The sequence below is a fragment of the Paraburkholderia acidicola genome (assembly GCF_002362315.1).
GTDB lineage: Bacteria > Pseudomonadota > Gammaproteobacteria > Burkholderiales > Burkholderiaceae > Paraburkholderia > Paraburkholderia acidicola.
Genome location: NZ_MTZV01000006.1, coordinates 402,925 through 460,595 on the forward strand (window position 1 = coordinate 402,925; position 57,671 = coordinate 460,595).

50 protein-coding genes (2 of these 50 only partly in view) are annotated in these 57,671 nt (G+C 61.3%); 38 read left to right on the plus strand and 12 right to left on the minus strand.

The window, feature by feature from the left end:
• Together BWP39_RS20785 and BWP39_RS20790 are read left to right on the plus strand one after the other, a co-directional pair.
• On the plus strand, window positions 1-214 hold the final stretch of the coding sequence (locus BWP39_RS20785) for an Rrf2 family transcriptional regulator (protein WP_096723642.1). Its footprint begins 251 nt before the window's first position; only the last 214 of its 465 coding nucleotides appear in the window; the start codon falls outside the window, past its left edge; its stop codon occupies window positions 212-214.
• Window positions 204-1,097, plus strand: coding sequence for an NAD(P)/FAD-dependent oxidoreductase (locus tag BWP39_RS20790; RefSeq protein WP_096723643.1), 894 nt, complete (start codon window positions 204-206; stop codon window positions 1,095-1,097). Before BWP39_RS20785 ends, BWP39_RS20790 begins: the two co-directional genes overlap by 11 nt.
• Before the next feature lie 105 nt (window positions 1,098-1,202).
• Here BWP39_RS20790 and BWP39_RS20795 read toward each other — a convergent pair whose 3' ends face one another.
• A complete protein-coding gene (locus BWP39_RS20795) occupies window positions 1,203-1,577 on the minus strand; it encodes a DUF427 domain-containing protein (protein ID WP_096723645.1) in 375 nt (124 codons plus the stop codon).
• 691 nt (window positions 1,578-2,268) lie between these two features.
• Here BWP39_RS20795 and BWP39_RS20800 point away from each other — a divergent pair.
• From BWP39_RS20800 to BWP39_RS20840, 9 genes are all read left to right on the plus strand, one after another.
• On the plus strand, window positions 2,269-5,118 hold the full coding sequence (locus BWP39_RS20800; protein WP_096723647.1) for a type VI secretion system Vgr family protein: 2,850 nt from the start codon (window positions 2,269-2,271) through the stop codon (window positions 5,116-5,118).
• 3 nt (window positions 5,119-5,121) lie between these two features.
• Window positions 5,122-7,116, plus strand: a complete 1,995-nt coding sequence (locus BWP39_RS20805; RefSeq protein WP_096723649.1) for a phospholipase D-like domain-containing protein — start codon at window positions 5,122-5,124, stop codon at window positions 7,114-7,116.
• Between the two features lie 3 nt (window positions 7,117-7,119).
• Window positions 7,120-8,427 (plus strand): SEL1-like repeat protein, encoded by a 1,308-nt coding sequence (locus tag BWP39_RS20810; RefSeq protein WP_207556998.1) that lies wholly within the window; start codon window positions 7,120-7,122, stop codon window positions 8,425-8,427.
• A 31-nt stretch (window positions 8,428-8,458) separates the two neighbouring features.
• On the plus strand, window positions 8,459-8,746 hold the full coding sequence (locus BWP39_RS20815; RefSeq protein ID WP_096723651.1) for a PAAR domain-containing protein: 288 nt from the start codon (window positions 8,459-8,461) through the stop codon (window positions 8,744-8,746).
• 273 nt (window positions 8,747-9,019) lie between these two features.
• A complete protein-coding gene (locus BWP39_RS20820; RefSeq protein ID WP_096723653.1) occupies window positions 9,020-9,994 on the plus strand; it encodes a hypothetical protein in 975 nt (324 codons plus the stop codon).
• 233 nt (window positions 9,995-10,227) lie between these two features.
• Window positions 10,228-11,307 carry a DMT family transporter gene (locus BWP39_RS20825; RefSeq protein ID WP_096723655.1) on the plus strand — a complete coding sequence of 360 codons (1,080 nt, stop codon included), beginning with the start codon at window positions 10,228-10,230 and terminating at the stop codon, window positions 11,305-11,307.
• Between the two features lie 301 nt (window positions 11,308-11,608).
• Window positions 11,609-13,048, plus strand: a complete 1,440-nt coding sequence (locus BWP39_RS20830) for a cytochrome ubiquinol oxidase subunit I (protein WP_096726058.1) — start codon at window positions 11,609-11,611, stop codon at window positions 13,046-13,048.
• Window positions 13,038-14,042, plus strand: a complete 1,005-nt coding sequence (gene cydB, locus BWP39_RS20835; protein ID WP_096723657.1) for a cytochrome d ubiquinol oxidase subunit II — start codon at window positions 13,038-13,040, stop codon at window positions 14,040-14,042. Before BWP39_RS20830 ends, cydB begins: the two co-directional genes overlap by 11 nt.
• Window positions 14,043-14,105: 63 nt before the next feature.
• The gene (locus BWP39_RS20840; protein WP_096723659.1) at window positions 14,106-14,867 is read left to right on the plus strand and encodes a glycosyltransferase family 2 protein; all 762 of its coding nucleotides are present in this window, start codon (window positions 14,106-14,108) and stop codon (window positions 14,865-14,867) included.
• A gap of 42 nt (window positions 14,868-14,909) precedes the next feature.
• On the opposite strand, the gene BWP39_RS20845 is transcribed toward BWP39_RS20840, so the two are convergent.
• The 3 genes from BWP39_RS20845 to BWP39_RS20855 form a co-directional block, all read right to left on the minus strand.
• Entirely contained in the window at window positions 14,910-15,917 is a 1,008-nt protein-coding gene (locus tag BWP39_RS20845; RefSeq protein ID WP_157915162.1) for a lysylphosphatidylglycerol synthase transmembrane domain-containing protein, read from the minus strand.
• 37 nt (window positions 15,918-15,954) lie between these two features.
• Window positions 15,955-17,427, minus strand: coding sequence for a metallophosphoesterase family protein (locus BWP39_RS20850; RefSeq protein WP_096723663.1), 1,473 nt, complete (start codon window positions 17,425-17,427; stop codon window positions 15,955-15,957).
• A 184-nt stretch (window positions 17,428-17,611) separates the two neighbouring features.
• Window positions 17,612-19,015: an FAD/NAD(P)-binding protein gene (locus BWP39_RS20855; protein WP_096723665.1), complete on the minus strand. Its 1,404-nt coding sequence runs from the start codon at window positions 19,013-19,015 to the stop codon at window positions 17,612-17,614.
• Window positions 19,016-19,123: 108 nt separating this feature from the next.
• On the opposite strand from BWP39_RS20855, the gene BWP39_RS20860 reads away from it, so the two are divergent.
• Window positions 19,124-19,948, plus strand: coding sequence for an alpha/beta fold hydrolase (locus BWP39_RS20860; protein ID WP_096723667.1), 825 nt, complete (start codon window positions 19,124-19,126; stop codon window positions 19,946-19,948).
• A gap of 665 nt (window positions 19,949-20,613) precedes the next feature.
• Here BWP39_RS20860 and BWP39_RS20870 read toward each other — a convergent pair.
• On the minus strand, window positions 20,614-21,237 hold the full coding sequence (locus tag BWP39_RS20870) for a type VI secretion system amidase effector protein Tae4 (RefSeq protein ID WP_096723671.1): 624 nt from the start codon (window positions 21,235-21,237) through the stop codon (window positions 20,614-20,616).
• Window positions 21,238-21,464: 227 nt separating this feature from the next.
• Between BWP39_RS20870 and BWP39_RS20875 the strand changes: the two genes are divergently transcribed.
• Window positions 21,465-22,310 (plus strand): TIGR04222 domain-containing membrane protein, encoded by an 846-nt coding sequence (locus BWP39_RS20875; RefSeq protein ID WP_096723673.1) that lies wholly within the window; start codon window positions 21,465-21,467, stop codon window positions 22,308-22,310.
• A gap of 62 nt (window positions 22,311-22,372) precedes the next feature.
• Window positions 22,373-23,374: a zinc-binding dehydrogenase gene (locus tag BWP39_RS20880; RefSeq protein ID WP_170043883.1), complete on the plus strand. Its 1,002-nt coding sequence runs from the start codon at window positions 22,373-22,375 to the stop codon at window positions 23,372-23,374.
• A gap of 6 nt (window positions 23,375-23,380) precedes the next feature.
• On the opposite strand, the gene BWP39_RS20885 is transcribed toward BWP39_RS20880, so the two are convergent.
• Window positions 23,381-24,178, minus strand: coding sequence for an IclR family transcriptional regulator (locus BWP39_RS20885; RefSeq protein WP_096726059.1), 798 nt, complete (start codon window positions 24,176-24,178; stop codon window positions 23,381-23,383).
• Window positions 24,179-24,418: 240 nt separating this feature from the next.
• On the opposite strand from BWP39_RS20885, the gene BWP39_RS20890 reads away from it, so the two are divergent.
• From BWP39_RS20890 to BWP39_RS20915, 6 genes are all read left to right on the plus strand, one after another.
• A complete protein-coding gene (locus BWP39_RS20890; RefSeq protein ID WP_096723677.1) occupies window positions 24,419-25,483 on the plus strand; it encodes an ABC transporter ATP-binding protein in 1,065 nt (354 codons plus the stop codon).
• A gap of 72 nt (window positions 25,484-25,555) precedes the next feature.
• Window positions 25,556-26,908 (plus strand): ABC transporter substrate-binding protein, encoded by a 1,353-nt coding sequence (locus BWP39_RS20895; RefSeq protein ID WP_096723679.1) that lies wholly within the window; start codon window positions 25,556-25,558, stop codon window positions 26,906-26,908.
• 12 nt (window positions 26,909-26,920) lie between these two features.
• Window positions 26,921-27,892, plus strand: coding sequence for a carbohydrate ABC transporter permease (locus BWP39_RS20900; RefSeq protein WP_207556999.1), 972 nt, complete (start codon window positions 26,921-26,923; stop codon window positions 27,890-27,892).
• A gap of 103 nt (window positions 27,893-27,995) precedes the next feature.
• Window positions 27,996-28,787: a carbohydrate ABC transporter permease gene (locus tag BWP39_RS20905; RefSeq protein WP_407944810.1), complete on the plus strand. Its 792-nt coding sequence runs from the start codon at window positions 27,996-27,998 to the stop codon at window positions 28,785-28,787.
• Between the two features lie 26 nt (window positions 28,788-28,813).
• The gene (locus BWP39_RS20910; protein ID WP_096723685.1) at window positions 28,814-29,932 is read left to right on the plus strand and encodes a mandelate racemase/muconate lactonizing enzyme family protein; all 1,119 of its coding nucleotides are present in this window, start codon (window positions 28,814-28,816) and stop codon (window positions 29,930-29,932) included.
• 22 nt (window positions 29,933-29,954) lie between these two features.
• Entirely contained in the window at window positions 29,955-30,314 is a 360-nt protein-coding gene (locus tag BWP39_RS20915) for an L-rhamnose mutarotase (RefSeq protein ID WP_207557001.1), read from the plus strand.
• Window positions 30,315-30,339: 25 nt separating this feature from the next.
• On the opposite strand, the gene BWP39_RS20920 is transcribed toward BWP39_RS20915, so the two are convergent.
• Window positions 30,340-31,728: an MFS transporter gene (locus BWP39_RS20920; RefSeq protein ID WP_096723687.1), complete on the minus strand. Its 1,389-nt coding sequence runs from the start codon at window positions 31,726-31,728 to the stop codon at window positions 30,340-30,342.
• Between the two features lie 51 nt (window positions 31,729-31,779).
• Window positions 31,780-32,664: a hydrolase gene (locus BWP39_RS20925; RefSeq protein WP_096723689.1), complete on the minus strand. Its 885-nt coding sequence runs from the start codon at window positions 32,662-32,664 to the stop codon at window positions 31,780-31,782.
• A 129-nt stretch (window positions 32,665-32,793) separates the two neighbouring features.
• On the opposite strand from BWP39_RS20925, the gene BWP39_RS20930 reads away from it, so the two are divergent.
• The 12 genes from BWP39_RS20930 (at window position 32,794) to BWP39_RS20990 (ending at window position 46,635) form a co-directional block, all read left to right on the plus strand.
• On the plus strand, window positions 32,794-33,669 hold the full coding sequence (locus tag BWP39_RS20930) for a LysR substrate-binding domain-containing protein (RefSeq protein WP_096723691.1): 876 nt from the start codon (window positions 32,794-32,796) through the stop codon (window positions 33,667-33,669).
• A 129-nt stretch (window positions 33,670-33,798) separates the two neighbouring features.
• Window positions 33,799-34,362 (plus strand): alkyl hydroperoxide reductase subunit C, encoded by a 564-nt coding sequence (ahpC, locus tag BWP39_RS20935; RefSeq protein ID WP_091006251.1) that lies wholly within the window; start codon window positions 33,799-33,801, stop codon window positions 34,360-34,362.
• Between the two features lie 162 nt (window positions 34,363-34,524).
• A complete protein-coding gene (gene ahpF, locus BWP39_RS20940; RefSeq protein ID WP_096723693.1) occupies window positions 34,525-36,114 on the plus strand; it encodes an alkyl hydroperoxide reductase subunit F in 1,590 nt (529 codons plus the stop codon).
• Window positions 36,115-36,586: 472 nt separating this feature from the next.
• Window positions 36,587-38,350, plus strand: a complete 1,764-nt coding sequence (locus BWP39_RS20945) for a S10 family serine carboxypeptidase-like protein (protein ID WP_133116902.1) — start codon at window positions 36,587-36,589, stop codon at window positions 38,348-38,350.
• Window positions 38,351-38,444: 94 nt separating this feature from the next.
• A complete protein-coding gene (locus tag BWP39_RS20950) occupies window positions 38,445-38,828 on the plus strand; it encodes an EF-hand domain-containing protein (protein WP_207557002.1) in 384 nt (127 codons plus the stop codon).
• Window positions 38,829-39,144: 316 nt separating this feature from the next.
• Window positions 39,145-40,194 carry an alpha/beta hydrolase gene (locus tag BWP39_RS20955; RefSeq protein ID WP_207557003.1) on the plus strand — a complete coding sequence of 350 codons (1,050 nt, stop codon included), beginning with the start codon at window positions 39,145-39,147 and terminating at the stop codon, window positions 40,192-40,194.
• Window positions 40,195-40,621: 427 nt separating this feature from the next.
• On the plus strand, window positions 40,622-41,368 hold the full coding sequence (locus BWP39_RS20965; protein WP_133116903.1) for a hypothetical protein: 747 nt from the start codon (window positions 40,622-40,624) through the stop codon (window positions 41,366-41,368).
• 81 nt (window positions 41,369-41,449) lie between these two features.
• Complete coding sequence (locus BWP39_RS20970) at window positions 41,450-42,127, plus strand: hypothetical protein (RefSeq protein ID WP_096723701.1); 678 nt, start codon at window positions 41,450-41,452, stop codon at window positions 42,125-42,127.
• Between the two features lie 285 nt (window positions 42,128-42,412).
• Window positions 42,413-42,835, plus strand: coding sequence for a Fur family transcriptional regulator (locus BWP39_RS20975; RefSeq protein ID WP_096723703.1), 423 nt, complete (start codon window positions 42,413-42,415; stop codon window positions 42,833-42,835).
• A 139-nt stretch (window positions 42,836-42,974) separates the two neighbouring features.
• Window positions 42,975-44,396 (plus strand): hopanoid biosynthesis associated radical SAM protein HpnJ, encoded by a 1,422-nt coding sequence (gene hpnJ / locus BWP39_RS20980; RefSeq protein ID WP_096719187.1) that lies wholly within the window; start codon window positions 42,975-42,977, stop codon window positions 44,394-44,396.
• Window positions 44,397-44,419: 23 nt separating this feature from the next.
• The gene (hpnI, locus tag BWP39_RS20985) at window positions 44,420-45,571 is read left to right on the plus strand and encodes a bacteriohopanetetrol glucosamine biosynthesis glycosyltransferase HpnI (protein ID WP_407944811.1); all 1,152 of its coding nucleotides are present in this window, start codon (window positions 44,420-44,422) and stop codon (window positions 45,569-45,571) included.
• A gap of 59 nt (window positions 45,572-45,630) precedes the next feature.
• Window positions 45,631-46,635 (plus strand): lysylphosphatidylglycerol synthase domain-containing protein, encoded by a 1,005-nt coding sequence (locus BWP39_RS20990; protein ID WP_096726063.1) that lies wholly within the window; start codon window positions 45,631-45,633, stop codon window positions 46,633-46,635.
• Here BWP39_RS20990 and BWP39_RS20995 read toward each other — a convergent pair.
• Window positions 46,617-48,020: an ATP-binding protein gene (locus BWP39_RS20995; protein WP_096723707.1), complete on the minus strand. Its 1,404-nt coding sequence runs from the start codon at window positions 48,018-48,020 to the stop codon at window positions 46,617-46,619. The genes BWP39_RS20990 and BWP39_RS20995 overlap by 19 nt on opposite strands.
• Window positions 48,017-48,676 (minus strand): response regulator, encoded by a 660-nt coding sequence (locus tag BWP39_RS21000; protein WP_096723709.1) that lies wholly within the window; start codon window positions 48,674-48,676, stop codon window positions 48,017-48,019. The genes BWP39_RS20995 and BWP39_RS21000 overlap by 4 nt, the downstream gene beginning before the upstream one ends.
• A 234-nt stretch (window positions 48,677-48,910) precedes the next feature.
• On the opposite strand from BWP39_RS21000, the gene BWP39_RS21005 reads away from it, so the two are divergent.
• The 6 genes from BWP39_RS21005 to BWP39_RS21030 all read left to right on the plus strand — a co-directional run bounded on the left by BWP39_RS21005 (window position 48,911) and on the right by BWP39_RS21030 (window position 55,364).
• Window positions 48,911-49,261 (plus strand): hypothetical protein, encoded by a 351-nt coding sequence (locus tag BWP39_RS21005; RefSeq protein WP_096723711.1) that lies wholly within the window; start codon window positions 48,911-48,913, stop codon window positions 49,259-49,261.
• Window positions 49,262-49,436: 175 nt separating this feature from the next.
• Window positions 49,437-50,096, plus strand: coding sequence for a response regulator (locus tag BWP39_RS21010; RefSeq protein ID WP_096723713.1), 660 nt, complete (start codon window positions 49,437-49,439; stop codon window positions 50,094-50,096).
• Window positions 50,096-51,418, plus strand: a complete 1,323-nt coding sequence (locus BWP39_RS21015) for an ATP-binding protein (protein ID WP_096723715.1) — start codon at window positions 50,096-50,098, stop codon at window positions 51,416-51,418. Before BWP39_RS21010 ends, BWP39_RS21015 begins: the two co-directional genes overlap by 1 nt.
• A gap of 265 nt (window positions 51,419-51,683) precedes the next feature.
• Complete coding sequence (locus BWP39_RS21020) at window positions 51,684-53,570, plus strand: diguanylate cyclase domain-containing protein (protein ID WP_207557005.1); 1,887 nt, start codon at window positions 51,684-51,686, stop codon at window positions 53,568-53,570.
• Between the two features lie 40 nt (window positions 53,571-53,610).
• A complete protein-coding gene (locus BWP39_RS21025) occupies window positions 53,611-54,624 on the plus strand; it encodes a helix-turn-helix transcriptional regulator (protein ID WP_207557006.1) in 1,014 nt (337 codons plus the stop codon).
• 188 nt (window positions 54,625-54,812) lie between these two features.
• Window positions 54,813-55,364, plus strand: a complete 552-nt coding sequence (locus BWP39_RS21030) for a hypothetical protein (RefSeq protein ID WP_096723721.1) — start codon at window positions 54,813-54,815, stop codon at window positions 55,362-55,364.
• A 48-nt stretch (window positions 55,365-55,412) separates the two neighbouring features.
• On the opposite strand, the gene BWP39_RS21035 is transcribed toward BWP39_RS21030, so the two are convergent.
• Together BWP39_RS21035 and BWP39_RS21040 are read right to left on the minus strand one after the other, a co-directional pair.
• Complete coding sequence (locus BWP39_RS21035) at window positions 55,413-55,811, minus strand: hypothetical protein (protein WP_207557007.1); 399 nt, start codon at window positions 55,809-55,811, stop codon at window positions 55,413-55,415.
• Window positions 55,812-55,869: 58 nt separating this feature from the next.
• On the minus strand, window positions 55,870-57,671 hold the 3' portion of the coding sequence (locus BWP39_RS21040) for a S10 family serine carboxypeptidase-like protein (protein ID WP_096723725.1). 7 nt of this gene lie beyond the right edge of the window; the window shows 1,802 of its 1,809 coding nt (coding positions 8-1,809); its start codon lies off the right edge, out of view; it ends in the stop codon at window positions 55,870-55,872.

Sequence of the window (57,671 nt, forward strand, 5' to 3'; positions counted from 1 at the left end):
GCAGATCTTCGCCATCGGCGATCGCAACGAGACGCCCACGTGTCTCGTCGAGCAGGCGGTCAACAACGTGCTCGGTGACGCATTGCGCGAAGCCGAAGCGCTGCTGATGGAGCGTCTGGGCCAGGTGATGGTGGCCGATCTCGCCGCCGAATTCACGCGCCGTCTGAATACGACGCCTCATTGCTCGAACAGGAATCTCCACGATGAAGACTGAAACCTACGATGCGGTGATCGTCGGTGGTAGCTATGCGGGCATGTCCGCGGCGCTGCCGCTTGCGCGAGCGCGCCGCCGCATTCTGGTGATCGACGGTGGCAAGCGTCGCAACCGTTTCGTCGAAGCGTCGCATGGGTTCCTCGGCCAGGACGGCCGGCATCCCGCCGATATCGCCGCGGACGCGCGCAAGCAGTTGCTGCGTTATGCAACCGTGCGATGGATCGAGGGCGATGCTGTGCGTGCGTCGGGCGAGTTCGACGCGTTTCAGGTCGCACTCGAAGACGGTACATCGTATGCGGCGCGCCGGCTGATTCTCGCGACCGGCGTGACCGACGAACTGCCCGACATCGCCGGGCTGGCCGAGCGCTGGGGCAAGAGCGTTTTCATCTGCCCGTACTGCGACGGCTATGAGTTGAACGAAGGGCGCATCGGCGTTATCGCGACCGGCCCGATGGGCGTGCATCAGGCGTTGCTGTTGCCGGACTGGGGCACGACGACCCTGTTTATGAACGGTCACGCGATGCCGGAGCAGGCCGAACGCGATCACCTGGCGGCGCGCGGCGTGCGGATCGAAACGGGCGTGGTGCGTCAGATCGACGAACGCGCGACGATCGTGCTGGAAGACGGGCGCCGTTTCGAACAGGACGGTATTTTCACAGGGCCGCGCATCCGTCTTTCAAGCACGCTCGCGGCGCAGCTTGGCTGCGATATCGATGAGAGTGCGTTCGGTGAAATGATTCGCACCGACGGGATGAAGACGACCAGCGTCAAGGGCGTCTATGCATGCGGTGACGCTACGCAGGGAGCAAAAAGCGTAGCGATCGCGGTGGGCGACGGTTATATGACCGGTGCGGTGGCGCATCGGTCGTTGATCTTTGAGTGATCGATGGGGCGTGCTTGCAGCCGCATGTTGCGCCGCGCTCATGCAGTATTCCGGTGAACGGGATCGTGATGCCGCGTTCACCGGGCGCGCGTTGTCGTGCTCCGGTCAGACCTTCTGCTCGGTCAATTCGACGCGGTCTGCATAGAACGCGAGATGTCCTTCAATTGCCGCGACGGCTTCGTACGGCGTTTCGTAGGTCCATACCGCATTGACGCCGCGCTCGCCGATAGCGGCGAGGCTGTAGTACGAGCAGTCGCCCTTGTACGGGCAATAGGTGAGGTGCTCGGTGCGCACGAGCTGCGACATGTCGACGTCCTTGCGCGGAATGTATTGCACGCCCGGGTAGCTCGCTTCACGCAGCGTCAGCGCGTTCTGCGTATCGGCGATCACGCGGCCGGCCACCGATACCACGACGCGGGCCGGATTGGGCTCGATCGTAATCGGGTGATCGGGGCCGGGCTGCTTGACTGGCTTGTTCATGGACGAACTCCTTCGTGTTGCGAGCGTGTTGCTGGGGTGGTGGGTGGCCCGGTGCATTCTTGCTGCCGATGGATTGCCGCAGCGGCATCACGTCATGTCCGATGTCGTGCGGCGGGCTTCGCTCGGGTCTGAGCAAAGTTTGACAGGTCTGCCGGGATCTCGCTGCGAGTGGCGCATAGGAGCGCCGCGCTGTGTCGTTGGCGTGTTTGCGGCACTCAAGGGATGAGCATTCACACCTGTATGAAGCCACGAGAAGTCTGGTCGCGCAGTTTCCTCACCATCGTTTCATTGCATTGGACGGTGTCGTCACTTGATGGATCGGCGGCAAACCCTGTCTGGTCGATAGAATTATTCCGTACTCGTGTCGTTCTCATATTTGAATATGCCGGGATGGCTTCGCGGCCTTAGCTATTATTCTGTAATGAAACTGTAGGAATTAACCGTCGGGCCGGATATCAGGGAAGCAGATAATCGTCGCGTGCGGTGGTCGGAAAGGCCGTATTGAGCGCTACCGGCCATTGTGGACGGGCTTGCTGCCCGATCCCGACACAGCAGCGGTTTCTTGGCTGATATCACAGAGGGTGATTTCGGGGTTAATAGATTTAACATTCCCTTAGATTTTATCTGTTACGAAACGATGACTGACAGGTAGAATTACAGGATACGAGCGGAAAATAAAGTCAGAGGCGGCATGGATACCCAGAACATAATCGGGGCAATCAGGGGCGGTCTTTCACAGCAGGACCGCCTGCTTAAACTGGATACGCCGGCAGGCAATAATGTCCTGCTGCCGCAGCGGGCCATTGGGCGCTCGCGGATCGGTCGTGACTTCACGTGGACCATCGATGTCGTGTCCACGTCCGGCGATGTCCAGTTGAAGACGCTGATCGCCCAACCGGTCACGCTCTGGATCCAGCAGGCGGATCACTCGTACCGCCCCCATCACGCTTATGTGCATACGGCGCGGCGCCTCGGCGCAGACGGCGGGCTGACTTCCTATCAGCTTGGCTGCGCTTCATGGATGCATTTCCTGCGCTTTCGTCGCGACCAGAAATACTGGCAGGACCAGCCAGCCGACCAGATCATCGCGGACGTTTTCAACCAGCATCCACAGGCACAGGGGATGTATCGCTTTGCGCTGTCGCAGCCGCTGCCGTCGCGCTCGTACTGCCGTCAGGATGAGACTGACTGGAACTTCGTGCATCGATTGCTCGAGTCCGAAGGACTGTACGGTTTCTGGCAGCAGGCCGACGACGGCAAGTCGCATACGCTGGTAATCACCGATCGTCTGCAGACACTCCCGGCGCTGACACCGGAACAGGTGAAGTTCTATCGCGCGGGAACCGGCAGCGAAACGGATGCGCTCACGCAATGGTCGGGTACGCGCACGCTGCAGTCCGCATTGCTGACGACGCGCACGTTCGACTACAAGAGCCCGTCGACACCGTTTAATCCAAAGGCAACGAACATCCCGACGATGGCGAACCAGGGTTCGCTACCGTCGCAGATGGAGGTGTACGAATACACGGGCGGCTATACCTATCCGGAGCAGGCGCGCGGCGACCATCTTTCGAAGATCCGCATGGAAGAGTGGGAGTCGCGGGCCAAACGCTTCGAAGGGGAAGGCGGGCTTCGCGCGATCGATGCGGGGATGCGCTTCACGATTACCGATCACCCGGAGCACGATCAGGATGCTTCCGGTGAGCGGGAGTTTGCCGCCATTGAGGTGACGTGGACGATCCTGAACAACCTGCCGCTGTCGGGGCATGAAACGGGTTTTCCGCACAGCCTGTCGAGTGAGGTGAAAGAGGCGCAGGCCGCTGATGCTCAGGGTGCTTCGAGCGTGCCTCACGCGGATGGTTCGACAGGGTTCTACCGGGTAGCCATCGAAGCACAACGCACGACGGTGCCGTTCCGCAGCCCGTTCGAACATCCCAAGCCGGATGCAAGGCTGGAAACGGCGATCGTGGTCGGACCGAGTGGAGCCGAGGCATACACCGACGAACTGAACCGCATCAAGGTGATGTTCGTGTGGGACCGGATTAACCAGGGCGATGAACGCGCGTCATGCTGGGTGCGTGTGGCGCAATCGGATACTGGTGATGGTTACGGCTCGGTGCACATGCCGCGTGCCGGCGAAGAACTGCTGATCGGTTACGTTGGCAATGATATCGATAGACCGATTGCACTTCATCGCGTCTATAACGGCGCGGCTAAACCGCAGTGGCATTCGAACAGCCTGCTCTCGGGTTTCCGCTCGAAGGAGTTTTCGGGCGACGGATTTAACCAGATGGTCATGGACGATGCGACGGGCCAGAACCGTGTGCATCTCTACTCAAGCAGTGCGAATGCGCAGCTTCACCTCGGGTATCTGATCAATCAGAGCGGTAATAGTCGGGGCAACTTCCTTGGTAGCGGCTTCGACCTGAGTTCGGATGCGTATGGCGCGTTGCGCGCGGGTCGCGGGCTGTATGTGTCGACGCATCCTGTCGGCAGTCAACCGCTCGATGCACGTCAGGCGAGTAACCAGCTAGTCGGTTCAGAGGGCGTGCTTGAAGCATCGTCGCAGGCGAGCGAAGCCTCGCAGGCCGAAAGCCTGAAGGACGGGCACGATGCGCTCAAGAGTTTCACCGATGCGACACAGCACAGTACGTCAGGAACAACGGGCGGAGGCGGCGTCACGGCCGGCGGCGGCACAGGCAACGCAAACGCATTCTCACAGCCGGTGATGCTGTTCGCCGCACCGGCGGGTATCGCACTGTCGACGCAGAAGTCGGCCCACATCGGGACCGACCAGCATATCAACCTGGTCAGTGGCCAGAGTACGCACATCGCGACGGGCAAGTCGCTGATCGCGAGCATCACGAACCGGTTGAGCCTGTTCGTGCAGAACGCGGGCATGAAGCTGTTTGCGGCGAAGGGCAAGATTCAGGTGCAGGCGCATGCAGACAATGTCGAGGTGACTGCGCAGAAGTCGCTGCTGCTCACCTCGGCGACGGAGAAGGTCATGGCGGCCGCACAACAGGAAATTCTGCTGACCTCTGGAGGCGCGTACATCCGCATCAAGGACGGCAACATCGAGATCCACGCACCGGGGAAGATTGACTTCAAGGGCGCGGACCACGCGTTTAGCGGGCCGACGCGCATGGATGTCACGAACCCTGCCTTCAAGGACATGCCGACGCGGAAGCTGATGTTGAACACCTTCGCGTCACCGTCTGCGACCAGTGTTGTTCCTGTGGGCATGCCGTACAAGCTGTTCGCGGACGGTGCGCTGGTGAAGCAGGGCATATTCGACAAGACGGGCCAGTTGCCGATCGATCATCACGCGACGACACAGAAGTACACGCTACAGATGGCTAACGGCGACACGCATGAAATTCCGGTACCGGGAGAATACAAGGACCCGGTCAACGGGGCGCTCGCGAATCAAGGGTTCCAGTTTCATGAAGGGCAATCCAGCGGGGACGCTGCGGTGCCCGATCGGGCCGTGCACCGAAAGACCTATAGTGACTTGCTTAATCCATCTTCGGAAACATAAGTCATGGCAACATCAAATAACACAAGCACCACGCCGCTGGCGTTGAACTGTACCAACAACGCGAATATCTCGTTTCGGTGGTTTGTACAGAACACCGAATACAATCCGGATCAAGGGACGTTTGCCCCTCTGGTGAATGGTGAGGAAGCGTTCGGTGCGGTGTATGACGCGATACTGCATGCCCAGCACACAATCGACATCGTCTGCTGGGGTTTTCAACCATCGATGTATTTCAAGCGTGGCCACGACGCTGGCGGAATGATCGGCGAGCTTCTTGCAATGCAGGGAGCCAATAACCGAAAGGTTCGACTGCTGTGCTGGCAGGACGATCTCCATGTCGCCGAATTGAGTGAAAACATGGCACCCGGCAACAACAAGGCCAGTGCGATTAAGCCCCATATCTGGGATTGGGTCTACGGGTTACCAGTCGTGCGCGACTATGCGGCCAAAGACCCTCAGGCAGATTACGAACTCGAGGTCGATTTTGCATGGTACGCCAGGGCGAACCTGAACAACGTCACGAAGCGCAACAAGAAGGTCGAACTGGCCAAAGGGGCTGCCCTGGAAGTCGTAAAGCCGCTGATAGTTCAAGCTTACGATGGCGCCAAGTACATCCACGATAGGTTTAACCCACCTCAGCCGTTCCAGGGTATCGAATTTGCAACGCGGGACTTCGGCATGGACAACCGCGAAGAAATTGCTCATCGGGTGAAGCTCCACAACCTGGCTGTAAAGAACGGGACCGGTACCGGCTCCGTGAGCACTTTGGCGATGACATCCGAACCCACACATCACCAGAAAATGGTGCTGATCGACTATGAATATCCCGAACTAGCGGTTGGCTTCGTGATGGGACATAACATGCTCGATACATACTGGGACACCAGTGACCACAGCACCGTGCGCATGCACCCGCGGATGGGGCGTAACGGATTTCATCCCCGACAGGACATTTCGAGCCGTGTAAGTGGGCCGATCCTCAAGAATCTCAATGATAATTTCTGTCAGGCTTGGGACGACGCGACAGGCCAGAGTCTGACCAAAGCAAGGGCGCACGTCGACGCGTGCAACCTGAAGCTGCGCGATGACAAGGACAACGTAAAGGTCATGGCCCAGGTGTTGCGCACACAGTCACAAAAGGGAAAGCGGGACATTGCGGCGATGTATATGCAGGCGATCAACAATGTCACGCAGTTCATCTACATAGAGAATCAATATTTCCGGTGGCCAGATCTGGCTACAAAGATCACGGATGTCGTAAACAATCTCGTTAATGCGCACCGCCCTGTTGACCAGCCGGTTTATCTATTCGTTGTCACTAATTCCAACGACGAGGGAATCGGTCAAGGGACGGTCAATACGTATCAGATGCTCAACGCGCTGGGGAGTGCGGATCAGATTCCGGCGGTGGCGAAAGGGGAGCGGGCGGACACATTAGGCCCGGAACTGAAGACTGCGGAAGCAGAAGCAAAGCCACCGCAAGGGTCGGCAGGTAGTTACCAGGAGGCGTACGGTCGCGCGGTCTATCAACAGCAAGCGCAGGCTCATCTGGCAGACGTGCAGCGGCAAGTCTGGGAGAACAACCATTCACCCATACCGCACATTGACATTCCGGGATTGAAAGTACATATCTGTACACTCGTTGCCCCAGACTCAAATCCAGCGGCCTGGGAATATTGCTATGTACATGCGAAGCTGATGGTCGTCGACGACGTGTTCATGACGCTCGGATCGGCAAACATCAATTTCCGGAGCATGGCAGTCGATAGTGAGTTGAACATCTGCCACGATCATGCCGGCGTCACCGCTCCATTGCGCAAAAAACTATGGGGCATCCATACCAAAGGCGCGGGAGCTCAGGATGACCCGAAGGATGCTTTCAAGCAATGGGATCGGATAATTAGAGCGAATTCCGCCAATCAGAAAGCACACTCAGCTCCCATCGCGTCTCTGGTGGGTTTCTCATATACGTCAGACAAGCGCACCACGAACGACTGATCGATGAACAAGACGACATTGATCCTTACTTGCGCTCTCATTGCAAGTGGCTGCTCGAATAAGGAGGATTCCTTGCCATCCCAGCCCAATATGAATGCCGTGCGCTCCAATCTTGCTTTTACATGCGTACACGAAGCAGACCATCTGCCGCCGCTCTCCCCTGATGCCGACCAGCTATTTAAATATGGCCGTTACCTCGAAACGAAGGACGGCCCGAAGGATCTCAACGAGGTTGCGCGTTTTTATCGGATTGCCGCAGCGAACGGACATTACAAGGCGAATAACAACCTGCAGCAGCTGATTTCCCGAGGCTCTGCGGTCTCACCTGACGCCCCTATGGAGACAATCGCTCTGGTAGAGCAATTGATAAAGCAGGGTGTGCCGGGGGGCTATTACGACATGGGCCACTATCTTGAGCTCGGCTACGGGGTAAAGCAGGACTCCGAGAAAGCCTTGCGATATTTCCGCAAGGCGGCTGATCTTGGTAATCCGGAAGGGCAGTTTTATGTCGCGGAGAAATTGTCGCCTGTTGATGCGGCGCCAGAGATAGCGAAGCAGATGTATCAATGCGCAGTCGATCAAGGATTAGGGGAGGCGGCAGAAAACTTCGGTGTGTTTTTGCAGACGGCCAAGCTTTATCCAGAGGCTGTGAAAGTTTTCCAGAAGGGTGTTGCTGCTGGAAACACGCTCACGGCGTCTTCTTTGGAGGAAGCATTCAAGGGCCCCTCGCCATCGGATCGGCTGAACTATCTTGGGTTATCGAACGATCCGGAGCGCTCCCGCAGATATCACCTCATAGGAGCGCTCATCGACGCTAACGAAAGCCGCAACCCAAAGATCCCGGACATCGACAAGATCGTGCCGTTGCCACCCGCAAAACTGCCGCCTTGGGACGGTACCTTCCAGTGGCAGAAGGAACGGAACGCAGCGGTGCCGCCGCAGAAACCCTCGGACGAACTCATCGACCAGCTTGCGAAGGCGAAGAACCTCGACCCGTCGACCGGCCTGCCGCTAGCTGGTAGTTCCAGCAAGACATCGTCAGTGGATCAACCCGTAACCGTCGCCGCCCGCCTGCCAATCGGCACGCTCGCCACGACAGGCGAACCCTGTCCTGAAGACGGTGTCTGGTGCGCAAAGCTCAGCAAAGGCCAGACAGGCGACGCACAGCGGCGCTTCCTGAAGGGCGACGTATTGCCCTCGCTTATCGTGCATGAACCACGCAAAGTGGCTGTGCTGGATCAGCTAATGGGACTCCGCCAGCAGATGGCGAAGGTGCAATGGGAACTGGTCGGATACATCGACCAGGCGTGATCTCCATGAAAGAACGGAACGAGCCACAGCCATGACCCGCTACATCATCCAGACCGGTGACAAGACCACAGCGAGCGGCATCGTGCTCGCACACTCGACCACCCTTGGGCTCAACGAGCGAAACATCGCGCACGAAAACGACGATGTGGCGTGTCCCGCTTGCCAGTCGACCGGCAAGATCCTGTGCGATGGCCCACGCGTCCCGATGACAGGGCCGGACGGACGACGCGTGGCATTGAGCGACGACCTCTGCATCTGCAAATGCGTTCCACCGCCGAAGCTGATCGCCTCGCAGCAGGCAATGTCGGTTGACGTGTGATGTCTGGGCATCGCAAACGCGCAGATGACTGCGTGCCATTTATGGACGATGTCCGCCAGCCAGAATCTTGAACTGCATTCTCCCGGACGATAAATGGAAGTGTGTTCATCGTGGGACAGTGCAGGAATTCGATTCATGAATGAACCTGTTGAACAGAAATCGCGACTTACGTGACCGTATACCATTTTTTCCCGATGCGGGCAGCGCTATTCATGACTTCACCGGTACCTGATTCGCTGAGTACATCATCGGCAAAGGAACGAAGACATACAAATGAAAGCGGCTCGTGCCATCTGTTTACTCGTGCTGACGCTGACATCGGGAATCTGTCTGGCGGATGTGGGCGGTCTTGGCGGAGCCGCGGAGTTTGTTTTTTACCTTCTGCTCTTTGCAGTTCTCTGGCTGTTGCTCACGGCACTGCTCGTCCGGATCCTGCGGAAATTATCTTTCCCGAAGCGATTCGGCCTTAGTTTTCTTTTTTTCGTCTCACCACTGTTTTTCCTGATCGGCTGGAGTGCGCTGGATCAGTTTCTCGGCACGGCCGGCAAGCGCGTCGACGGCGTTGCCCTAAGCCCGGTTGTCGTAGAAGGCGTGTCGTTCCCCGCAGGCAGTCGGGTAACGTATGAGCAGATGGGTGGGGGGTTCTGGCACGCGCGCCCTATCGGTGCGAAGACACATAAGACCGTGATGCTGGGGTCACTCGAAATCAACGAGCTTGAACAGGTGGAGGGATCCGCCGACGAGTTTTACGCCGTACTAGCCCGAGTTCAGACGATAGAAGGGTGGTCGTGCAGTGAGTACTCAACAGTCGACATGAAGATGACAGGCACGCAACTGCGCTTCGAGAGCTGCGAACTTGCCGCACCTAAAACGATCAATAACGTGACGTGGCCATCGTTGACCACTGTCACTCGAAAGGATGATGGTGGTTGGGCGCTGTCGCGGAGTAATGGTACCGAGGACCACTCGCCTGCGCAGGCTTTTGGAATGAAGTTTCGAGTCATGGACGCAACTTACAGCTCCGCACTGGTACTGACGCAGTGGTCCGCCCAGGCTTTCTTCGAAGACACAACGCTCGGGGACTATACGTTTTCGAGTGGAAGGTGGAACACCCTGCATCTGACAGATGGAGGCGATATCAGCATAGATGGCGGCGCCAAAAACATCAAAACGGGTGAAGAAATCGACTGCGTGCTGATTCAAAGTCAGGGACACCAGGTGGCACCCTGCAAGCCGCATGATGGCTGATTCGCTAGCGCCGGGTCCGGCAATGAACGCTTACAGGTTCCCGAAGGCTGGCCAGTACAATCCGTCACCGAAGCCAACCACTTCACGGAATTCGACGCTCATCGAGGCATGACTCTGGCAGACGGGCTGTGCATTAGCTCCACAGACCGACACCGAACAGATCCGTCCGCTTGCCCCCAATCAATTTCGCTAGACTGCCGATATCCGCCGCACCGCACACCAGCCAGCCCCCCATGACCAACAACGCCCTCAAGTCTCCGCATTTCAACGCCGCCCTAACCGCACTCACCGCCGCGGCCCTGTTCGGCGCCGCGACCCCGCTAGCCAAGATCCTCCTCGGCTCTATCTCCCCATTCATGGTAGCGGGCCTGTTCTACCTCGGCAGCGGCCTGGGCCTGGCCCTCTGCATCCTGATCCGCAGAACAACCCGCACCGCAGACGAACACGCCAACGTCAGCCGCATCGCACCGGCAGAAGTCCCCTGGCTATTCGGCGCGATCATCGCCGGTGGCATAGCCGGCCCGGCGCTGCTAATGCTAGGACTCACAAAAACCCCAGCGTCAACGAGTTCGTTACTACTAAACCTGGAAGGCGTATTAACAGCAGTAATCGCATGGGTAGCCTTCCGCGAAAACGTCGATCTTCAGGTATTCCTAGGCATGGTGGTCATCGTCGCAGGCGGCCTGCTGCTGTCCTGGCAACCAGGCTCCGCAAGCATTCCGCTGGGCGCATTGCTGATCGTCGGCGCGTGCCTGTGCTGGGCCATCGATAACAACCTCACCCGCAAGGTGTCCGCGAACGACGCAATGGTGCTAGCGTGCATCAAAGGTCTGGTGGCCGGTTCCGCAAACCTGTCGATCGCGCTGCTGTTCGGCGCGTCCCTGCCGTCGGCACTGAAGGTGCTGGCCGCAATGGCGACCGGTTTCGCCGGCTATGGCGTGAGCCTCGTGATGTTCGTCGTCGCGCTGCGCAATCTTGGCACGGCGCGAACCGGCGCCTATTTCTCGGTGGCACCGCTATTCGGCGTGGCGCTTTCGCTCGCAATCTGGCCGGGCATGCCGTCGGCGCTGTTCTGGATCGCGGCCGCGCTGATGGCAGTGGGTATCTGGCTTCACGTTCGCGAGCGTCACGAGCATCCGCACACGCACGAGGCGCTCGAACACAATCACGCGCACCGGCACGACGAACATCATCAGCATGAGCACGCTTTTGCTTACGACGGGCAGGAGCCGCACACGCACGCGCATCGCCACGCGTCGATCACGCACGCACATGCGCATTACCCGGACATCCATCATCGTCACAGGCATTAATTAGTGACCAGAAACAGCCGAGGATTCCTGTCATCCCGTGATCCCGTGGCGGGCAAGCCGATTTCACGCCCACCCCACACCCATCGAGTTCATAATGACCCCCGATGCGCGTACCGCGTCGACAGAGCAATCGGCCGCCAATAGAATCTGTCACAGACCTCACTGTCCCGATGCGCATGCCGCACACAGCATGCACACCGGCCAGCTTCAACCGGCAACGGATGCGGGGCTCCCCGTTGCGCTGACTGCCGCCGGCCCGCGAGACACACGACTCCGGGCGCACGCGGCTGTGGAGACGACAATGCATGTCGATGCACTGTTGCTGTCGAGGTTCCAGTTCGCGTGGGTCATCGCGCTGCACATTCTCCTGCCGGCGTTCACAGTCGGTCTTGCCTGCTTCATCGCGACGCTCGAGGTCCTCTGGTGGGCCACGAAGAAAGACGTCTATGGCCGGCTCTCCACGTTCTGGATCAAGATCTTCGCCGTGTCCTTCGGCATGGGTGTGGTGTCGGGGATCGTGATGCCGTTCCAGTTCGGGACCAACTGGAGCCGCTTTTCTTCGGCAACGTCGAACGTGATCGGCGGGCTGATGACTTACGAGGTGCTGACCGCCTTTTTCCTCGAGTCGGCGTTTCTCGGTGTGCTGCTGTTCGGGCGCAAGCGGGTGCCGCAGTGGGCGCATGCGCTGTCGGCGGTATTCGTCGCGCTTGGCACGCTCATGTCGTCGTTCTGGATACTCGCGGTCAATAGCTGGATGCAGACGCCGGTCGGCTACACGATCGCCGATGGCCGCTTTTATCCAGCAAGCATGCTGTCGATCATCTTCAATCCCTCGTTTCCTTACCGGCTCGCGCATACGGTCACCGCATTCGTCGTGACGACGGCGTTCGTTATCCTCGGTACCGGTGCGTACTATCTGCTCAACGGGCGCGCTCGCGAAGAGGCGCAGGTGATGGTGCGCATGTCGCTGTTCTTCCTGACGATCATGGTGCCGGTGCAGATGGTGATCGGCGACGCACACGGTCTGAACACGCTCAAGTATCAACCGCTCAAGGTCGCGGCGATGGAAGGGCTGTGGGAAACCGGTACACGGGTGCCCGCCAATCTCTTTTCGATTCCCGACGACGAGGCTGAAACCAATCATTTCGAAATCTCGGTGCCGGTACTCGGCAGTCTCTATCTGACTCACGATCCAAACGGGCTCGTGCACGGCATCAAGGACTGGCCGAAGCGCGACCGGCCCGTGGTGCCGCTCGTGTTTTTCGCCTTTCACATCATGGTCGGTGTCGCGCTACTGATGCTGTTGATCATCGTCTGGGGGCTCGTGCTGTGGCGCGGCCGCCGGCTCTACGACAATCGCAAGTGGCTGCGCGTCTGCCTGTGCGCGATGCCGGTCGGCTTCATCGCCGTGCTGGCCGGCTGGACCACCACGGAGACCGGGCGGCAGCCGTGGACGGTCTACGGTCTGATGCGCACCGCCGATTCCGTCACGCCGTCGCTGACAACGTTCGACGTCGGGTTGTCGCTGGCGATGTACGTCGTCAGCTATGTGGTGATCTTCGGTTCGGGCTTCGTGCTGCTGCGCCGGCTGGTTCGCGTCGGGCCGGCGGAAGCCGTGCAGGCCGTTGCCGCCAGCGGACCGGGGGGACCTGGTGGACGGGCGGCGCGGCCGTTGTCCGCGGTGGGCTCGGCTCACAACCCCGGCACCAACCCAGACAACGGAGGCAATCATGGCGCTTGACCTCGTCCCTGTCTGGGCCGGCCTGCTCGCGCTTGCCGTGCTGATGTACGTGCTGCTCGATGGTTTCGACCTCGGCGTCGGCATCATCTTTCTGCAGCGCACCGACGATCGCGAGCGCGACCTCATGATCAGTTCGGTCGCCCCTGTGTGGGACTTCAACGAGACGTGGCTCGTGTTCGGCGGCACCGCGCTGATGGGGGTATTTCCGGTGGCCTTCGCGGTGATCATCCCCGCGGTCTATTTCCCGATCCTGCTGATGCTGCTGGGCCTGCTGTTTCGCGGCGTCGCGTTCGAGTTTCGCGAGGTAGTCGGCGCGCGCAAGCAGCTATGGAACCGCGCCTTCTTCGGCGGTTCGCTGCTCGCCACCTTTGCGCAGGGCATCGTGCTCGGCACGTTTATCCACGGTTTTCCGGTCAAGGACGGGCAGTTTGTCGGGACGAGCTGGGACTGGTTTGCGCCGTTTCCGCTCATGACCGGCGTCGGGCTGGTATTCGGCTACACGCTGCAGGGTTCGACATGGCTCGTGATGAAAACCGAGGGCGAACTGCAGCGCTGGGCCCGTATGATCGCGCGCCGCACGCTGGCGGGCGTGGTGCTGTTCATCGTGGCCGTGAGCATCTGGACGCCGCTGGTCGATCCGCGCATCGCGGCCCGCTGGTTCAGCCTGCCTAACCTGATTTTCTTCTCGCCGGTGCCGCTTCTGACCGCGGTGCTGGCCTGGCAACTGCTGCGCAGCCTGCAGCGCGACCACGAAGTCGTGCCGTTTCTATGCTCGATCGGCCTGTTTCTGCTGGCGTTCAGCGGTCTGATCATCAGTCTCTGGCCGTATGTCGCGCCGCCCACTCTGACGCTCCATGCAGCCGCTGCCTCACCACTGTCACATGAATTTCTCATGATCGGGACGGCCTTTATCCTGCCTGTGCTGTTGATGTACGTGTTCTGGTCTTACTGGGTCTTTCGCGGCAAGGTCAGGCACGATACCGGCTACCACTGACCGGCGCCGTGTAGCCTGCGGTATTGCCGTTGTGCCTGACCAGGCTGTTCTCATGGACACCACATGACCGCTGATTCCGCACGCGACAAACCCACCTCCATCTCCTGCATCATCTGTGCATATAACGAAGCGCCGCGCATCGGCGCGGTACTGGCCGTAGCGTCTTCCCACTCCCTGCTGGGCGAAGTCATCGTCGTGGACGACGGCTCCACAGATGGCACCGCGGACGTCGTCAGGCAGTTTCCCTCAGTGCGTCTGATCGTCCGCGAGGCCAACGGCGGCAAGAGCGCTGCGGTGGCGACCGGCATCGCGGCCGCGCAGGGCGACCTGCTGATGCTGCTCGATGCCGACCTGAAGGGCCTCACCGCCGATAACCTCACCAAGCTCGCCGCGCCCGTGCTGCGGGGCAGCGCGCAGGTCAGTCTCAGCTTGCGGCAGAACAGCCTGCCGATCTTTCGCCTGATCGGCCTCGATTTCGTCTCCGGCGAGCGGGTCGTCAGAAAGGCGTTGCTCGACGAGGTGCTCAAGGAAATCCACGGTTTGCCGCGCTTCGGGATCGAGGTGTTCATGAATCGCCGGATCATCGAGCGGCGCCTGCCGCTGGCCGTGACGCGTTGGCCTCATGTAACGCAGGCGCGCAAGACTGAAAAGCTCGGCTACTGGCGGGGTATGCGCGCTGAGTGGCGCATGATCGCCGATCTGCTGAAAGTGGTTTATCCGCTGGCGCTCGTCACACAGACCCTGCAGATGTCGCTGCTGCGCGTCGGTCACGCACGGGCATCGTTCGCGCTGTGGATGAGACGGGCGCGCAACAACCTGCGTTAACCTGCGCTAGCCTGCGCGCGGTCTTTGATTCGCACCACGCGCCTATTGCGCCGTCATCCGCACGCACAAGCGCCGCGAAGCCAGCGCGATAAAACTGGCCGCGCCAAACGCAAGCGGGCAAAGCAGCGTAGCGAAGCGCCACAAGATCAGCGCAGTAGCGATCGCAGCGCGCGGTACCCATTCGCCGAATGCCGCGGCCAGCCCGAGGTCGCCGCCACCGCCGCCCGCGGGAATGCCCGTCCACAACGCGGCATGCAGCACCAGTACCTGCACGGCGACGACGAACCCGGCCGGCAACCGGTAGCCGAGTTCGCGCAGGATGAACCAGAGCGCGCCATAGCGCAGCAGCCATTGCGTCGTAGTGAGCAGCAGGAGCGCGGCGACCTGCCAACGCGGGCCGGTCATCAGTTGCATCCATTGTCGGCGGACGTTGCCGAAGAACCCGCTCAGACGCGCGCGCCGCTCGCTGCGGCCACGAAAGCGGTGTACCGCAACCTCGAAGGCCGCGGCGATGCGGCGCCGGCTACGCCACACCACGCCTGCGATGAGCGCCACGCCGAGCAGGACCGCGGCGAGCACGGGCAGGCTGACGGCGGGCACCAGTTGCGCGAGCGGGCCGAGACCCGAGAGCAGGGCGATCGGCAAGGCCACGGCAAAGAACGTCATGTCGAGCGCCTGATCGGAGCCGACGATCGTGGTCGCCTGCGCCCACGAAGCGCCCGCACGCTGCAACAGCCCGATGTTGACGCCGTACCCGGCCGCACCGAAAGGCGAGACGAGGAAGGCCGAATCGGTGGCGAACGTGATCGCGAGCGTGCGCCTGAAGCGGATTCGCACACCGAGCGCGGTCTGCATCAGATGCAGCTTGCCCGCTTTGGCCACTGCGCTTGCGGCCGCGCTCGCAGCGAGCGCGGCGATCAGTTGCCAGGAGACGGTGCGTAGCCCGGCCAGGGCCGAGTGAAAACTCACGACGAACGGCGCACCGATCGCCAGACCGATACCGAGAATCGACAGCAGGATCGCCAAGCTGAGTGCGAGAGGTTTAGCCAAGGCTGATGTTCCGATGGTCGGTGTGGAGTGTCTGCGTTCAGCTTTGCTGTCGGCGCATCAACGCGCGCGCCGCTACGGCCGCCTGCGGCCGGCCCATGTCGGCGGCCACGAAATGCGCGATCTGCCGATCGGTGAGGCCCACCGTGACGTAGTCGTTAGGGGCCTTGCTGGTCGGGCCATCCGATGCCGAGTGATATTCGATGCGAAGCTGCGTCGCCGTGACGACGAGCCGCAGGTAGCCGTAGTTGGTGTCGTCGTAATTCTCGAGCACGACGAGATCGGTCGTTGCGGACTTCGCCTGCAGCACCTGCGGCGCGCGAATCGCAGCCGCACCGCGCGCCGCGAGCTTGATCAGACCATGTCCGCCGTTGCCGCAGATGATGTACGGAATCTGCGTACCGTCGGCGTTACGCGTGCGCGTGAAGCGCTGGTAGTTGTGCGCGTGGCCGGACAGGAACGCATGCGGCCATACGCCGTTGGCGCTGCACACCTGGTCGATCTGCGCCAGCATCGCGGAACTCGAACCATGACCGCCCGCGCAATACGGCGGATGATGATCGGCGATCAGCAATGCGCCAGTAAATTTCTCGGCCTTCACGCGCTTTAACGCGGCGTCGAGAAACGCGAGCTGGCTATCGCCGATGTGCGGATCCGAAATCACGCCGGGGTCTTCGAGCGTATTGCTATAGATCACCAGCACGCGCACGAACGGTGCTTCGAACGTGAAGAACACACCGGGCTGGATCTGCGCGGTGCGCGACAGTCCGCCGGCTTCGGGCGTCACGGTGAAAGTCTGCGCGCAGAAGTTGCGCAGGTATGCCGCGAGACTGGTGGCGTGCGCCTCGGGCGACACCATGCCGTCGTGGTTGCCCGCGCAGGCGAGGATCGGCGCCGGATAGTCGCGATACGGTTCGTAAAACTGGTCGTAGTAGTACTTGCCTTCGCCAAAGCTATAGACGACGTCGCCAAGCATCAACGCGAACTGCGGGACTTCGGCGGGATTGGACTCGTTGAAGTCGGCGGTCAGCTTATCGGCGACTTCGTTCTGGGTTGCCGGGCCTGTGGTATTGCCGCAATCGCCGAGCGCATGAAACACGAGCTGGCCGCCGGCCGTGATCCTGTCGATTGCCGCGGTGTTGCCGCCCAGCACGCTCGCCAGCGACAACTGCGGCTCAACGCCGCCGCGTGGTGCGGGGAACGGCAGCGGAAACAGCTTGTGCTCGGCGTTGAGTTTGTCGATTTCCTTGTACGCCGCATCGTCCGATGGATGGACGACGCGGAACACGGTGGGGTCGGCGGTCGGTTGGGGTTGGGCAAATACCGGCTTGTCGAGTACCCGTGCAGTGGGGGTGGCCGTGGCGGCGTGATCGACGGGTCGCACAGCTGCCGGTGCCTTTTTGCGGGCGGCGGCTTTGGTGCTGGAAGCGGGTTTTTTACGGTCTACTTTCTTGTCGCTTTCTTTCGGCTTGACCTTCGGGTTCCGCGGTTTCGATTCGGACTTTGCCGGCATCAGCGTCTCCTTGGGGAATCAATCGGGCAGCGGGCCAACCCGCACCCTGTCGTCATGGTTTCTTCGCAATTTCTTCGCAATCGACGAACGTTACGACAATCGCGTGGCGAAAAAGTGTCGCTGCAACCGAGGGTGCCTGCTAATCGATGCGACTTATGCGCAATGAAGGCGGCACGACAGGGCGTTACCTTTCCTCGTGTAAACGAGGCCGCGTCAGGTTTCTTGCAAGCTGGTCCGCATGCTGTCGCAGTTCGGGCACCGCAATCGCTTCCCAATACCGCGCCTTCAACATCGGGCCGATATAGAACAGACCCGGAATGGCTTCGTCGTGCGCACCGATTACCTGATAGTCACCGTCGACGAGCAAGCCGAGTTTCAGTCGATCCTGCTGTATCAAGCCCGTTTCTCGAAGCTGGGTGACGAGCGGCAAGGAGAGGGCGGACAGATCGTAGTTCGGCCCGGTGCAGTTGACGATTGCGCCGATGTCGAGACTCTTCGTGTCGGTGTGATGCCGCTCCTTGATCTGGACACGCAGATTCGTGCCATGCAGATCGAGTCCGGCGACTTGCCCCGCGATACGCTCCACCTGTCCCGATTCAAGCAGCCTCTCGAGGCGACGGGTCGCCACAGGCGCCAGTCGATGCCGATGAATATCCCAGTACGCCGCGATACCCCGCAACGAACGGCGCTGTTCGGATTCCGGCAGCCCCTGCCACAGACGCGCGGCATGCGGCCGAAGCTCATTGATGACATCGCGCCAGTTGCCTCCGTCGGCTTCCCTTCGCGCCGACTCCCGCCGCAGCGCTCGCGTGTAGGCGCGGATCGTGGGCGGCAGTCCGGCGAGATACGCCGGATAGTCCGAGGTGCAGGGAGGAGAGGGATTGAAGCGATGACCGTGTGGCAACAGGCCACGGCGCGATAGCAAAACGACCTTGCGGGTGGCGTTGCAGCTTGTCAGTCTGAATAGCGCATCGATGGCCGTGTGCCCGGTTCCCAGTATCACCACAGGCCTGGCGGGATCGAGGCTATCGAGCCTGGTGAAGTCCCATGGGTCGACGATGTGTCGATAGAGTGCTTCGGGTACGGCGGCCGGTGGTCGTGGTGGAAAGTGTCCCAACGCCAGGACGACTTGCGTCGCTTTTAACGACGATCCGCTTGCGAGTGCGACGCGAAACGTGTTGTCGGAAGCATCGGGAGCGACTGCGATCGCCTCGTCCGTGATTTTCTCGAGGATGCCAGGATGCTGCGTTTCGGCGCTTTCTAGCGTGCTCTGCAGGTACTCGCCATACAATCGGCGGGAAATAAACGATCCGGCATTGAGCGCAGGATCGATATGCTGGCACCAGGACACGAAGTGATCGGGTTCATCGACGAGCGCGCTCATATTGCCGGCTGGCACATTCAGCAGGTGGTTGTCGTCGCGCGAACGATACGCAAGGCCGCGTGCGTGGACGGGAGCCTGTTCGATGAGCACGACACGCAGATCGTGCGATTGACGGGTGCGAAGAATATTGACCGCGGTCAGTGTGCCGCTGAACCCAGCCCCGATGATTGCGATCGTGCGTTTTTCTGAAGACGTGCGGTGCATGGGTAGAAGGTTCGAGGGCGATAGCCGGATTTTGCACATCATACGGTGCCGATATTACGGCTGCGAAAAGGACACGACATACGCCACAGAGGCGTCAGGAGATGTCACATGAGTGAGAACCTGCTTGAGGATGTCTACGTCGAGACCGTACTTGGACGCATCCGTCTGCGTGTCGGCGGCGACGGGCCTGCGATTCTTTTCTGGCCCAGCCTGCTCATGGACGGCAGCATGTGGCTCGACATCGCGCGACGCTTGCAACCTCATTACAAGGTCGTGCTGATCGATCCGCCCGGTCACGGTGCAAGTTCGCCACTCAAAAGCGGTTTCGATTTCGCGTCATGCGCGATCTGCCTGCGAGAAATCGTCGATGCGCTGCAACTGGCCCGCGTGCATTACGTCGGCAATTCGTGGGGGGCAATGATCGGTGGGACTTTTGCCGCGCTGTATCCGGATCGTGTGGGCAAGCTCGTGCTGATGAACGGCACCGCTTCGCCGTGCGGCGCCTGGCAGCGCATCGAATACAGCCTGTTGATTCGCATGGGCCTGCTATTGGGCGGCATTCGCGGTCCGCTACGCGGAAGTGCCGAGAAGGCGTTTCTTGGGCCGACGACCCGGGCGACTCGCCCGGCGGTGGTGACGGCGGTGCGCGAGGCGCTGTCGCGGGTCGATTTCCGCTCGGTAAGGTGGGCCGTGGAGAGTGTCGTGCCCCGCCGGCCTGATCAACGGATGGTGTATACGGCCGTGCGGGCGCCGGTACTTGTCGTTGCCGGCGAGGAAGACGCGACCTTTCCCATCGATGAAACGCGCATGGCGGCGAACGCTATTCCTGGTGCGTCGTTTGTTGTGTTGAAAGGCGTTGCGCATCTGGCGGGCTTTGAGAGTCCGGGTGAAGTGAGTGAACTGATCGATGGATTCATTCGAGCGAATGGATGAATCAAATGCGGTGGATATTAGGAACGCTTGATATCAATGAACTCAAAATTTGGGCTATTGGCTCGCACACAGATTCATTGAATGGAGCGCTATCGTTCCCGGCAGGTTCTCGCTGGGAATAAGGCTGAAGGCGCGCCAATCCGCTTCATTCACGTAGACTACTCCATCCTTACAAAGCATCTGTGCCTGCCTTGGTTGCTTTTTGCACTGTGCAGTACCGATCAGACACCGCTGCCATTGAGGAATCGTTCGCATCGGTTCGACTGGACCAGAATCACTGTCGGTATAGCCTCGTACGGCCCGCGTTGCGATGGTCATATGTAGAAACGCAAGATTGGGTTTGACCGGCCGTGCCGCTTCCGCTTCATCGTAGTGTCCGTGCAGTTTCCAAACGTAAAGCCCGCCCGCCGGAAGCAACATGAGCAAGCACAATACGGTGCTGACAACTAACACCGTTCCGGCCGTAACACGACGCTTTCGGGTTGCGAGGTGGCCAGCCAGGACGAACCCAAAGGCGCCGCCGACTGTGGCAAGAAAAAATATTCCAAATGCCCGGTTCTCGCATTCGTACCCACATCTCGGAGAAAATGCGAGGAATAATCCGGAGGCTAGCCAGCCCGCGGCCAGCCCAACGGCGGCAAAGAAAACGAGTGCCAGAAATCTTTTCACTTCATTTCCCAGAACAAGATTTGTTTTGACTGTCCGAGATCGGAAAAGCCGAACGGGTATTCCGCGAAAAACGAATCCATACCCAGCATTCGACCCATCGTCGCAAACGAGTTGGCTGGGCTACTGATGGTTAGTCGGGATCCGTTCCAGAGGTCGATATGGCCGCCGCTTGCATCTTCCGGTTTTTCGCGCTCGCGGGACCAGTACCGCAAAAAAGCAATGATGCCGGTTCTGTCTTTGACTCTGGACGACCAGTCTGGTCCAGTAATGTTCTCCGCCGGACGAAGCCCAGCGATCGGTCGCAATTGTAGCCACTCGGCCAACTCGTCAGCACGCGTAGCAGTGGCCTTACCGCCGAGCAGAATGCGGCCGATACTCGCCTTGCCTGGGGCGGGCTTGACCACTTTTTGCGAGAACGACTTCATTTCGATACCGACACGATGGAAGGTCACACTCATGCGGATCGCACATTGATTGCCGTGCTGTCCATCCGGGTCGTCGTACGGATTACCCGTCGCATAGTTGTCCCACAACTCCCGGAAGGTCAGAACATTCAGATGGACTTCCTTGACAGAGTTCGGTGTCGAGTTTGTTTTGACTACAGTTTTCCTGTTCGGCATGGTCGGGATCCGTCCCAATTGATAAGCATGTGCAGCACACGGGCCGGAGAAACAGATACACCATGAAATGACTCGGAATTGATAACATTTGTCACCCGGTCACAATATTTGGCCATTGTTCACAATGCGTGTCGTTATTCGTGCCCGAAACATGGATTCGTTAAGAACTTTTCACTGACAGACGTCAAACCGACAAGCGTGTCAGACGCGGTAACTTCGGAACATCTATGCTCGACTCGACGGTAGTGTGGCTCGCATACGGTTCAGCATTTGCGTTCGCGCTCTTGATGACACTGGTCTGGCGCGTCGTACACGAGCGGCGGGTCTGGCGCGCCGGCTCGACGATGCAGATCGCGAAGATTTCAGCCTACAAGATGGCGCTGATCAGTGGCGGCGTGTCGCGGGTTGCGCTGACGGGTGTCGTGCGGCTGATCGGCCGCAAGATCCTGGTGCCTGGTGTGGCCGGCGTCCTCACCGCGAACCGCACCTCCGACGATGAACTCGACGACGTCGAACGCCAGACGCTGGAAGCCGCTAAGACGCCGTCCATGCTTAACGAACTGCTGATACGACTGGAGTCGCTGCTCAAGCGCAAAAAGCTGATTGCGCAGATGCGCAGCGAACTGATCGCAGTCGGTTACATGCGATTGTTGGGATCGCGGACATGGTGGCTGAATTACCTCGCAAACATGTTGCCGTTTGCGCTGTTACTGGCGGCGGAGGTTGGCGGCGTCGCGTATCTCGCACGGTCGATGACGATCGAGACCGGTGGTGTCGCGGGTCTTGCGATGGCAGCAGATGCGCAGGATCTGTTGCAGGAATTTATCGCATGGTCTTTCGTCACCATGCTCGTCGTCGCGCTGCCGGGTCGCGTCACGCCCCTGGGGCGATACATCGTGTGGTCGGCGACGCAGCATCACCCGGACTTCAAGACCGCGCGTGCCGATCAAGGCGACGCCATCGACATCAAGATGCTCGGTCAGTCGGTTGCGTTGTACGGACAGGATGCGCTGGCGGGTAGCGACATGGCATGGATTCCGGCGCTGATGGCGCAGACCAATAATTCCGATTGAACGCACGGGCGTGCAATGGCGCCGGCAATTGCTCCAGCAATCGTTCCAGGATGAGGACACACATGGCAGCTACGTATCGCGCGATCATGCTGACAAAAGCGGGCAGCCCCGAGTCTCTACAACCGGTCGAACTGCCCGTCGAGGCACCCGCCCAGGGACAGTTGCGCGTGCGCATTCGTGCGGCTGGCGTCGGCTCGACCGACCTGATCATGCTGGCGGGCCAGTATCTCTATGCGCCACCGTTTCCCTTCGTGCCGGGCTATGAAATGGCAGGTGTCGTCGATGCGATCGGCGACGGTGTGACCGGTTTCGCGATCGGTCAACGGGTTGCGGCGTTGACGGTGCACGGCGGTTTCGGCGAAATGCTGGTTCGCGACGCAGTCGATTTCGTGCCGATTCCCGTCGGCGTCTCCGATGTCGACGCGGCCGCGGTGATACTCAACTACGTGACGGCCTGGCAAATGATTCATCGCGTGGCGCACGTGCAGGCCGGTCAGACTGCGTTGGTGACGGGCGCAGCAGGGGGTGTCGGCAGTGCGTTGCTGCAGTTGCTGCGGTTGGCTGGAGTGAAGATCTATGGCGCTGCATCGGTGAGCAAGCATGAGACGGTGAGCGCGCTTGGCGCGATCCCCGTCGATTACCGTGCGGGGCCGCTCGATCGCCTTGTTCGTGCGCTCGAACCCGCTGGGGTCGATCACGTGTTCGATGCGGTGGGTGGCACCAGCATCGGACCATGCATCGGCGCCGCGCGGCGCGGCGGAACTGTCGTTGGCTTCGGATTCATGGCCGTCAGCGGCAAGCTCGCCACTGCGCGCATGTTCATCAATCTCTTCGTGGGCTCGCGATTGCGAGGACGGCGCGGCACGTTCTACGGCATCACCGCGCTGTATCGCAAGAACCGTAAACCGTTCCACGAAGATCTGCCGAAGATCTTCGCGTTACTCGCCACCCGACAGATCGATCCGCTGATCAGCGCGACGTTTCCGCTGCTCGACGCGAGACGGGCGATCGAGTTGCTGGCAACCGGTACCGTGCAGGGCAAGCTCGTTCTGACTAACCCTTAACGTCCGCTATTCCTCCGCTTCCTGCTGACCGCTTTCCCAATACACGTTGAGCCCCATCAGCGACGTCAGCGTTTGCGCCGCCTCTTTCATCCGCGTGCCGACTTCCGCCATCGCGGGCACCGGCGCGTTGTCGATGCGTTCGATATACGGCGTAGTCAGCGCTGCGATCGCATGGCCGTGGCGGCCGAACACCGGATACGCAAGATTGCGCACGCCCTTGACCTGACGGCTCTGCATCCGCGCGAAGCCGCGCTGGCGGATCTGCGCGAGATCGTGTGCGAGGGTCTTTTCGTCGATGGTCTGCTCGCCATCCACGGGTACGTGCAGCCTGAGCATCTCTCGGCGTTCGGCTTCTTCCTGGAACGCCATTAGCACCTGACCCGACGCGGTATCGGTCATGCCGATCAGCGTGCCGACCTTTAACGAAAACCCCCAGCGCTCCGGGCTCTCGACACCCGCGACGATCAGCACGCGTCCCGCCTGATAGACGCATAGATGGAACGACTGCCTGACCTCGCCAGCGAGCTGGGTCATCAACGGCAGCGCGGTCGACACCAGCGAGCGCACCGGTTGATGCCGATGCGCGAGCTGGAACAGCAGCAGCGACAGCGCGTAGCGCTCGCCGGTCGCCACCAGATAGCCGCGCGTTTGCAGCGTGACGACCATGCGGAAAATTTCCGCGGTCGTGCGGCCGAGCGCGCGGCCCAGGTCGACGAGCGACAGCCCCTCCGGATGACCGGCAAGCAGTTCGATGATGTCGAGGCCCTTTTCGAGCGCAGGGGCCGAATAACGCGTGGTGTCCAACGTGACTCCCTTCAATGGCATGGCTGCGGCGGCGGCAGCCGCGATGACGTGATTGTAGAGCGCGTTTCGTGCCGGTTACCGGTGCCGGCACGCTGGGGAAAACACCGAGCATAATTTCAAATATAAAATCTAGTTTTACGAATAAAATGATCGGCGTGACTCGATGAGCATGATCTGGCGCGGCTGAAGCCCGGTTTCGCTCACGCGATATAACGCGAACACAGAAGGAGGAGACGCCGGATGGCCGAGGTTGCATTCGAGCAGGTGCAGAAGTCTTTCGGTGCCGTCCAGGTGCTCAAGCAGATCGACCTGACCGTACGTGACGGGGAGTTCCTCGTGCTGGTGGGCCCAAGCGGTTGCGGCAAGTCGACGCTGCTGCGCGCGCTGGCCGGGCTCGAAGGGGTGACGCATGGGCGCATCCTGATCGATGGCCGGGTGGTGAACAATCTGCCGCCGAAAGATCGCGACATCGCGATGGTGTTCCAGAACTACGCGTTGTATCCGCACATGAGTGTGCTCGAAAACCTGACGTTCGCACTGAAGCTGCGCGAGCTGAAACCCGCCGAGATCGACTCGCGGGCGCGCGAGGCGGCGTCGATCCTTGGTCTGGAGGGGCTGCTCGACCGTTATCCGCGGCATCTGTCGGGCGGCCAGCGGCAGCGTGTCGCGATGGGCCGCGCGATTGTGCGCGACCCGAAGGTATTTCTGTTCGACGAGCCGCTGTCGAACCTCGATGCGAAGCTGCGCGTGCAGATGCGCGCCGAAATCCGTGCGTTGCATCAGCGGCTGAAGGCCACCACTGTCTACGTGACGCACGACCAGATCGAAGCGATGACGATGGCCGATCGCATTGTCGTGCTGAACGGCGGCACGATCGAGCAGGTCGGTGCGCCGCTCGACCTGTACGACGATCCCGACAATCTGTTCGTCGCGAGCTTTATCGGCTCGCCGGCGATGAACCTGTTCACCGGTCACTACGCGAGTACCGCGGACGGTGCGCGCGTGCGCATCGGCGACGTCATGCTGCCCGCTCCGCGCGTGCATGCTGCCGACGGTCAGTCCGTCACGATCGGCATGCGGCCCGAGCATCTCGAGTTGAGCGACGCCGACGGCTTCGCTTTCACCGTGAACGTCGTCGAACCGACAGGCGCGGCCACCGAACTGTTCGGCACGGTCGCCGGCGCACCGTGTTGCGTGACGGTCAACGGGAGATCCGGGCTGCGGCCAGGTGCGCTCGCGCAGTTGCGCGCGACGCCTGGTCATGTGTTTCTGTTCGACCCGGACAGCGGGCGCCGGCTGCGGTAACGCACGCACATCGACAGCACCAGAACGAGCACGACGAACCGACGTTCATATAACGACATCAGGAGACACGCCATGCGCGACACCACGAAAGCAAAGACAGGCAGGAGCGGCGCGATCGTACGCGTCGCAGTTTCGGTGCTCGCTCTGGCGGGTATCGTGTCGGCTGGCGTCGCACGCGCCGACAACGAGTACAAGGGTTACACGCTGCGCGTCAAACTGATCGGCGGCGTGCAGTACGAAGCGCTGTACACGCGCATTCCACTGTGGGAAAAGCAGAGTGGCGCGAAGGTCGAGATCGTGTCGCGCAAGAGTCACTTCGAACTCGACCGCGAGTTGAAGCAGGACATCGCATCGAATCACATCGGCTACTGCGTGTCGTCGAACCATACGAACTTTGCCGCGCAGTATCCGATCTTCCGCGACCTGAAAGGGCTGTTCCCGGCGGATTATCTGGCGCAGTTTGCGCCGAACCTGCTGAAGCAGTCGGAAGTGAAGGGGCATCTGGTGCAGATTCCGCGTTCGACCGATGTCGAGGCGCTGTACTACAACAAGGTCGCATTCGATGATCCGGCTAACCAGGCCGCGTATCGCAAGCAGTTCGGTAAGGCGCTCGCACCGCCCACCAACTACGCCGAATTCACCCAGCAGGCGAAGTTCTTCACCAAGGCGCCGAACTTCTACGGCACGCAGTTTCCGGGCAAGGACGAAGCGCTGACCGGGACGTTCTACTCGCTGCTGGTAGCAAACGGCGGCCAGTTGCTCGACGCGAAGATGCACCCGGTTTTCAATTCGGCGATCGGTGTGAAAACGCTCGACTGGTTCGTCAATCTGTACAAGGACGGTGTGGTGCCGAAGGGCGCGCCGAGCTATGTGTGGGACGACCTCGGCAACAACTTCGCCGCAGGCAAGGTGGCGCTCGATATGGACTGGCCGGGCTTTGCGTCGTTCTACAACGACCCGAAAACATCGAAGCTCGCGGGCCAGGTCGGCGTCGTGCGCGCGCCGCTTGGCGCAGGCAATCGCCGGCCGGGCTGGTCGGGTTCGCACAGCTTCTCGATTACGAAAACCTGCGACCGGCCTGAAGTCGCCGCAAGCTTCATTCAGTTCCTGACGAGCCACGATTCGCAGATGGTCGAAGCACGCCTCGGCACAATCCCCTCGCGGCTCGATGCGCAGCGCGACGCAGCGAAGGAGTTCGACGCGAAACACGATGCGTTCATGGCGAACGCGATTGCCGTGTTCAGTACCGCTGCGAAGGAAGATTCGTTCACACCGCCGCGGATTGCGCAATGGAACGAGATCTCGAACGCGCTGTGGCCTGAACTGCAGAAGGCGATCATCGGTGACAAGACTTCGGCGCAGGCGCTCAACGATGCCGCGAAGCGTGTGTCCGACATCATGCAGGACGCGGCTGATAATGACTGACCGCGAGTGATGATGAACGTCGAACCTCGTAGCGGCGAAGACTTGCCGACTCATTCGCAACGTGTATCAGGTACCGCAGGCGGCCTGCGCGCATTCGGCAGCCGTCTGTCGCTGCCGGCCAGGCTGCTGCTGCCCGCGTTTGTGTCGGTGGCGATCGTGGTGGTACTGCCGCTGCTGTTCTCGCTATACACGAGCTTCACGTCGTACCGGCTTACCGATCCCGAAACGCTGTGGCATGTAATCGGCCTGCGCAATTATCTGCGAGCGTTTTCGAATGCCGATTTCTGGGCGGCATTCGGGCGCACCGTGCTGTTTCTGACCGTCGCGCTCAACCTGGAACTGCTGTTCGGCCTCGGCATCGCGCTGCTGCTGAACCGTGTCACGACCGGGCAGCGCGCACTGCGCACGGTGATGATGTTCCCGATGATGTTTTCGCCGGTGCTGGTCGGCTTCCAGTTCAAGTTCATGCTCAACGACAGCACGGGCGTGATCAACAGCCTGTTGCAATCGGTGTTCGGCGTAAAGAGCGCGATTCCGTTTCTCGTCGATGAACATACGGCGCTCGCATCGCTGATTGCAGCCGAAGTGTGGAACTCGACGCCAGTGTTCGCGGTGATTCTGCTCGCGGGGCTGATGGCGCTACCGAAAGATCCGATCGAGGCATCGAAGGTAGACGGCTGCTCGCCGTGGCAGACGTTTCGCTACGTGACGTTGCCGTACCTGATGCCGTTCATCTACATCGCGATGACGATCCGCTCGCTCGACGTCGGCCGTGCGTACGACATCGTGCGGATCATGACCAACGGCGGTCCGGGTGGGCGCACCGAACTGCTGTGGACGATGGTCGGGCGTATCGCCTACGACGATTCGCACATGGGCTATGCCAACGCGATCGCCTACGTGTCGGTACTGGTGTCGATCCTCTTCACGCTGTACTTCTTCCGCAAACTGAACGCCGCGCGCCGGCACATGGGGCCGGCCTGACATCATGAGCGATCTCTCTTTGCGCGCAGCAGAGCTACACGATGAACGGGCGCCGCGCCAGTGGCTAAAAACCTTCGGGTTGTGGTTCGGCGTGTTCGTCGTGATGGCGATCATCTGTCTGCCAGGTCTGTGGGTCGTGTTGAACGCGTTCCGCTCGAACGTCGCGATCCTGTCGAACCAGTCGCCGTTCGCGGCCAGCAGCTACACGCTCGACAACTTCCGCAGCATGTTCGGCTTCGGGCAGATGGCCTCGCTGCCTGTGCGCCAGTACTTCGTCAACTCGGTGATCATCTCGTGCGTGAGCACGGCGGCTGCGCTCGTCGTCGGTGTGCTGGGCGGCTATGCGTTCGCGCGCTTCGAGTTTCGCCGCAAGAACGTGTTCTTCGTGCTGCTGATGCTGACGCGCGCAATTCCCGGCATCGCGCTGTCGCTACCGGTTTTCATGCTGTGGGCGTGGACCGGTCTGCTCGACACGCGCATCGGCGTGATCATCGTGTATCTCGCGATGAATGTGCCGTTCACCGTGTGGCTGATCGACGGATTCTTTCGCGAAGTACCGATCGAGCTGTCGCAGGCGGCGCAGATCGACGGCTGCAACCGGTGGCAGGCGTTCTGGCGCATCGAGTTGCCGCTTGCGCGCTCGGGCATCGCATCGGCCGGCATCTTCGCGTTTCTGACGAGCTGGAACGAATTCGCACTCGCGACGCAGTTGTGCCGCAGCCCCGATACCAAGACCTTGCCAGTCGGCCTGATGGACTTCACCGCGCAGTTCTCGGTCGACTGGGCCGGCATGTGCGCGATGGCCGTTGTCATCATCGTGCCGGCCATCATCCTGACATTCATCGTGCAAAAGCATCTGATCGCCGGGCTGACGCTCGGCGGTGTGAAGGGCTAGGCGCAGCGCAAAAGAAGAGGGCACTCATGACGACAATCGATGCGGTCGAGATCCGCCAGATCAACCTGCAGCCGAAAGTGAAACGCACCGACGCGATCCAGTCGTTCGTCGTGCAGGAAACCGTGCTGGTGACTGTGCGTTGCAGCGACGGCAGTACCGGCACCGGTTATACGTACACGATCGGCACCGGCGGTTCGTCGATCGTTGCGCTGCTGCGCGACCATCTCGCGCCGCAACTGATCGGGCGTCGCCCTGCGGAATACGAGGCGATCTGGCGCGACCTGTTCTTTCACACGCATGCAACAGCCGTGGGGGCGATCACGAGCCTCGCACTCGCGGCGATCGATACCGCGCTGTGGGATCGCAATACACGCGTCGCGGGATTGCCTCTGTGGATTGCGGCGGGCGGTGCGAAGCAGCGCATTCGCACCTACACGACTGAGGGCGGCTGGTTGCATCTGTCGGAGCAGGAACTGGTCGAACAGACGCTGCAGGCGCAGGCCGATGGCTTTCGTGGCGCGAAGCTGAAGGTAGGGCGCCCGCATCTGTCCGAAGATGTGCGCAGGCTCGAAGCAGTGCGTGCGGCCGTCGGCGATGGCTTCGAACTGATGACCGATGCGAACCAGGGCTTCACGTTTGCAGAAGCGTTGCGTCGGGCCCGCGCGTTCGAGCCGCTGCGTCTCGCGTGGCTCGAAGAACCGATGCCCGCAGAAAATCTCGATGCACACCGGCGCCTGTGCCTGTCCACGTCGGTGCCGGTTGCGATCGGTGAATCGCTGTATCACGCAGGGCAGTTCGGCGAGTACCTGAAGGCCGATGCCTGCGCGATCGTGCAGGCCGATGTGGCACGCGTCGGCGGCATTACGCCGTGGCTGAAGGTTGCGCATGTCGCAGAGGCGCTGAACGTCGACATCTGCCCGCATTTCCTGATGGAGCTGCACGTGAGTCTGTGCGCCGCGGTGCCGAATGCGACGTGGGTCGAGTACATCCCGCAGCTCGACACGCTGACGGGCCGGCGTGTGCAGATCGAAGACGGCTTCGCGGTCGCGCCGCAGGAGCCGGGGCTTGGCATCGACTGGGACTGGGATGCGATCGGTGCGACTCAGCACGTGCATCTGTTCGTCGATCACCAGGCCGCCGCATGACATGACGCGAAAGGAGAACACCATGCTGCGTCATTGCCTGACGCTGGATCTGCGCGACGATCCCGCTTCGATCGCCGCGTACGATCGCTACCATCGCGCAGTGTGGCCCGAGGTGCTCGACCATCTACGGCTATCCGGCATTCATGACATGACGATCTGGCGACGCGGCAATCGTCTGACCATGCTGATCGAAACCGCCCCGTCGTTCGACCTCGCACAACTCGTCGTGACCGCGAGCAGTCATCCGCGCGTGAAGGAGTGGGAGCAGTTGATGGCGACATTCCAGCAGCCGCTCGCCGATGCGCAGGGCGCAGGTCTCTGGCAACCGATGGATGAAGTATTCAACCTGCACGCCCAGTCTGCAGGCGAGAACGGAGAATGAGCGGTTGCCACTACCGGCCTGCCGGTCATTCGATCAGCGGATCGGGCAACGAGGACATTTGCGCGCGCTGCGCACGGTGGGCGCGATCGGCGGCAAGCGCGGCCTGGCCCGTCCGCGTGAAGCGCACGAGCGCGAGCGAGATCAACGCCGCGGCGATCACATAGAACGCGGGCACGAAACGACTGCCGGTCTGTTGCGTGAGCAACGTCACCGTGAGCGGCGCCATGCCGCCGAACAGCGTCACGGCGAGGTTGTACGAGAGCGCCACACCGGTCGTGCGTGCATGGGCCGGAAACAGGGTGGCGAGCATGCCCGGATGGCCTGCCGCAATGGCGACCTGAAACAGCGCCGCGATGATCTGCGCGCTCAGCAGTCTGCCAGCCGACGGCGCCGATACGATGAACCAGAACAACGGCAGCGTACACACGGCCCACGTAATCACGACCGGGTAGAACAGACGATACGCACCGAAGCGGTCCACGAGTTTGCCTGCAAACGGAAACAGCACGAAGTTCATGCTGCTCGCGACGAACGTGCCGAACAACGCCCACTTCATTGGCAGATGCAACTGGCGCTCGACGTACACCGGCATATACGCGTTCCACAGATAGCTCGACGCCGTGCCGATCACCATCACGCCGATCGCGCACAATGCGGCGTCCCCCTGTTTGTCGATGAAGTTGCGCGCGGCGCTCAGTCCCACCGCTTTTTCACGTGGCAGTTTGCGTAGCGCATTGAACTCGGGCGATTCACTGACCCGGTGGCGAATATAGAAGCCGAGTGGCCCGACGAGCGCACCGATCAGGAACGGGACGCGCCAGCCCCAGCTGGTCAGCGCAGTGGCACTGAGATGGTCGGTCAGCAGATAGCTGAGCCCCGCCGACAGCAGCGTCGCGAGCGCCTGCGCCGACATGTTGAAGCTGCCGTAGAACATCTTCTTGCCGGGCGGTGCGCTCTCCACCACGATGACCGCCGACATGCTGAACTGGCCGCCAATCGCGAGACCCTGTATCAATCGCGCGAGCACGACCAGCAGAGGCGCGGCGACGCCGATCGTCGCGTAGCCCGGCGCGAGTCCGAGCAATAGCGTGCCGGTGGCCATCATCAGCATCAGCAGCGAGAACGCGCGGGCGCGACCGACACGATCCGCGTAAATGCCTAGCAGCACGCCGCCGAACGGCCTGACGACGAAGCCGAGCGCGAACGTTGCGAGTGCAAGCGATAACGAAGCAACGCTGTTGCCACCGGGGAAAAATACCTGACCGATGACTTTCGCAAAGTACGCGTAGGCGAGAAAGTCGAACCATTCGAAGCCGTTGCCGAGCACCGACGTGACGATCGCACGGCGCATCTCGCGAGGCGAGAGCGATCGCGGGGACGGGGAGGGTGTGCCTGCAACGGGATCGATATTCATCGGTTGTCTCCTCTTGCGCCTCGTGTGCCTCGTGCGGCTGGCATATCGTTGCTAGCGCACCGTCTGCGCACGTCGCGCACGCAACGTTTTCGCGAAGAATTCCTGCACCGTTTCGACGGCCTGCATCCCGTTGTGCGCGACGTTGGGCAACTCGTCGAACTGCACCTTGACGCCTGCGGCTTCGAACGTTTTCTGCAGCGTTTTCAGCCGCTCGGGACGCGTTGCGCCCGCATCGTTCGCACCTGGCATGTAGTTCCCGATGCCTTCCTGAAAGGTGATCTCCCACGTTTCCAGATCGGCCTTGCCCACCACCATCTGAACCGGCACACGGCGCAATGCATCGAGATCGAAGCGCTTGCCGAAGCGCTGCTCGAAACCACGCAGTCCGACCCACCAGTCGCGCCCTGCGTCGAGCAGTGTGACGGAGCCCGGTGCGCCGATCGACGCCGCCCACAGGCGCTCCGGATGCAGATAGGCAAAACGGTTGACGAACTGTCCGCCGCCGGAGAAACCGAACAGCGCAAAACTGTCGAAGGTCTTGCCGTAGCGGCTACCCACCTCGTCGATCATGTCGAGCAGCACGCGGTCGTAACGGATGTCGCCTTCAATCAAATGCTTGTAGCCGCTGCGGTTGCCGTCGCCGAGCACGCCGACCGGAAACAGCGGGCACAGCACCACGCAGTTGTTCCAGCGGCCGAATGCCGCGAACGCGTCGCGATAGCCGATGAACTGGCGCCCGGTGCCATGCATCGCGACGACGAGTTCGACGTTGTTCGACGGGTCCTGGAGGGCGGGCGGCACGTACAGCGTGTAGGCGAAGCGCGGGTCGTTGCGGTGGGCAAAGACGGTGGTCGAGCCGTAGTCGTAGAGCGCCTGTGCGCGGGTGTTGGCGTCGCCTGGGGTTGCGCCGGCGGTTTCGTGCGAGGAAGTGGACATGATGGGCAGTCAGTAGTGAACGTCGTGCCAACATTGTGGATTCGCCCATTCAAAAACACTAATTGATTTATCTTTACCAAAGATAAAATAACTCTTTATCTTTGAGAGGCCGGCGCCCGCCGCTTTCCCATGAGCACGATCCGTTTTCTGCGTACTTTCCTCGCCGTCGAAAAGCACGGCTCGCTAGCCGCGGCCGCCGACCGCGTCGCACTGACCCAGGCCGCTGTGGGACAGCAGATGCGCGCGCTCGAAGACGAACTGCGGCGTCCGCTGTTCGACCGCTCGCGCCGCGTCGTCACACTGACGCCGGCCGGTCGCGCGCTGATACCGCATGCGCGCAAGATCGTCGCCGCTTACGAAGCGATGCTCGCCGACACCGATGCCGCAGAGGAAATCGCCGGCACGATCACGGTCGGTGCGATCGTTTCGGCGATGGGCTTTCTGACCGAGAGTCTGGTGGCGCTGAAGGCGCGCCATCCGGCGCTCGAGGTCAAGCTCGTGCTCGGCTACTCGGGGGCGCTCGCGGAGCAGGCCGAGGCGGGCGAACTCGATGCGGCGCTCGTCGTCGAGCCGCAGCACGACATTCCGGTGCGCGTGCAATGGACACCGCTCTACGAAGAACCGCTGATGCTGCTCGCCAGCACGCGGATCGCGTCGGCCCACGCGGACGTCGGGGCGCTGCTCAAAAGCCAGCCGTTTCTGCGCTTCGACCGGGCCTCGGACACGGGGGCGAAAGTCGAGCAGACGTTGCGCAGGATGCGCGTGAAGCCGAACGAAGTGCTGGAGGTCAACTCGGTGGCGGCAATCATCGATCTCGTCCGGCAGAACGTCGGGATCTCGATCGTGCCGCTCCTCAAGCATGTCGCGTGGGCACGCGACCGATCGGTGGTGGCGTTGCCGCTGCCGTTCCGTCCGGCCGCGCGGGTGATCGGCATGCTCGAAAGCGGGCGCCATCCGGGCATTACGGCGGCGGTCCGGCAGCAGCTACTGCAGGCGCTTGGCTAGGCTGGTCATGGGTTTCGGTGAGTCATAGGTTTTTGCAATGAATTGAATGAAATCAATCAATTTTTACAAATTAAGCGCCACCTTCATACTGCGTCCACGTTCTCACCCCTTCCCATAAAGGACCCAGTAATGCCGATCATCAACAGCCAGATCAAGCCCTTCAAGGCAACCGCATATCACCACGGCGAATTCGTGCCGGTCACCGAAGAAAGCCTGAAAGGCAAGTGGTCGGTCGTCGTGTTCTATCCCGCCGACTTCACGTTCGTGTGCCCGACCGAACTCGGCGACCTGGCTGACCGTTACGCCGAATTCCAGAAGCTCGGCGTCGAAATCTACGGTGTATCGACCGATACGCATTTCACGCACAAGGCATGGCACGACACGTCGGACACGATCGGCAAGATCCGTTACCCGATGATCGGCGATCCGACGTTGACGCTGTCGCGCAACTTCGACGTGCTGATCGAAGAAGAAGGCATGGCGCTGCGTGGCACGTTCGTGATCAACCCGCATGGCGAGATCAAGCTGTGCGAGATCCACGACAACGGCATCGGCCGCGACGCTAGCGAACTGCTGCGCAAGGTGCAGGCCGCGCAATACATCGCCGCGCATCCGGGCGAAGTGTGCCCCGCGAAGTGGACCCCGGGCGCTGAAACGCTGACGCCTTCGCTCGATCTGATCGGCAAGATCTAAGCGCGTTAGCGCTTCCTGCGGGCGCGTCGTTTAGCGGCGCCGCCCGCAAGCGGCCCGTCGGCCTCGCTGCCGTCGGTTCGCCGCGGATTCACACGCTTTCCCTACTGCATTGCGCGGCGCTGACGCCGCGCTGTCCCTCATCGTCACGGAATCGAAATCGCCATGCTGGATGCCAATCTCAAGACTCAGTTAAAGACGTACCTGGAAAAGCTCACCCGGCCGATCGAACTGGTGGCTTCGGTCGATGACAGCGCGAAATCGCAGGAACTGCTCGCGTTGCTGAACGATATCGCGTCGCTGTCGGCACGTGTGACGGTCATCGAGCGTCGCGGCGACGCAGAACGCAAGCCGTCGTTCTCGATCGGCGAGCCAGGCAAGGACACGGGTATCCGCTTTGCCGGTATTCCGATGGGCCATGAGTTCACGTCGCTGGTACTCGCGCTGCTGCAAGTGGGTGGTCATCCGGTCAAGCTCGACGATGCCGTGATCGAGCAGATTCGCGAACTCGATGGCGACTATCGTTTCGAAACCTATATTTCGCTGTCGTGCCAGAACTGCCCGGAAGTCGTGCAGGCGCTGAACGTGATGGCGTTGATCAACCCGCGCATCCGTCAGGTCACGATCGATGGCGCGCTGTTTCAGGACGAGGTCGACGCGCGCCAGATTATGGCGGTACCGACGGTCTACATGAATGGCGAGGTGTTCGGCCAGGGTCGCAGCGGCGTGAAGGAAATTCTCGCGAAGCTCGATAGCGGCGCCGGTGCGCGCGCAGCCAAAGCGTTGCAGGACAAACCGGTGTTCGACACGCTGATCGTCGGCGGTGGTCCAGCCGGTGCGGCAGCCGCGATCTATTCGGCACGCAAGGGTATTGCGACCGGTGTGGTGGCCGAGCGCTTCGGCGGCCAGGTACTCGATACGCTTGCCATCGAAAACTTTGTCTCAGTGCAGGAAACCGAAGGGCCGAAGTTCGCAACGGCGCTCGAACAGCACGTGAAAAGCTACGAAGTCGACATCATGGATGTGCAGCGCGCCGAAGCGCTGATTCCGGGTCGCATTCACGAGGTGCATCTGGCGAGCGGCGCGGTGCTGCGTGCGAAGACGATCGTGCTCGCGACCGGCGCGCGCTGGCGCGAAATCGGTGTGCCGGGCGAGCGCGAGTATCGCAATCATGGTGTCGCGTATTGCCCGCATTGCGATGGTCCGTTGTTCAAGGGCAAGCGCGTGGCGGTGATCGGTGGAGGTAACTCCGGTGTCGAGGCAGCCATCGATCTGGCCGGCATCGTGAACCATGTGACGCTGTTCGAATACAACGCGCAACTGCGCGCCGATGAGGTGCTGCAACGCAAGCTGCGCAGTCTCGCGAACGTGACGATCATTACGCAGGCGCAGACCGTCGAGATTACCGGCGACAGCCGTAAGGTCAACGGTATCGTCTATCGGGAACGGGTATCGGGTGAGACGAAGCACATCGAACTCGAAGGCGTGTTCGTGCAAATCGGTCTCGTGCCGAATACCGAGTGGTTGAAGGGTACCGTCGATCTGTCGAAGCACGGCGAGATCGTCGTCGATGCGAAGGGCGCGACCTCGGTGCCCGGCGTCTTCGCCGCCGGTGATGTGACGACGGTGCCGTTCAAGCAGATCGTGATCGCCGTGGGGGAAGGGGCCAAGGCCGCACTCGGCGCATTCGATCATCTGATCCGCAGCTCGGTCGAAGAAGAAAGCCCGCGCGACGAGGCGCTGGCCGAAGCCTGATCGCAGCAGTCAGTTGGATATCGCCCGCGTCCTTCGCAAAAGGGGCGCGGGCGATTTATTTTTTTCCGCTGCATGTCGTTGTACGTCGCACTCTGCTCTGCAGAGACCACTCTTCTGCTGGGCATAAACGCGTTAAACCGCTGAGACAAAACGACTTTCAAATCCCCGCCATTTCTGCTGCCAACGCCTACCACCGAGATGTGACAAACGCTCACAAACCCTGTGCTATCGTCACGCTCAATTCAGCACGACCCATCGTTCACCCGGCGATCTCCCGCAAGGCGAGACGGATAGTCAGACTGTCATGGCACTCCGGTCGCGACCAGTAAAAGCAGCTTAGTTAAAGCAGCTTAGTTAGACCTATTGAATATACAGAGACACCGCTGTGCGGAGGCTCCTGCACGTCGGTGCGGATCAGTCTGCGCCAGCGCGCTGGATAAACACGGCACTCTCACGAGGAGGAAAAGAAGCGATGCAAGGCACCCACGAATCACCCTATCTCCCGCTCCGACGCGTCACGCAGATTGGTCTTGGCGTCACGGCATTAACACTCGCGCTTGCGCTGTCCGGTTGCGGCGGCGATGTCGGCACCGCAGCCGATCAGCCGACCGTCGACAACACCGCCTATTCCGGCAAGGCCGGCGATGGATTGAACGCGGCGCAGGCCAATGAACAGGTCGCTGTCGCGAATCATCAATGGACCGATGGCAGCGGCAAGAACATCGCGTACACGACGACGACAGGCCACCTGACTGCAACCAGTCCGTCGGGGCAACCTGAAGCGTCGATGTCATACGTGGCCTACACGGCGCCTAGCCAGGATGGCTCGAACCGCCCGGTGACGTTCTTCTATAACGGCGGACCAGGATCGGCGTCGATCTGGTTGCGTCTCGGCTCGTTCGCGCCGACCCGTGTAGCGACGCCCGATCCCTACATGGGCAACTGGCCGAACTACCCGGAAGTGCCGAACAAGGAAAGCCTGATCGCCACCACCGACATGGTGTTTATCGATCCGCCCGGCACCGGTCTATCTGAAGCGATTCTGCCGAACACCAACAAGACGTTCTGGGGCGCTGACCCGGACGTCAACGTGATGCGCGACTTTATCAAGCGCTATATCGCGGCCAATCATCGCGGCGGTTCGCCGACCTATCTGTACGGGGAATCGTATGGCGGCCCGCGCACCGCGATGCTGTCGCTTGCGCTCGAAACAGCTGGCGTGCATCTGACCGGCGTCGTGCTGCAATCGCCGATCCTGAATTACTTCTCGGGCATGCCGAACCTCGCGCAGAGCTTCGGTGACAACAACTCGGCGCTCAAATACAGCACCGATTCGATGGCGGGTCTGTTCCCGTCGTTTGCGCAAGTCGCAGCGTTCTTTGGCCAGGTCAGCCCGGCGCCGTCGAGCCCGCTTGCTTACGCGCCGGAACTAAGCAGCTTCGTCACGACCCAGTACACCACGCTTGCGAAGTACGGACCGACATTCGAATTTGCAGGTTCACCGCTGGTACCGAATCCGCTCTTTCCCGATTCGCCCACTTACGCGCAGTGGAACAGCTTGACCGGCATGTCGGTGTCCGCGCTGAATGCGTATTTCGGTAACGCGTTCTATGGCACGTCGCTGGTGCCGGGTTCGACGATCGGCCGGTATGACGGACGCGTGTCGCTGCCGAATTCGGACCCGAGACTCGCAAGCGATTCCGATCCGTCGGACATCCTGATCTCGACGCCGTTCACGAATGCGCTCGCGACGCAGATGCCGAACGTGCTCAAGTACAAGGCGCCGAATGCGACGTATCTCCCGTTGAACAACGATGTCATCGCCGCATGGGACTTCTCGCATGGCGGACAGGTGCTGCCCGACACGGTGCCGGACCTGCTCGCCGCGATCAAGCTGAACCCGGCGCTGAAGGTGCTGACGCTGCACGGCTGGCACGATCTCGCCACACCGTACGTCAACACCGAACATGAACTGGCCCGCCTGAAGACAGTGCCGAACTTGCAGGCTGATGTGCAGATCAAGGAGTACACGGGCGGCCACATGATTTACCTGGACGACGGCTCACGTCAGCAATTGCTGCCTGACCTGGTGCAGTACTACCAGAGCGGCGCGGTCAAGGGCGCGACGACGCTTGCCGGGTTGGGTAACGCATGGCCCGACGCGACACCTGCGGGTACGCCGGCTGCCACGAATGTGGCGACGGTGTCGAGCGCAGTGAAAGCCGCTGCAAACTAAATCATGGCGAATACACAGCATACGCAGCGACGTTCTGCGCTGCGGGACTGCGTAGCTGTGTAGCTGTGTATTCGCGCCTAACAGGAGAAACACAATGACGATGCGTATGACAGTGCGAATCTGCCTGATCGCGGGTTTGCTCGGCGTCGTGTCGGGCGCGTATGCGGCCGGCGACACGCAGGCAGTTGCAGCGGCGAATGCCAGCGGACATGGCGGTGTAGATGGCCCGTTTTTCCCGACGCGCCTACCGACGCTCAAGCAGACGCCGTCCACCGGGGCAACCCTCGACCAGCAGGCGGATGCGCGGCTCGACGCGAGCCTCAAAGCCACGGCACTGGGGCAGGGCGCGATGACACAGGCTCAGGCACAGCAAGCCGGTCTTGGTTATGTGGCCAATAATTTCAAGGCCATCGACCGCAATGGCACCGGCAAGGTGACGGCCGACGACGTGAAGCGTTATCTGGAGTCGTCGAAGTAGACGTCGGCCGGTGGTGACGCATCTCGCGTAAGGCGTGGATGCGTCGCGCTGGTCGCGTGTTGAAAGTTGAATGAAGCAATGAGACGGCCGCCTGCCTGCGCATGCGGCCGTTTTGTTTCTGGTGTTGCTGACGTGGCTCATCCTCCGGCGTGCGTCGACCTGAATTGACGATTTCCCCCGTATCGGTGACTATTTTTGCCTACTCCACCGAGCACCGCGGGCCACCAACATGCCACTTCCTTCCGTTGTCGTTGATCGAACGTTATCTGTCATCGTGCGGTCAGCCATCAGAAAGCAACCGTTGATCGCGCTATTCATGGCCGTCTGGCTTGCAGGCGGACTATTGGGCGGTGCACCGTCTGCTAACGCAACTTCCCAGCACGACCTGCTCAATGCACCGGTCAAGGCAGTCGCGAATCAGCGCTTGCCTGTCGATACACCGCAGGGCAGCGCGGTGCTACCGGTCTACGCCGATCGCGCAATCGATGCCGTTGCACCCGATGTGAAGCGGGTATTCATCGTCGTGCACGGCACGCTCAGAAATGCCGACGTCTACTACGCGACCGGGCAGAAGATCCTTGAAAAGGCAGGCGCCTCCGCAGAAGGGACGATGGTCGTTGCCCCGCAGTTTTTGACGGAAGCCGATGCGCATGCATTCGCGCTGCCCACGACCACCCTGGCCTGGACGCAGGAAGGATGGAAAGGCGGCGAACCGGCACGCCAGCCTGGCGCAATCAGCTCCTTCACGGCTTTCGATGCGTTGCTCGCGCATTTTGCCGATCGGCGCCTCTATCCCGCGCTGTCGACGGTGGTCGTGCTCGGTCATTCAGCGGGTGCACAGTTCGTGCAGCGGTATGCGGTGGTGGGACGTGAAGGCGAGGCGCTGGTTCGCGCGGGCATTGCGGTCCGCTATGTCGTCGCCAATTCATCGAACTACCTGTATTTCGACGACGAACGGCCGGTCAGTCTGGCCGAAGCCTGTCCTCGCGCGACTGAGTGGCGATATGGCCTGAAATCCGCGCCGACCTATGTTTCTTCGCAGAACCCGCAGGATCTTGAATCGCGGTACGTCGCGCGCAATGTCGTGTACCTGCTCGGCGGAGCCGATACGGATCCTTACACGCATTTCATCGATCGCTCCTGTGCGGCCATGGCACAAGGTCCTTATCGTCTCGCACGCGGGCTCGCGTACTTCGATTATCTGAAACGGCGCCATCCGTCCGGTCTCGAGCAGAAAGTCGTCGAAGTCCCGGGCATCGGGCACGACAACCTCGGTATGTTCACGTCGGATTGCGGCATGGCGGTGCTGTTCGATCGTGCGGTACCGTCGTCGTGTCCGGTTGTCGCTGGAACGCCATCGCAGTAATGGCGCGACGGATGTCCGATGCGGGTCAACCTGCCTGAGTAATCTAAAGCGCCGGTGTATCGTTACGCTGGCTGCTCACCCTATCTCTGCATTGCGGTATCGAAACCCGATACTCAAAAGTTAAATTCCTCCTCATCATCCCAGAAAAGATACGATTGATGACGCTACATAGCAGACCTGGCACGTCTCAAGCGATCAAAAACCCGAAGTGGACCGATTAGTATCAATTGCACGTTCTGCAAAGTCGCTCAGAAGATCCCGTGCGCATAAAAAGACGTGTCGAGTGAAAGCCGTGACCAGCTTGATCGTCTTGTTGTATGTGCCGGCCGCCGCCGGTTCGTACCAGGGCCAATGACGACAGCCGCGCATGCGATGCACCAAAAAGGGAAAAGCGATGTTCGAGAATCCGTTCAGCAGGCGACGTAGTATGCGAACCGACTCTGCCGATGCGAGCAAGGCCGCAGCGGTGCGACAGACGCTGTCAGCTGGCCCGGCTTCGTCCGGGGCCGCCAGAGTGCCGGCCATTGGGACACAGCGGACCTGTGCGTCGATGGCCGGCGTGAAAGCCGCCAGCAAGGAGATTTCGCGTACGCTGATGAAGCTGCTCAAGAGCCGGCAGGGCGTCCCGGTAGAGACGCTCTTTGGTGTGCTCGGTTCGCTTGCCGGTTTTTCCTGCCAGATGGGCATACGCGACGAATACTCGCGGCGCGCGAATGCATTGCCACCCTTGCACGTCGTCAGAACGCTCGATGGGCGGGTCTTCTATTTTGGCGATGCGCTCAACGAGATGCTGGCCGAGAGCCAGTATTCGGTCTGGTCGCTGAGCGCCAGCCACGCGCGCAAACTGGGCGGCACGCCCCCCGATCTGTCCGCGATCTTCGCGCATGTCAGCCGGACCTGCGGCGGCACCGATTTCGGCGTGCCACGCTTTCCCGAGGGCAGGCCGGTCAAGGACTTGCCCGTCGACTACGTGAGGACGTTCTGGTCGCTGATCCAGCCCGCCGTGCAGAAGCATTGCAACGGTCCGTCCGAGTGGCACATCGCCTACGGCCTCGCGATACAGGCCGCAATGGATGTGTCGAAAGCGGTCATCGATCCGGGCGCCGCGCTCGAGATCGTCATGGAGTGCGCGGTACCGATGTCCAAGCTCGACCCGAGGGAGGTCGGTCTTTGATGCGTGCCATGATTCGTGATCGCCTGACGTCCGTTTCCCTACGCGTCCGCGGGCAATCCTTTTGATGACATTTGAGTGGCTATGGCAAGGTCGACAGAAACAGCGGTGTTCAATATCAAGCGCTGGGTACTGGATCAGTGTCACCCTGATGTGAGTGCGTCGCTCGCAGCCGACATCGATCGCTATTCCCGCCTCTACACTGCCTGCGATGCGCTCGAAACCTTTGCGGGGTTTCGGCCGGACGACGACGAAGACGACGAAGATCTCTTCGCCGAGCTGGCCGACCGCCGGCGTCTGCTCGCAGACAGGCTCGCTGCTGCCAATCTCGATCGCTATCTGGACGATGCGCCGGCCGGTCTTTACCTGGCGATTCCCTACCTCGACCGGTGTTCGGACCTGCAGGCGCTCTGGCTGGTCAACAAGACCGCGGAACCTGTCGATTTCCTCGGCCGAAGCACGAGCGGCCTCGCCGCCTTCGAGAGCTCGCTGTGTTGCGGCGACGGTGAGCTGCTCATGCTTCCTCCGGAACCGGAGTGCAACGACGACACGCAACTCGAACCGGGAGAGCGCATTGTCATCGGCGAGTATTCGATCTCGTTCGATGGCGATTCTGCTACGACGCATCGACTGACTATTGCGACTGATGGTTACGCGCAGGAGTGGGTGAGTGTCGTACCACGCCTCGCCGGTTATCTGTCGCAACGCCCGGCGCACGGTATCCATTCGCTGCAACGCAGCGATAGAGGTGCGTTGATGTAATCCGTCGACGTCGCCTGTATTGGCGTCTCGCATGCTGCTTCCCAGCGCGATCGGCACACTGTGCCCGTCGCGTGTCTGTGTCCACACCGATCCCCCATCCGCACCACACGCACCGCTCATCGCGCGCTTAAGGTTCCCTTAAGCAGGCAGCGCCGATAGTAGCGGCGATCTATGCCTCGTCTCCCGACGGCTACGCGCCGCAAGGAAGCGACCGCTGCGCCGTCCGGGTGCCCACACGGGCACGAACCCGATCAAAACCGGCGCTCAAAGCACGATGTCACCCTCATGACCATTCACGAAGATTTGCAGAACGTCGGGCTGCGCGCCACACGTCCGCGCGTTCTGGTACTCGACCTGTTTCGCACGCACGGGCATATCCATCTGAGCGCCGAGCAGATCTATCGCCGCGTGACCGAAGAGGTCCGTCAGATGAGTCTGCCCACGGTCTATCGCGTGCTGGGGCAACTGGTCGGCGTTGGACTGCTTGCCAGCGTGACGTTTGGCGATGGCCGTACCGTGTACGAGTTGAGCGACGGCAAGCACCACGATCACCTGATCTGCACCGGTTGTGGCCGCGTTCAGGAGTTTTTCGATCCCGTGATCGATGCACGTCAGGCTGCTGTCGCGAGCGATCTGGATTTTCAGGTAGCCAATCGTCAGCTCGTCCTGTTCGGTCTGTGCGCGACATGTAGAAGACACGCGAGCTAGTCAGACTGCGTGTCACGTCCTTAAGGTTTCCTTCAGCTTTGCGCCGTACCATTCGCGCCATTGCCCGCAGCCTGCGGGGCAGCCATTTACGAGGCGCCGACAACCCTGGCGGCGCCTGTCAAGGTTGGCCGGAGCATTCATGAAAACGCTGTTTTTGCAGGCACCGTCATACGACGGTTTCGACGGCGGCGCGGGTTCGCGCTATCAGGCGAAGCGCGAGATCCGTTCGTTCTGGTACCCGACGTGGCTCGCACAGCCCGCGGCGCTCGTGCCCGGTAGCCGCGTGCTCGACGCACCGGCCGACGAGCTGTCCGTCAACGCGACACTCGATATCGCGCAAGACTACGAGCTGGTCGTGATCCACACGAGCACGCCGTCCTTTCCCACCGATGCCCTGTTTGCCGAAGACCTCAAGAAACGTCGCCCGGACGTGCTGATTGGCATGGTCGGCGCGAAGGTCGCGGTCGACCCGCATAACTCGCTGACTGCATCGGAAGCCATCGATTTCGTCTGTCGCGAAGAGTTCGACTTCACCTGCCAGGAAGTCGCAGAAGGCAAACCGTTCGCGCAGATTCTCGGCCTGAGCTATCGCGCAGCCGATGGCTCGATCGAACACAACGGCGCACGTCCGATTCTCGAGAACATGGACGAGCTGCCGTTCGTCGCGCCGGTCTACAAGCGCGATCTGAAGATCGACAACTACTTCATCGGCTATCTGAAGCATCCGTATGTCTCGATCTACACGGGACGTGGCTGCCGTTCGAAGTGCACGTTCTGCCTGTGGCCGCAGACGGTCGGCGGACATCGCTATCGCACGCGTTCGGTGGAGAACGTGCTGGAAGAAGTGAAGTGGATCCGCGACAACATGCCCGAAGTGAAGGAGATCATGTTCGACGACGACACGTTCACCGACTTCAAGCCGCGTGTGGAAGAGATCGCACGTGGGTTGGGCAAGCTCGGCGTGACATGGTCATGCAACGCGAAGGCAAACGTCCCGTACGCGACGCTGAAGATCATGAAGGAGAACGGCCTGCGGTTGCTGCTCGTAGGCTACGAGTCAGGCGATGACCAGATCCTGCTGAACATCAAGAAGGGGCTGCGCACGGACATCGCGCGACGCTTCAGCGAAGACTGCCGCAAGCTCGGCATCAAGATTCACGGCACGTTTATCCTGGGGCTGCCGGGCGAGACGCAGGAAACGATCGTCAAGACGATCGAGTACGCGAAGGAAATCAATCCGCACACAATCCAGGTCTCGCTGGCGGCGCCATACCCGGGCACGACGCTGTATAACCAGGCGGTCGAGAACGGCTGGCTCGAAGAGAACAAGGTGATCAACCTGGTGAGCCGCTCGGGTGTGCAACTGGCCGCAATCGGCTACCCGCATCTGTCACGCGACGAGATCTATCACCAGCTGGAACGCTTCTACCGGCAGTTCTATTTCCGGCCGTCGAAGATCTGGGAGATCGTGCGCGAGATGCTGACGAGCTGGGAGATGATGAAGCGGCGTCTGCGTGAAGGCGTCGAGTTCTTCCGCTTCCTGCGTGCGCACGAGGCGTGATTACCGCGCACCTGATCGCCCTCATGCTCGCTTATGCGTGCAGCGTGGGGGCGGTGCTTGGCATCGTCTACACGGTGCTCGCAGCGTTCCTGATCGGCCGTTTTTTTGCGCGGCCAGTGTCTGAACCGACGAGCTTTCCACCCGTCACTGTCGTCAAACCGCTGCATGGTAACGAGTGGGCACTGCTCGCGAATCTGCAGAGCTTTTGCCAGCAGGACTATCCCGGCCAGGTGCAATTCCTGTTTGGTGTGCACGATTCGAATGACCCTGCGCTGCACGCCGTCGACGAGATTCGACGTCTGCATCCCGACGCACACATAACGGTCGTCGCCGATGCGCGCCTGTACGGTCCGAACCGCAAGATCAGCAATATCCTCAACATGCTGCCGCAGGCACAGCACGACGTGCTTGTGTTCGCCGACAGCGACGTGAGTGTGCCACCTGAGTATCTGCGCCACCTGGTCGGTGAACTGCAGAACCCCGGCGTCGGTCTTGTCACGTGTGCCTATCGCGGGCAGCCCGATCCGGGCTTCTGGCCGCGACTATCGGCCAAGGCGATCAACTATCACTTTCTCCCGGGTGTCGTGACCGGACTGACGCTGGGACTTGCGCGTCCGTGCTTCGGCCAGACGATTGCGATGCGCCGCGACACGTTCGAGAAGATCGGCGGATTCGCGCCTTTCGTGCACCATCTCGCCGAAGATCACGCGATCGGCGAAGCGGTCCGCATGATCGGAGAGAAGGTCGTGGTTCCGCCGTTTGCGATTGCGCATGCCTGTGTCGAAAACAGTGCACGCCAGTTGATCTCGCATGAACTGCGCTGGAGTCGCACGATCCGCAGCATCGATCCACTCGGCCATGTCGGCTCAGCACTGATGCATCCGCTAGCGTTTGCCCTGCTCGCCGTGCTGCTGTCCGGCACGATGACGTGGTCGTGGTTGTTGCCGATGGTGGCCATCTGCGCGCGCTTCGCGCTGAAGCTGTCGTCGGACCGTGCGTTGCGGCAGGCGCATGGCGGTCTGTGGTTACTGCCGTTCTGGGACCTTGTTTCGTTCGCGATTTTCGTCGTCAGCTTCCGCTCGTCGCGCGTGATGTGGCGTGGCTTCCGTTTCGACGTCGACGGTGACGGGCTGCTGACCGCGGTGCAGGAAGAGCGACCGGTGGGCAACGGATGATGCGCGGACTTTCCGGTGGGCGCGGTGAGGGCGAAAACCCGATGGACAGCGCAGGTTCGATGAAGCACCTGGGCCGCGCAACTGCGCTTGCGGGGTTACTGGTCTCGCTGTGGCTCGTGTGGAGCAGCCATCCGGCGGCGGTGTTCGGACTGTTGCGGACCGCAGGCGCAGGCGTGCTGCTTGCCGCAATCGCCCACGTGCTGCCGATGCTCGCCAACGCCTGCGACTGGCGTTCGCTGATGCGCGGCGCAAACCGGCCATCGCTCGCAGCGATGCTGCATCTGGTGTGGATTCGTGAGTCGGTGAATAGCATGCTGCCGGTCGCGCGTATCGGTGGCGAGGTCGTATCGTTCCGGATGCTCAGACGTCGCGGTGTGCGGCCGTCGACAGCGGCAGGTGGTCTGATCGTCGATATGCAGTTGACCGTGCTCAGCCAGTTGCTGTTCACGCTGGCCGGCATCGGCTATCTGTTCGCGCATGCGCAGTCGGATACGTTGCGTCTGGCCGGACAGCTCGCATGGGGTGTCGTCGCACTGACGCCGCTGCTCGTGCTGTTCGCGCTGGTCCAGCATGCGAGTCCGTTCGAGCGGGCGACGCGGGTTCTGAACCGCATGACGAGCGGTAAACTGGCCGCGCTCGTCGGGCAGTCCGCGCAGATCGATCAGACGATCAAGCTGATCTGGCGCAGGCGGGCGGTCGTGCTGCGCTATCTGTTTTTCTGGCAGCCGCTGCAATGCGTGCTGACCGCTGTCGAAATCTGGCTTGCGCTGCATTTTCTCGGCGCACACGTGACGCTGATTGAAGCGGTCGTGATCGAATCGCTGATTCAGGCGGTAAGCAGCGCTGCGTTCTTCGTGCCCGGTGGGCTCGGCGTACAGGAGGGCGGTTTCATTCTGATCGGCGGTGCGTTCGGTCTCGATCCGGCGACCTGTCTCGCGCTCGCCGGTGCACGCCGGGTTCGCGACCTGCTGATCTTCGTTCCCGGTTTGTTCGCGTGGCAATTCGCTGAATCGTCGGCGCGCTTGGGCGAAGCGGCGCCTGGGCGTCAGCGCGCGGCGACGTAGGCGGGAAACGACACATCGACGGCGAGCCCGTGCCCGTCGATACCGACACCGAGATGCAGGTTCGCATCGAAGTGTTCGGCGATACGGGCGACGATCGACAGGCCTAATCCGCTGCCTGTCGCATGCGTGCCGGTGGCACGAAAGAACCGGCTCGTGAGATGCGCGAGATCGCCGGTCGCGACACCCGGGCCATCGTCACGCACGCTCACGGTTACCCGGCCAGCCTCTTCGCGTACGTCGACTTCGATATGGCCGCCGGGATGCCCGTACTTGATCGCGTTGTCGATGAGGTTGTCGAGCAGGATGCCAATCAGCACCGGTTCGGCGGCGATCTGTGCGTCGAGACTGCCGAGCAACACGACGGACATATGCGCCTGCTGCGCGTGGCTCTCGTTCGCCAGTATCGCGTCTTGTGCCGCTACAGCGGGCTTGAGCGCTGCACCCGGTATCTTCTCGTGTTCGTCGAGTCGCGCGAGCAGCAACAACTGATCGGCGAGCCGCGCGCTGCGATCCACACCCTGCACGACACGCTGCATGGCGAGCCGCTGCAGGGATGGGTCCGGTTCGCGCAACGCGACCTGCGCCTGCACCTTGATTGCGGCAAGCGGTGTCTTCAGTTCGTGCGCTGCGTTGGCCGTGAAGGCACGTTCGCGTTCAAGCGATTGCCGCAGACGCGACAGCACGAGATTGATCGCATCGACGAGCGGCCGCACCTCGGTAGGCGCGCGGCCGATGTCGACGGACTCGAGACGGTTGACATCGCGGGCACGAATCGCACTCGATAGCGTGCGCAGCGGCGCCAGACTCCAGCCGATACCGAACCACACCAGCAGCGCCAGCACTGGCAACGCGATGACGATCGGCCGGGCGATCCGCAACGCGACACCGCTCACCAGATCGCTGCGCGTGTTGGCGGGCTCGAACACGCGCACGGTGTGGCCGAAAGGGGCTTCGCGCAGCGTGAAGGTGTGCCATGCGGCGTTGCCGAGCACGATGGTCTGCGCGCCGCTGAACGGCGGTAACGACAAGTCCCATGCATGCAGCACATGCAGTTGCGGACTGCCTGCGAGCGCGCGGCCCTGCGCGTCGCGCACCTGGAACAGCGCGTCACGCGGTAGCGTGTCGTCATCGTCTTCATCGCTCGCGCCGGGGTCGCCGCCTTTCTCTTCTTCGCGTACATCGATCCGCGCGTTGGCCAGCGTGACCAGATCCGCCTGAGTGAGTTGCGCGAGGATCTGCGCCAGCTCGGCGAGGCGTGCGTCTTCCCACTCCGCGACTTCGCGTGTCGCCTGCCGGTAACTCGACACCAGCGCGATACCCCAGATCAGTGCAAGGCCCGCGAGGATCAGCAGCATCAGGCGGCGACGGATCGACGACCACATCATGGGCGTTCGACCACGTAGCCAATACCGCGCACCGTACGGATCAGCGCGGCGCCGAGTTTTTTGCGCAGATTGGACACATGCACTTCAATCGCATTGCTCTCGATTTCTTCCTGCCAGCCATACAGGCTCTCTTCGAGCTGCGAGCGCGATTGAGGAATGCCGCGGTGGGTCAGCAACTGGATCAGGATCGCCCATTCGCGCGACGTCAATGTGACACGAGCGTCGCGGAGCATGGCGGTTTGCGTGGCAGGATTGACGCTCAGATCGCCGTGCCGGATCAATTCGACGCTGCGTCCCTGCGAGCGGCGCAACAGGGCGCGGCAGCGCGCGAGCAGTTCGACGAGATCGAACGGTTTGCCGAGATAGTCGTCGGCACCGGCCTCGAGCCCGTCGACGCGATCGAGCACGGTGCCCTTCGCCGTGAGAACGAGCACGGGAACATCGTTGCCGGCCTCGCGCAGTTGCCTCAGCAACGTCATGCCCGGAATTTTCGGCAGACCGAGATCGAGTATGACCAGTGCATACGTGGTGGTGGAAAGCGCGAGATCGGCTTTGCGGCCATCGCGTGCCCAGTCGACGGCAAAGCCCGCCTGGCGCAGACCCGCTTCGATTCCGCAACCGATCAGATCGTCGTCTTCAACGAGTAACACTCGCATGAGATAGTTCCTTTCAGAACCTTATCGGCTGTTATGCGGCGTAACGGTAAGCGTGCGTGGCAGAGCGTTCACGTCGTCATCCTTAAGGTCGTCTTCAGCTTGAATCGATATGATCGGCTGCATGTCGATCAGGGCATCTCGCGATGCAAACAGCACGATGCAGTGCTGTGAGCGTGTCGAAACGGAAATGAAAGCGCGGCGTCGTTCCTGTCGTGCGTCACATCAGGTCATGCCATGAAGCTCGTCATTGTCGACATGTTGCGAGTCCATCTGATGGCTGCGTGCTTCGCGGCGATGGGCATACAGGTCGTCGCGCTGCTGGCCCTGCTCGTGTCGCCGCTGTCCGAACAAACGTTTGATTCCACCGCATTCCGCATCTGTGCAATCGTGATGATCGGCATCGCTGTTATCGGCGCACGCCGTTTCGCGCAACTCGCCTACGATGCCGCCGTGCAAAGTGCGCACGCGACCGTGCAAACCCACCGCGCCCGTCCGGTCGCGGTGTCGCACGACTGCCCGCGACGCGAACTGGTCGTGCTGCATCTGCGTTTTACCGGCCGGCCGTTCGTGCTTGCCAAATCCTGACGCTTCCTGACGCTTCCCAGCGGTTCGACGTTCCAGCGTGCGTTGGCACGCATCGTCACGTCGCCGCATCGCAACATCCAACGATTCTGCCGGTCACGTCCTTAAGCAACGCTTAAGGACGCGTTAAGCTGTAAGCCTCGACAATGCGGGCACACAGAACCGGACAGGAACGACAATGCGACTGCTACTGGTCGAAGACGACGAGATGATCGCCGAAACCGTACTCGAATCGATGCGCCGCGCCGGCTACGCCATCGACTGGGCCCAGGACGGCCGCGCCGCCGAGCTGTCGCTCGGCAACGACGTGTACGATCTCGTGCTGCTGGACCTGAGCTTGCCGAAGAAAGACGGCATCGACGTGCTCGGCGCCTATCGCAAGGCGGGCGGTGTCGCGCCCGTGATCATCCTGACGGCGCGCGATGCCGTGGATGACCGCATTCGCGGCCTCGATACCGGCGCCGACGATTACCTGATCAAACCATTCGATCTCGACGAACTTGCCGCGCGGGTACGCGCACTATTGCGCCGACGCACCGGCCAGAAACAGCCGGTCTACGCACATGGAGACCTCACGCTCGATCCTGCCGCACACGAAGTGACGAAGAGCGGCGAACAACTCCCGCTGGTGCCGCGCGAGTTCGCGTTGCTCCAGGCATTGATCGAAGAGCCGACGCGGGTCTTCACGAAAACGGAACTCGAGGAAAAACTGTATGGATGGGGCGAGGAAGTGGGCAGCAACACGATCGAAGTCCACGTACATAGCCTGCGACGCAAGATCGGCGCGGAGGAGGTCGTGACGGTGCGCGGCGTGGGCTACCGGTTGAAGAGAATCTGATGGCGTCGATTCGCCGCTGGCTGCTGGGCTGGCTGATTTTTGGCCTCGCGGCCGCGTCGGCTATCGCGGGCTTCGGCATCTTTCATACCGCGCGTCAGGAAGCGAGCGAACTCTTCGACTACGAACTGCGCACGGTGGCCGTGTCGTTGCCCGCGACTATCGAATCCGCCGGCAATGATGCGAACCGCAGCCCGGATCTCGGCGACCTTGCCGACGATCGCATCATCATCGAGATCTGGGACCTCGACGGCAAGCTGGTTTACCACTCACACCAGGCACCTGTGCTGGAGCAGCAGCCCGCAGGTTTTCATTCGATCGAACGCGCCGAATATCACTGGCGTACGTTCGGCGTGCAACAGTCGCAGCGTTTCATTCAGGTGGCGCAGCCGTTCTCGGTGCGCGAAGATCTTGCGTTGCGTCTCGCGCTGCATACGCTGTGGCCGCTCGGTGTGCTGGTGCCGGTGACGATCGTGCTCGTGCTGCTGGTGGTGGCGCGCGGGCTTGCGCCGATCGGCGGATTGTCGCGTGCGCTGTCGACCCGCTCGATCGAATCGCTCGACGCGTTGCAACTGGATGGCCCCGTGCCGGTCGAGATCCGGCCACTCGTCGAAGCCGTGAACGATCTGCTGCGGCGGCTCAGCGTGGCGTCGCAGACACAACGCACGTTTATCGCCGATGCCGCGCACGAACTGCGCTCGCCGCTGGCGGCGCTGAAGCTGCAACTGCAGGCGGCGTCGCGCGACGGCACGTTGCAATGCGAGGGACCGGTGCTGGAACGCATCGAAGGACGGCTCAATCGCATCATCCATCTCGTGCAGCAACTCTTGACGCTCGCTCGTGAAGATGCGCAACCCGCGGCACAGATGGTGCCGGTCAGCCTGCGGCGCATCGGTGAGCAGACGGTGGGCGATTTCTCGCTGCTCGCGGAAGCGAAGCAGATCGATCTCGGTCTCGAGTGCGAAGCCGCCACCGGACCCAATGATCCCTACGCGGTGAAGGCCGAGTCGCACGGGTTGAGCGCGCTGCTCGGCAATCTGGTCGACAACGCGATCCGGCATACACCCGCGGGCGGTAAGGTCGATGTGATCCTGCAGCGCACGCAGCACGGTATCGGCTTCGCAGTCGTGGACACCGGGCCTGGCATTCCCGAGGCGGAGCTCGAACGCGTGCTCGATCGGTTTTATCGTGGCGAGGGTGCGCAGGGGCAGGGCAGCGGACTCGGACTCGCGATCGCCGCACGTGTCGCGCAACGGCATCAGGTGACGCTTACATTGCGCAACCGCGAGAGCGGTGGATTGGTGGTGAGCGTGATGGGGTTCTGATTTGGCCTTACGCTCGTTGCCTTGACAAGGCTATCCGCTCTGCATCACCCTAGACACTCGTCACCCCGGCAGATTACGTGAGTAATCTCGCAGCCGGCGACTGTTCCAACAGCTCAACATCGACGATCCAGCCACGACAGGATCGTCGACTGACGCATCGTAAGTGCGTCAATTCACTTCCTTACCCGGGCCTATGGACGGACTTCAAAACGACGCGCTCGCTCTCCTCAGAGAGAAATTTGCGACGTTGAGCCCTCGATGGCGATTGAGAGCCGATAGCAACGCACTCGAGCTGAGCCCGATTACCGGACCGGCAGTCGAGTCCGTCATGCTCACCGACGAACAGGCTGAGAAAATCCGCGCACTGACTGGCGTGACGTCAACGCTTTCGATCGACGTCACGCTCGCCGGCCATACAATGCGCCTGTATCTTGTCGGTCGCAAACTCGACCGCACTGCGTGGGGCGGCACAGGATCGCCCAGCACCAACAGCGAAGCAGTGGCAAACGATCTCGCGCGCGGGCTGTCGTTCGCCGAGACCGTGTTGTCCGAAGTGAACTCGCTGGTGGTTATCGTGAACCGCGAAGGGAGCATTCAACGGTTTAACCGGCTTGCGGAAGAATACGCGGGGCTGCGGGAAACCGACGTCATCGGCAAGAACGTGTGGGACCTGTTCATGTCCGCGGAGGAGGGCAGTGCCTCGCGACAAAACATCGATGGTTTTTTTAACCGGGGGGAGGCCTACGCGGTCGAACGTACGGTGAAAACCGTCAGAGGGCCGCGGCTCTTTCAGTTTCGCAACAAGTTTGTGCGCACCGGTAGTCGCGAAGACGATATTTATCTGGTGTGCTCGGGCATCGACATTACCGAAGAGCGCGACGCCCGCGAACGCCTCGCCAAACTGGCCAACACCGACACGCTGACCGGTTTGCGCAATCGCAACTATCTGACGCAACGCCTTCAGGACCGGATGTCGAAACCGGAGAGCATCGGTACGCTGGCCATTCTGCTTATCGATCTCGACAACTTCAAACGGATCAACGACTCGCTTGGGCACAGCGACGGCGATCAACTGCTGAAGATGGTCGCGCAGCGGCTGCATCGCGTCGCGGGCGAACATCACGAGGTGACCCGCATAGGCGGCGATGAGTTTGTGATTCTCGTCGAGGGCGAGGCTGCCCCAGGTCGCGCAAGCGAGTTGACCGAGCGGATCGTCGAAGACTTTCAGATGGCTTATGTGCTGCGGGCGATCAGCTACCGGATGCGCGCCAGCGTCGGTATGGCCGTGCATGAGCGGGTGGAAGACACGGAGTTCGATCTGCTCACACATGCCGATCTCGCGATGTACGCAGCGAAAGCCGTCGGTAAGGGCAAGGACATCAGCGCGTTTTGTCAGTACACGCGTGAGCTGTCCGAGCGTGCGGAGCGCGGGCTCGAGTTCTATCAATCGATCCAGTACGGATTCATTCGCAAGGAATTCGTCTTGCAGTTCCAGCGTATGGTTCGCGCCGACGCAGCGCCGTGCGGCGTACATGCTTCCGTGTGCTGGAATCGGCTGGGCGTGGGTGCGGTCAGCGAAAACGAACTGCTGCCGATGGCCGAATCGTCCGGCTTCGGTGTGCAGCTTGGCGAATTTCAGTTGCGGGAAGTGTGCGCGGAAATTCGCGCGAGACGCGACGCAGGGTACGACACGCCGTGTGTCACCGTGACGATCCCATCGACGCAACTGAGCGATGGCGACCTGCTCGGTTGTGTCACCGACAACCTGCGTGAGTACGGGCTGGAACCCGGGGCGCTGCGGCTCGTCATTCGCGGGCGGCTCGATCAGCTTGCGCATGGCGTGATCGACAAGCTCGCAGCGATCCGGACGGCCGGCGTGAAGGTGCTCGCCACGATCTCGTCGAGTTCGTCCTTTTCGAATGTGACGATCGCTTCTGTCGATGGCCTGTTCGTCGGACCGGATCTGATGGAAGCGATACCCGGTGATCCGGTGGCGTGCGCGGTGGTGAGGGGGCTGGTTGGCTTGTGCGAAGAGCTGGGTCTCGACGTGCTCATCGCAGAAGCCGGGCGGCAGGATCAGATCGACTGGCTGGCAAAGCTTCGCGGCGTAGAGCGGAGAAGCGGGTCTTTCCATGAGGCTTTTCCTGAATGAGGAACAGCCCTCGATGTAAGGAAGCGTAATGCACGCCGGTGTGTCTCAGACGATCCAGCCAGGAAAGCTCTACGAAGGCGAATGCGAGGTGTTCAAGGAACACGTTCGCCTGTGCCTCGCGCTCGACGCGTCGGGCTTCGTCATCGAGCGCGAGTTGCGGCAGCGCGATGGCACGATCTTCAACCAGGTCGTGCCTGTCGACCGTGAGGCGGATCTTTTCGACTTCTCCGCGGCCGATCCCTACGAACCCAAGCTGCAGCGCATCTATGAAGCGCTGCGTCGGCACTACGTCGAAGCCAGCGCACTCGAATTGCCACCGGTGGACCACGGCGACCCGATACACGCCATCGGCGAACTGGCCGCGTGCCGCTCGGAAGGCCAGTTGCTGTTCAAGGCCCGCGCGATCGTCGCGGCGCTGGGCGGCACGCAGTTCGTCTATCAATGGCTTCGCTTCGACGGCGATAGCACCGCCAGCGGCGATGCGATGGAAACCCGCTACCTGGCGGGTTGCCGGCCGGCGTGGCTGCAGCAGTACCTTGCCCGGCTCTGGTACATGAACGATGCGTGGATCGTCTACGCGCGCAACAACATCGCGCCTGCCGTCACGTCCCAGATCAACCTGCACCGGGAAGACCACTGGTTGAGGACCGAGGCGAAAAGCCACGGTTTTGTCAGCGGCATCGTGTTGCCGGCGCATATCAATCGCGGGCTGATCGGTGTGCTCCAGGTCAGCAACGACATCGCGGCGCCGGCCGGCGAGCAGACGCTGTGGGAGAACCGCGTGCTCCTGCGCGCGCTCTCTGCCGCGTTGCTCGACTGGCAGGTGAGCCACGTACGCAAAACCGCCGAGTTCGCGTATCACCTCACCGCGGACGAAACCATCGTCCTCAAGACCTTGCGATATGGCGGCGATGCCGGCAACGTGGCCGAGCAGTTCGGCATCTCCATTCACACGGTGTACAAGTCGATCTATCAGCGCATCAATCGAAAAATCGGCGTGTCGCGGATCAACGAAGCGGTTGAGAAAGCAACCATCGCTGGGTTGCTCGATTAGGTTCGGTTTCTTACGCGAACCCTGCGGGGTGTGGGATCAGATCAGGCGATCCGTGCCGTTGGGAAGATCGATGGTGGATCGCTTACGAATTGCGACTCTTGCATTCGCCACGAGCGTTCCGGGATACTGCGAGGACGAGGAACAGGTTGCATGCCCACTCAGCATAGTTATTGATCGCGCGAGATTTCATGGTCAGGTGTTTTTCAGAGACGCGTTCGTCGCAGCCGTATCAGGTCGAATCATCAAGCGATCGTCGCTGGAAAGAACGCGCGGGTGACGGTTCTGCTTTGCGCGGCCAGCGCTGGGCGCGCACCGATGCAACCCTCGATCTGCGCGGCACGACGGACCCTCAAAACACGAACGGACGCCCGGCGATTTCAACCTGGGCAACGCTCGAAAACGACCGCCTGTACTGGGCAGACCGGGTTGCCTGGATCATCTTGCTGCTCTCGGTGACTGCCTGCGTCGTCCTGCTCGTCTACGTCGTCTATGACAGCCGCGCGGACCACGATCTAACGACACCGTTTGCGGAAGCAACGGCGCGGACAACCGCGGAGATCGACTCCGCGGAGCTGTCGGATCATGACCTCTCCGATCTCTCTGACCTCGAAGGGATGAAGCATCCGATGGCCGGATGCTCCGGTGCTAACGCTGCGGCAGGTGCGCGCCTGCCAGGCAACAATGACTGCACGACAACGGTGGCGGCGCGGGTTGACAGTGCGCCTAGTGAGGGGCAGTGAAGGTTAATCAAGTAAAGCCGAAAACGCAGCGGGTGACCGATCCGCCGATCACTGTGGCGCTTGCTGCTTCTGCAGATACGCCCGCACGTCGCTCATCGACACCCGCCCCGTATGACCGGTATCAATTGCGTCGAAGTGTTCGGCGACATAGCCAAGACCGCTGCTTTGCGCCTGCGCTTTCGTGATCGATGCGCCGTTACTGAGCGCCGTGTTGGCGCCGAGCTGCGCTTCGACTCGCTGCTGCGCCTGCTGTTGCAGCGACGCACCGGTGGACGGGAGCACGGCCGGCACACGATTCTGCGGGAAGAACGGGCCGTCGACACCCCCTCGTCCCTGAGGCAGCGTCACAGGCTCCACCGCTTGAGGCGGTAGCGCATGGGCGCAACCGATAACCGTGCCAAGCACGATCAACGGCGAGAACCGTCGTAACAATCCAGCACGAGACATGATCACTCCCATCGAATGGGTGAAGTGGGGCGCATAAGAGCCAGTATCCCACCATCGCTCAGGGTGCGGCTGCCTGGGTCGTCGGCGTGCTGCCGGTCGGTGTGCTGGCCGCGGCCTCGTCTTGCCATGCGTGAGGCAGAGTCCACAGCGTCAGCGCGCCCGGAACCGGCCGGCCGCGATAGAAACGCGTGAGATCCGCTTTCATCTGCGGACGGGCTGCGTCATCCAGATAGGTCATATGTCCGCCCGGGAAGAAGCTGACCTGCAGGTTCGGATTCAGGCCCGGCACGGTCTGCAACCGCGCCAGCTGCTTCTCGGTGTTGAAGAACGGCGCGGCCAGATCATAGAAACCGTTTTCCGAGAACACCGCAAGCTGCGGATTCAGCGTCAGCGCGCCGAGCAGATCGGGGATCGTGTCGGCTAAGGCCTGTCCGGCGTGCGAGTAGTTCCAGCTGAAAATGATGTTGGTGTTAAACGGTACGTAGGTCGCGTTCGGCGCTGTATAGCCGAGGTAGTCAGGCATCTCGGTGGCCAGTGCGTTCGCGAATGGCTGCTCGACCAGAATATCCGATGGGTCGGAATCGCTCTTCAGCCGCGGATCGGAAGTCGGCAGCGACACGCGTCCGTCGTACCGGCCAATTTTCGAGCCTGGTATCAGACCGGTCGAGTAAGGCGTCGCGCTGAAGTAGCCTTGCAGCGCCTGCATCGTCAGGCTGGACGGCAATGCCCACGACTGCAGCGTCTGCGTAGAGGGCAGCACCGGCGTACCGAGGGCGTTGGGTGCGCCAATCTGGCTGAGCGTCCACGACTGTGAATAGCTCTGGAACGCATGGTATTGCGCCGTGGTGAACAGCTCCATCTGCAGGGCATAGAAGCCCTGATTGATCGGTGCCGGCGAGACCTGGTCGTAGTACGCCGCGACTTCCGCGTAACTCGGCAGGTAGCCGGCCAGGGTGTCCGTCGCGAGCGCGAGGCCGGCGGGGAAGTCCTCGATGGCAGCGTCCGTCGCATCGGCGAACAGATTCAGGATCGAGGATTGCAGCACGATACCTGTCAGATGCACGCCGGCGGATTCGAGCGCGAGTGCCAGCGTGTCGGTACGCGCCGTGCCGTACGACTCGCCGTAGAGGTACAGCGGCGACGCGCTGCGATGGTTGACCGCGATATAGCGCTCGATAAAGTCGCGCATCACGTTGACGTCCGAATCGAAAGTCCAGAACGTTTTGTTCGTGTTCGGCAGTACCGCTTCGGAGAGCCCCGTTCCCGGCGGATCGATGTACACCAGGTCTGTCGTCGCGATCAGACTGTCCGCATTGTCGACGCGCGGGTAGTTCGGCCAGTTGCCGAACAGCGGGTCGGGGGTGGCGACCCGCGTCGGCGCGAATGAACCGAGATGCAGCCAGATCGCCGACGACCCCGGGCCGCCGCTATAGATGAAGGTCACCGGTCGCGGGGCGCCGTTCGTGCCCGGCGCGGTGTACGCGAAATAAGACATCGATGCTTCGGCGTTGCCATTCGAATCCACTGCGCTCAGATGGCCCGCAGTGGTCGTGTAGTTGACCGTGGTCTTGCCGGACGTCCACTGGTGTTGCATCACGGCAGCGTTCTCGGTGACCTGCGACGCGGCGAGGCCGTCGGTTGCGCCCATCGAATAGGCCACCGGATCGACATACGGTTGATTGCCAGCCGCCGGACCGGCTTGCGAGTTAGCGGTCTGCTTCAGGTTCGCTGCGTTGCCGGACGATGAGTCTCCATCCCCTCCGCCACATCCCGCGAGTACCAGGACGGCGATCGTCATCGCACCCAGTACGGCCAGGCGGCTGTGCTGGCGATGACTGCTGTCAATACCCCTGCTGTTTC

Excerpts from the sequence above, each read along its gene's own strand:
- BWP39_RS20790 (WP_096723643.1), top strand. The coding sequence starts at position 204 with ATGAAGACTGAAACCTACGATGCGGTGATCGTCGGTGGTAGCTATGCG.
- BWP39_RS20795 (WP_096723645.1), bottom strand. The coding sequence starts at position 1,577 with ATGAACAAGCCAGTCAAGCAGCCCGGCCCCGATCACCCGATTACGATC.
- BWP39_RS20800 (WP_096723647.1), top strand. The coding sequence starts at position 2,269 with ATGGATACCCAGAACATAATCGGGGCAATCAGGGGCGGTCTTTCACAG.
- BWP39_RS20805 (WP_096723649.1), top strand. The coding sequence starts at position 5,122 with ATGGCAACATCAAATAACACAAGCACCACGCCGCTGGCGTTGAACTGT.
- BWP39_RS20810 (WP_207556998.1), top strand. The coding sequence starts at position 7,120 with ATGAACAAGACGACATTGATCCTTACTTGCGCTCTCATTGCAAGTGGC.
- BWP39_RS20815 (WP_096723651.1), top strand. The coding sequence starts at position 8,459 with ATGACCCGCTACATCATCCAGACCGGTGACAAGACCACAGCGAGCGGC.
- BWP39_RS20820 (WP_096723653.1), top strand. The coding sequence starts at position 9,020 with ATGAAAGCGGCTCGTGCCATCTGTTTACTCGTGCTGACGCTGACATCG.
- BWP39_RS20825 (WP_096723655.1), top strand. The coding sequence starts at position 10,228 with ATGACCAACAACGCCCTCAAGTCTCCGCATTTCAACGCCGCCCTAACC.
- BWP39_RS20830 (WP_096726058.1), top strand. The coding sequence starts at position 11,609 with ATGCATGTCGATGCACTGTTGCTGTCGAGGTTCCAGTTCGCGTGGGTC.
- cydB (WP_096723657.1), top strand. The coding sequence starts at position 13,038 with ATGGCGCTTGACCTCGTCCCTGTCTGGGCCGGCCTGCTCGCGCTTGCC.
- BWP39_RS20840 (WP_096723659.1), top strand. The coding sequence starts at position 14,106 with ATGACCGCTGATTCCGCACGCGACAAACCCACCTCCATCTCCTGCATC.
- BWP39_RS20850 (WP_096723663.1), bottom strand. The coding sequence starts at position 17,427 with ATGCCGGCAAAGTCCGAATCGAAACCGCGGAACCCGAAGGTCAAGCCG.
- BWP39_RS20855 (WP_096723665.1), bottom strand. The coding sequence starts at position 19,015 with ATGCACCGCACGTCTTCAGAAAAACGCACGATCGCAATCATCGGGGCT.
- BWP39_RS20860 (WP_096723667.1), top strand. The coding sequence starts at position 19,124 with ATGAGTGAGAACCTGCTTGAGGATGTCTACGTCGAGACCGTACTTGGA.
- BWP39_RS20870 (WP_096723671.1), bottom strand. The coding sequence starts at position 21,237 with ATGCCGAACAGGAAAACTGTAGTCAAAACAAACTCGACACCGAACTCT.
- BWP39_RS20875 (WP_096723673.1), top strand. The coding sequence starts at position 21,465 with ATGCTCGACTCGACGGTAGTGTGGCTCGCATACGGTTCAGCATTTGCG.
- BWP39_RS20880 (WP_170043883.1), top strand. The coding sequence starts at position 22,373 with ATGGCAGCTACGTATCGCGCGATCATGCTGACAAAAGCGGGCAGCCCC.
- BWP39_RS20890 (WP_096723677.1), top strand. The coding sequence starts at position 24,419 with ATGGCCGAGGTTGCATTCGAGCAGGTGCAGAAGTCTTTCGGTGCCGTC.
- BWP39_RS20895 (WP_096723679.1), top strand. The coding sequence starts at position 25,556 with ATGCGCGACACCACGAAAGCAAAGACAGGCAGGAGCGGCGCGATCGTA.
- BWP39_RS20900 (WP_207556999.1), top strand. The coding sequence starts at position 26,921 with ATGAACGTCGAACCTCGTAGCGGCGAAGACTTGCCGACTCATTCGCAA.
- BWP39_RS20905 (WP_407944810.1), top strand. The coding sequence starts at position 27,996 with ATGGCGATCATCTGTCTGCCAGGTCTGTGGGTCGTGTTGAACGCGTTC.
- BWP39_RS20910 (WP_096723685.1), top strand. The coding sequence starts at position 28,814 with ATGACGACAATCGATGCGGTCGAGATCCGCCAGATCAACCTGCAGCCG.
- BWP39_RS20915 (WP_207557001.1), top strand. The coding sequence starts at position 29,955 with ATGCTGCGTCATTGCCTGACGCTGGATCTGCGCGACGATCCCGCTTCG.
- BWP39_RS20920 (WP_096723687.1), bottom strand. The coding sequence starts at position 31,728 with ATGAATATCGATCCCGTTGCAGGCACACCCTCCCCGTCCCCGCGATCG.
- BWP39_RS20925 (WP_096723689.1), bottom strand. The coding sequence starts at position 32,664 with ATGTCCACTTCCTCGCACGAAACCGCCGGCGCAACCCCAGGCGACGCC.
- BWP39_RS20930 (WP_096723691.1), top strand. The coding sequence starts at position 32,794 with ATGAGCACGATCCGTTTTCTGCGTACTTTCCTCGCCGTCGAAAAGCAC.
- ahpC (WP_091006251.1), top strand. The coding sequence starts at position 33,799 with ATGCCGATCATCAACAGCCAGATCAAGCCCTTCAAGGCAACCGCATAT.
- ahpF (WP_096723693.1), top strand. The coding sequence starts at position 34,525 with ATGCTGGATGCCAATCTCAAGACTCAGTTAAAGACGTACCTGGAAAAG.
- BWP39_RS20945 (WP_133116902.1), top strand. The coding sequence starts at position 36,587 with ATGCAAGGCACCCACGAATCACCCTATCTCCCGCTCCGACGCGTCACG.
- BWP39_RS20950 (WP_207557002.1), top strand. The coding sequence starts at position 38,445 with ATGACGATGCGTATGACAGTGCGAATCTGCCTGATCGCGGGTTTGCTC.
- BWP39_RS20955 (WP_207557003.1), top strand. The coding sequence starts at position 39,145 with ATGGCCGTCTGGCTTGCAGGCGGACTATTGGGCGGTGCACCGTCTGCT.
- BWP39_RS20965 (WP_133116903.1), top strand. The coding sequence starts at position 40,622 with ATGCGAACCGACTCTGCCGATGCGAGCAAGGCCGCAGCGGTGCGACAG.
- BWP39_RS20970 (WP_096723701.1), top strand. The coding sequence starts at position 41,450 with ATGGCAAGGTCGACAGAAACAGCGGTGTTCAATATCAAGCGCTGGGTA.
- BWP39_RS20975 (WP_096723703.1), top strand. The coding sequence starts at position 42,413 with ATGACCATTCACGAAGATTTGCAGAACGTCGGGCTGCGCGCCACACGT.
- hpnJ (WP_096719187.1), top strand. The coding sequence starts at position 42,975 with ATGAAAACGCTGTTTTTGCAGGCACCGTCATACGACGGTTTCGACGGC.
- hpnI (WP_407944811.1), top strand. The coding sequence starts at position 44,420 with ATGCTCGCTTATGCGTGCAGCGTGGGGGCGGTGCTTGGCATCGTCTAC.
- BWP39_RS20990 (WP_096726063.1), top strand. The coding sequence starts at position 45,631 with ATGAAGCACCTGGGCCGCGCAACTGCGCTTGCGGGGTTACTGGTCTCG.
- BWP39_RS20995 (WP_096723707.1), bottom strand. The coding sequence starts at position 48,020 with ATGATGTGGTCGTCGATCCGTCGCCGCCTGATGCTGCTGATCCTCGCG.
- BWP39_RS21000 (WP_096723709.1), bottom strand. The coding sequence starts at position 48,676 with ATGCGAGTGTTACTCGTTGAAGACGACGATCTGATCGGTTGCGGAATC.
- BWP39_RS21005 (WP_096723711.1), top strand. The coding sequence starts at position 48,911 with ATGAAGCTCGTCATTGTCGACATGTTGCGAGTCCATCTGATGGCTGCG.
- BWP39_RS21010 (WP_096723713.1), top strand. The coding sequence starts at position 49,437 with ATGCGACTGCTACTGGTCGAAGACGACGAGATGATCGCCGAAACCGTA.
- BWP39_RS21015 (WP_096723715.1), top strand. The coding sequence starts at position 50,096 with ATGGCGTCGATTCGCCGCTGGCTGCTGGGCTGGCTGATTTTTGGCCTC.
- BWP39_RS21030 (WP_096723721.1), top strand. The coding sequence starts at position 54,813 with ATGGTCAGGTGTTTTTCAGAGACGCGTTCGTCGCAGCCGTATCAGGTC.
- BWP39_RS21035 (WP_207557007.1), bottom strand. The coding sequence starts at position 55,811 with ATGTCTCGTGCTGGATTGTTACGACGGTTCTCGCCGTTGATCGTGCTT.